This is a genomic window from Actinomadura harenae (genome assembly GCF_003696215.1).
Taxonomy (GTDB): domain Bacteria; phylum Actinomycetota; class Actinomycetes; order Streptosporangiales; family Streptosporangiaceae; genus Spirillospora; species Spirillospora harenae.
Genome location: NZ_RFFG01000067.1, coordinates 1 through 44456 on the forward strand (window position 1 = coordinate 1; position 44456 = coordinate 44456).

A 44456-nucleotide genomic window follows, 5' to 3' on the forward strand; every position below is an offset into this window, starting at 1 on the left:
ATATGGTGTTTGCCACACGAGCCAAAGCCCTCCGCGCGGTCATGCGCTACATCGAAGGCTTCTATAATCGACGTAGGCTCCACTCGGCGAACGGGTACCGAACCCCATGGGAGGTCCACACCGAGTACCTGGACCGACAGCAGGCCGCATAGATCACCCATCAAGCAGCTGTCCGGAAAACGCGAGGCCCCTCAGAATCTCCTGCATGCCCTCCACCCAGTAGCAGATCGCCCCCAGCCTACAATCGCGTTCCGGCCTGGAGAACCTCTCCCACCGGCAGACACACAACCCTGGCCAACCTCCGCCGACTGTGCTGAACTGCGTAAGTAAGTCGCTGATCGGGATGGTGGCGTTGATGTCGGATCCGATGACCATAGCGATCGCCACGGCTATGGCAGGTAAGGCTGTCGAGGTGGCGGGCGAGCCGGCCAAGGAGGCAGTGGCCGGCATCGTTCGTAGGGTCCGCGACCGGTTCCGTGGGCGCTCAGACGAAGTCGTTCTGACCGCCGCTGCGGCAAACCCCGACTCCATGACTCACATGGATGAGTTTGCGCTGGCGCTTCGCCGCCTCATGACCGAAGATCCCGCCTTCCGAGCCGAGCTCGAAGTCCTGTGGAACCAGGTAGAAACGAGTTCGACAGTCCAGCATGGCGGCGTCGTCAACAACTTCCATGGCCAGGCGGAGAAGGTCATCATGACAGGCGACATCGATGGGGGCCTGACGATCAACTAACGCGGTGACGGTGGCCCCGTCTTCGCCAGTCTGGCCAGAGCTGGCCCGTTCGTGGCCCGGGGCAGCCACGTTGTCGTCATGCTGCAGATCTCCCGCGCCAGACGCTGGCGCATCTATGGTCCGCCCCGCCCCGCGCCGCTGAGACATCGCCTTCGAAGACGAAGCTCCCCACAGAACCCACCGCAGTGGTCCCCGTGGAAGCAGGGGACGTGCTGCACGCCCCGCGCTGCTGGTGGCACGCCGCCACCTCCGCAGGCGAACCGTCCCTGCATCCAACAGGCGGCCTGGCCGGCCGCACTGGAGTCGACCTGCTCACTTGGCTGGTTGATGAACTCCACCCTGAGCAGGCCATCCGCCAGGCCCTTCCGGGAAGCGGCGGCCAGGACCACCGGGCTTCCTGGCGGGACCAAGGGGCCAAACTCGTGCAGGGGCGACAGTCTCCGGGAAAGAAAGAGGCCCACAAGCTCAGGCGTCCGGGTCGACCGTGCGGAGTAGATCGAGGAAGCCGGTGAGCGTGTTCATCTGCTCGCTGGTCAGGGGATCCGGGCTGAAGTGCATGGTTTCGTTCCGGATTCCGGTCACGGCCTTCATCAGTTCCAGGAAGAGCTGGTGGTCCAGAGGCCATGCAAGCTTGGACCAACGCTCCGCTGGCTCCAGAAGGAACCAGAAGTTGCCCAGCGTGAGGTCTCCCGCCGAGCGCACCCGATCCGGCCGTCTACGCGCGCAGCTGCGGATCTCCTCCAGTGACAGCTTCTCGTTCACGCGGCGCCGCAGCCGACGTTCAATCTCTTCGATGAGGACGAACGGCCTGGCCAGGTCGTCGAACTGACGGGTCAGGTCGGCCGCCGTGACGATCCCACACAGCCCTGACTTGTCCTGGCTGCGGACGAAGACGAAGCCCCGGGTGTAGATCTGGTCGATCTGCTCGAGGAGTGGCTCGTGGTACTCCACGACCAGGGCCGCCACCGTGGCGTCGGCCATCGAGGCACTCGCTTTCGCGACCTGGGCACGTCCGATGGACTCCCAGCTCACCGCGCCGTGGAACGTGCCGTCTTCCGAGACCACGGCCAGCTGCGAGAAGTTCTTCAACACCATCAGCGTTGTCGCCTTGTGCAGCGAGTCCTCGGGCCGAACTGCCGTAACGGCACCGTTCGCCGCCTTGAGATCACCGATCCGCAGCGTGATCCCGGGAAGCTCCGAGGCGTCCTCGGTGTCGTCCGCCACCTGCGCCGGGAAGCTCGTCTCGCCAACGACCGGCTCCTCCCCCACCGGGACGAGCTGGATGAAGTTGTCAACCCACCCTTCCGTGAAGGCCGGCCGGGTCGCGAGCCCCTTCTCCTCCAGCGCCCCCTCGATCTCGGCCACAACATCGGGCGTCCGACGGGCAGCGTCCCAGTAACCGAGGAGCGCCCTGATCGTCAGCCGAACAGGATCACCGGGGCTGCGTTCGGCTGCCTCCGCCAGCAGATCCGAACGACTCCGCGCCTCGTATTCGCCCCCGGCCATCCCGACACCCGGATCGGTCCCATGGGCGGCCAAGTGTGCAACGCGGCGCGCGGCGTCGAAACGGGTCAAGCCGCAGACCGTCAGCAGGGATCCGAGGCTGTCAAGCAGGTCCTGCTTGATGACGTCGCGGGAGATTTCGGTCCGGATCCATTCGACCGGCCGGGTGTGCCGAAACCCTTCCGGCGCATCGTGCCGATAGACATATGGGCCGATGACCCGCCCCACCGCCACTCGCCCGGGACGAGTCTTGAGCGGGAGGACGATGTGGTCCCCCTCTTGGATGATGTCCAGGAATCGCCAAAGCTGGCCGGTCCAGTTGGCGATGCGTGCCTTGCCGTCGTCGGGATAGGTCTTCTGGACGATCCGTCGAAGGTCTTCCCGGGACCCCGCGCCGCCGATGTCACTGAACGTTTTTCAGCGGGGCCTGTGGGTTGGGTGATCACAGCATGATCGCGGACGGCGCGGCGGGCCCTGGAACGTGGAAAGCCCCTGGTAGGACGGGTGATCTCTCACAACCGACCGTCCCCACCAGAGGCTTCACATGCTTCTATCGTTCTTCGCTGCCGTTGTCGCGTCAGACCCTGAACTACACGACCGGAGTGGTCCGCCGGCACCGCACGAGCATCGGCAGCCGAGGGCGGGCCCTCACGCCGGGTGCGCAAGCGTTGATGGTGCTGGTCTACCTGCGGAAAGGCGAAACGTTCGCCGGCCTGGCGGCCGGGTTCGGGGTGTCCACCTCGACCGCGTGGCGCTACGTCAACGAGACCGTCCAGCTGCTGGCCGCCCGCTCACCCAAGCTCGCCCAGGCGTTGCGCAAGGCCGCCCGCGACGGGCTGCTGTACCTGGTGCTGGACGGCACGCTCATCCCGATCGACCGCGTCGCCGCCGACCGGCCGTTCTACTCCGGGAAACATCGACGGCACGGCATGAACCTGCAGGTCATAGCCGCACCCGACGGAACCATCGTGTGGGTGTCGGGCGCGTTGCCCGGCTCGGTCCACGACCTGACCGCCGCCCGCATCTGGGGCATCCCACGAGAGCTGGACGCCGCGGGGTTCCTGGTCCTGGCCGACAAGGCCTACCAAGGCGCGGACGGGCCGCTGCTCGTCCCGTACCGCGGCACCGGCAAACCCGAGTCGCAGAAGACCGCCAACCGGGCCCACGCCCGGCTCCGCGCGCCCGGCGAACGCGCGAACGCCCAGCTCAAACACTGGGCCATCCTCGACAAGCTCCGCTGCTGCCCACACCGCGCCGGCCACCTCGCCAAAGCCATCCACGTCCTACACAACCGCGAAGCTCAAGCTCGCTGAAAAAGGCTCACTGAGTTCGTCCCAACCGAGGATGGCGAGCCCCTCGGCCAGGGACTGGCTCTCACGTTCACCGTCACGGCCGCCACGGATCATCCAGGCCGCCGGAACCAGATTAGCCATCGCGTATCACTCCTACGGCTCGACACCGTCTCCCAAGATCACCTGACACCCTAACCCGAGAGTAAAGTTAACCTCCTCTCCTTTGCGCCATCTGCCCATTTTTCAGGCCGTCGACCGCCCATCATCAGCACAAAGGTCCCATTTCGCTTTGTGTCGTCGCCGGTCCGAGCAAGATCCTGGCCACGGCGTAACGGATCGTGACGAGGTAGGTGGTTCATGGAGTCCGTCATGCCGTCCGATCCGCGGCGGATCGCGGGGATCGAGCTGCATGGTCGGCTCGGCGAAGGCGGGATGGGGCAGGTCTTCTTCGGGGTCACCCCAGGTGGCGGCCAGGTCGCAGTCAAGATCGTCCACAAGGCGTACGCCGACCGCGAGGACATCCGTGAGCGGTTCGATCGCGAAGTCACCGCCATGAGCATGATGCAAGGCCCGCGCGTCGCCTCGCTCATCGCTGCTGCTGGGCCGGACGACGAGCAACCGCGGCTGGCGATGGAGTACGTCCGCGGGCTTACCCTGCGCGACTTCGTCCACGAGCACGGCCCCCTGGGCGCCGACATGGGAGCCGCTTTCGGCGACCTGCTCGCCGAGGGGCTGAGCGCGGTCCACGAAGCCGGGCTACTTCACCGCGACCTGAACCCGGCCAACATCCTGCTCGCCGACGACGACCCCAAGATCATCTACTTCAGGCTGGTCTCCCTCGGTGAGGCGCTGGACAGCTATGCCGCCGAGCTCACCACCAGCGGAGTCACACTCGGCGGCCGGTGACCTGCTCGGCGAGTTCAAATCTCCACCAAGTCGGGTCCTTCCCCGACGGCCACAGCCTCGACCCGTTCCGACTGCGAGGAGCGATCGAACAGTGCGCCACCGAGCTCGGCTAGACACCGGACCTGGTGTTCCTGAACAACCCCGAACGGCCTGCCGGAGCCCCTCGGCCGGGACGTTCTTGCTGCCGCCGTCACCGACACCATGAGGACGGGGCTGTCCAGCGGGTGGGGCATTGCCTCGTGGAACGTGAAGCGCTCATTCCGTTCCTGGACGAGGTGCCTGCGCCGGATGGGCTGATGACCAGGTGCGGGCTCACCTGCGCCCCAGCAGCGCTAGACGCCCGCCGAGCGCCTCGCCGAACTCCTCGGCTTCCCTGTCGCTGGCCGGTGGGGGATGGCCCCGTTCGGCGGCACCCCTGCCACCGTCCCATGGCCCACACCCGACACCTTCGTCCCGGGCAGGAAACGACGACACCGCTTCAAACCGCGTTCGCCGTCGCCTACCACCTGCCCCGCCTGGCGGCGGTCGCCGTCGGCGCCGACCAGCCCGGCCACCTCGCCGAGCTCGTAGCTGCGGCCGGGCTCGACATCGACCTGGTGCGGGTGGCTGCGTACCGGACCCTGCGCACTCAACGGAAGGCTACGGTGACGACGTGAACCTCCAAGCGACACTGTTCGACCTGTCGAAAGTGCCGCACGACGACGTGCTCGACATCACCGAAGCCCGGCTGTGCCTCACCCTCGACCGGGCCGCCGGCCACTACAGCGCCCTCAACGGAACCGCCGGATTCCCCACCAGCGCAGGCACCTGGGTCCGCCTGGCCTGGCACCGCCCGGCGCAGGTGAACGCGGAAACACTCACCGGGTTCGAGGCCGCACTGGACCTGGACCAGGTGCCGCGCCCCATCTGGCGATCCGCCGCAACCTGGCACGACGACAACCGGGATGTGGTGTGGCGAGCCGATGAAATGACGCAGGTCACCGACCCCGCCGTGTCGGCCACCGGATTCGTCACCACCGACCCCGGCTTGCCAGACACCTGGTGGGCGGACCTGCGGACTGCGTCCAAGTTGCTGGCCGCCCACCCGACACGGCGGGTCTGCATGACCCAGGAGCACCTGTCCCGGCGGATCGCCGAGGTGTACGGCGATGAGCTCGACACCACCATCACCGCCTGGGCGACCGTCCACGGCGACCTGGGATGGGCGAACGTGTGCGCGCCGACGCTCACGCTCATCGACTGGGAGTCGTGGGGCAGGGGCCCGGCCGCCCTCGACGCCGCGACGCTGTGGGTCGCTTCCCTCCAGGTACCGTCCCTGGCTGCCAAGGTGCTGGAGGTATTCGACGAGGTGCTCTCCACCCGGACCGGGCAGCTGGTGCGGCTCATGCAGTGCGCCAACGTCGCCAGAGCCTTCAGCCGAACCAGCCGCAAGGGGCCACTCACCGACATCATGGCCGCCCACGCGACCGAGCTACTCGCCGAACTGACCTGAACACGGCTCGCCTCTGCAAGTGCTTGGTGATGGTGCCGAGCATCGTGGCCCTAGCTCAGCGCGGAAACTCCACATCGTCAGGATTAATCACTCTCCGTGTCGGCCAAATCGCGACAAGCGGCCCGAAGTGTCAGCGCGATCCCTGATACTGAGATCCGGGCACGAGACTGGTGGTTCCCGAGACGCAGCGAGGTGGATGAGGCCGGTGGACGTTCGGATCAAGGCTCTTGCCGACCGATCCCCCAACTTCGGCTTCCTCCTCGGCCATGAGCCTCTGCTCGTCCTCTATGGGGCGGGCGCGGAAGCGGCGATCTTCACGGATCCGAACGTAGCGCTGCTCAAGGCTCGCCAGTTTGGTGAGGTCCTGGCCATCGACCTGGCACGACGAGGCCGAGTCCGCGTGAGTGGGAGTCGGCAGGTCGACCGCCTCCACGCGCTGAACCGCGAAGGCTTTCTCCACGGCGACGTAGAGGCCGCGTTCAACAAGATTCGTGACCTCGGTAACCACGAAGTCCACAGCAACCTCGGTATTGCCAACACTCCTGCCGACCAGCAGAAGGCTTTCGAAGCGGTGAAGACCTGCTTCCGGTTGGGGGTGTGGTTTCACCGCCTCCTGGACGGCAGCCGCGAAGTCCGCCCCTTCGTACCGCCTCAGCCTCCGACCATTCCCGAGACTCGAATGTCGGAGGATGTCACCGGTCTAGCTGAGCTGAGGGCTGCGGTCGAGCAGGCCCAGGAGGAGCTTGCGCAGTCCCGGCTGACCTTCGAACACAAGGCTTCGCAGCTGGAGGCCGAGCGAGATGCCCGCCGGGCAGCCGAGGATGAGGCCGCCCGATCCGAAACCGGCAGGGCCGAACTGCGCTCAATCGTAGAGCAGTTGCAAAGTCAGATCGCGGCGTTGCAGCGCAGGTTCGAGGCTGCACCAGCTACGGCGTCACTGCAGCAGCGCGAGGATCTACTAGCTAATGCCGAGAGTGCTTCCCGTGAGCCGAAGAATGAGGTTCAGGTCCGCGAGATCCTGGACCGGATGCTCCAGGATGCGGGCTGGTCGGTACAGAATGCCGGTGTCGGGTTGGACTTGTGGGGCCCTCAGGGGGTCGCTGTTCGCGAGGTCGCCACCAAGATCGGTCCCGCTGACTACCTGCTATATGTGGACCGCAAGCTCATCGGTGTGATCGAGGCCAAGCGTGAGGGCGCCGACCTTTCGGCAGCCGAACAGCAGGCCGACGGCTATGCAGAGCACCTGAAGTCCGAGCAACGTCGGGCCTCCTGGCGCCCAACGCTACCGTTCCGATACGCCTCGGACGGCGGTGTCACCACTTTCCGCAACACTCTGGACCCTGACTCGAGAACCCGGCAGATCTCCTACTTCCACCGGCCGCAGACGATCGCCCGTTGGATGCACGACGCCGACCACGACCCCCAGGCACCCACATACCGAGCCAAGCTCCGGAGCCGTCTACCCGAGCTGGTCATCGAAGGCCTACGCCCGGCTCAGATCGAGGCAATCCGAGGGCTGGAGCATTCCCTGGGCGAGGGGCGCGAACGGGCACTGATCCAGATGGCCACTGGGGCTGGCAAGACCTTCACCGCCTGCACCTTCTCCTACCGCTTGATCAAGTACGCCAAGGCAGCCCGCATCCTGTTCCTGGTCGACCGCAACAACCTCGGCACCCAGGCCCGAACAGAATTCGAGAACTTCACCACGCCTGATGACGGAAGAAAGTTCACCGAGCTCTACAATGTGCAGCAGCTCACCGGCAACGCCATGCTCGATTCGTCCAGCGTCGTGGTCTCCACCATCCAGCGCCTCTACCTCGGCCTGTCCGGCAAGGCTATCCCCCAGAACGACGACCCCGAGTTGGACAGCTACGACATCGAAGGCGACCTCGTCCTCGCCTACAACCCCACCTTCCCACCCGAGACCTTCGATCTGATCGTCGTGGACGAATGCCACCGCTCGATCTACGGCAAGTGGCGTTCAGTACTGGAGTACTTCGACGCCCCTATCGTCGGTCTCACCGCGACCCCGGTGGCGCAGACGTTTGGGTTCTTCCACCAGAACCTGGTCAGCGAGTACACCTACGAGCAGGCGGTCGCAGACAACGTCAATGTCGACTTCAACGTATATCGGATCAAGACTGAGATCTCCGAGTCCGGGGCACTGATCGAGGCCGGAACCAGCGTCCCCGTCCGCGATCGGCGGACGCGACGGCAGCGATACGAAGACCTCGACGACGACTTCCAGTACACAGGCAAAGATGTCGGGAACCATGTGCTGAGTCTCGGCCAGATGCGGACCGTCATCCAGGCGTTCAAGGAGCGGCTGTACACCGAGATCTTCCCCGAACGAGCCAAGATCCCCGAAGACAAGCGGATGGTGCCCAAAACGCTCATCTTCGCCCGCAACGACGAGCACGCGGAAGAGATCGTTTCCGTCGTACGGGACGTGTTCGGCCGCGGCAATGACTTCTGCACGAAGATCACCCACAAGGCGAAGCGACCTCACGAGCTGCTTGCCCAGTTCCGCAACTCGGCCACGCTGCGGGTGGCGGTGACGGTCGACATGATCGCCACCGGCACCGATGTGAAGCCGCTAGAGTGCCTGATCTTCATGCGGGACGTGCGCAGCTGGTCCTACTTCGAGCAGATGAAAGGCCGAGGCGCCCGCACCGTGCCGCAAGCCGAGTTCCAGGCTGTCACCCCGGACCTGCCGGAGAAGACCAGGTTCGTCATCGTGGACGCCATCGGCGTCACCGAGAACCCGAAGGTCGACGCCGCCCCACTGGACAAGGGAGATCCGGCCAAGCGCGAAAGCCTCGAGAAGCTTCTCGCGAAGGTCGCGGCTGGCACCATCGGCGAGCAAGAAGTGTCTACGCTCGCGTCCCGGCTGGCTCGGCTAGACAAGGAGCTCAACAACCAACCCGCACAGCGGGTCGACATCGAGCAGGTCGCCGGACAGCCGCTCCACGACATCGTGCGTGGCATGGTCGACGCCGTCTCCGTGGACGCTCAGGAAGCCGCCCGTAGCAGCGGCGGCAAACAGGCCATGCAAGAGCTACTCGGCCGCGCACTGGAACCGCTCGCCTCCAATCCCGAGCTCCGCAAGCGACTGCTTGAGACCCGCCGAGCCCTCGACATCATCACCGACGAGGTAAATCAAGACCAGGTAGTATTCGCCGGCGCTGTCCTCAACGCCGAGCAAGGACAATCCATGATCACGAGCTGGCGCGAGTACCTCGAGGAAAACCGCGACGAGATCACCGCGTGGCACACCGCGTACAGCCAGCGCACCAAACCGCCTCACGAGATCTTCGCCGAGCTCCAGCGCATCGCCCAGCGGATCGCTCTCCCCCCGCGCCGTTGGACCCATGAACGGCTCTGGAAAGCCTACGAACAGGCCGGGCTTACCGCTGCGCGGGGGAACGCACGGCACAGCATCACAGACCTAGTCACCATTATCCGGTACGAACTGGGTATTGACCAACAACCCAGCCCATATGAGGAAGTCATCAGAGGCCGTTTTGTCAACTGGATCGCCCGAAAGGAACAAACCGGAACACGCTTCACCTGCGATCAGATGTGGTGGCTCGAGAACATCGCGCAGACCACCGCACTATCTGTAAGATTCGACACCGCGGCCTTGGACCACGTCCCGTTCAGCACCCAAGGCGGCACCGACGGCTTCCTCACGGCCTTCGGTGACGACCGCGCAATCAACATTCTCAACGAACTAGACCAGGACCTCACAGCATGAACAAGCTCCCTGATAACTGGACATGGGCAGAGCTTGGCGAGCTCGGGACATGGTATGGAGGCTCCACGCCCAGCAAGAAGCGCCCTGATTTTTGGGAAAATGGAACCATCCCATGGCTCTCCCCGAAAGACATGGGAGCTGATCGCCTCACAGCAACCCAAGATTTGATTACAGAATCCGCTCTCAGGGAGTCTTCAGTTCGACTCATTCCAGCAAATTCCGTCGCGATAGTTATCCGGTCAGGAATTTTGGAGCGCAAGGTCCCTGTTGCTTACGTTCCGTTCGCAACGACTCTCAATCAAGACATGAAGGCGGTCCGTCCCAGAGACGATGTGGACCCACGATGGATCACTTGGGGGCTCAAGGCTTTTGAACGGCAAATTCTTGACACCTGCCGAAAAACGGGAACCACGGTAGCCTCGCTGGAGGTTCCATGGCTGATGAAATTCAAGCTGCCGATTCCACATCTCTCGGAACAGCAGCGGATCCTCGCGGACCTCGAAGAACATCTTTCCCGCCTTCAAGTCACAATGCGAGCCCTAAAAGACATCGAATCCAAGGGCAAGCAGATGCGCTCCCAAATACTGGGATCTGCATTCAGTGGACAGTTTTAAGGGGGATCGGATGGCACTTGAGCCAATAAGAAATCTTGTTCCGCGAGATCTGGTCAGCCAGTTGTGGAGCTATTGCGAACTGTTGCGCCATAGCGGCGTCTCAACACTCGACTACGTGGAGCAGTTGACATATCTACTGTTTCTCAAGATCGCCGATGAACGATCGAATCGAAAGTTGAATTCTGAGCGGATCGTGCCACAAGGAATGGACTGGGCCAGCCTGGTCAACAAGTCGGGTGACGATCTGCTCGACCAGTACGAGCACATTCTTCCATTGCTGGGGCGCCAGCCCGGAATGCTTGGCTCGATCTTTGAGGGGGCAAAGAACAAAATTCAGTCACCATCGGTGCTTGAACGGCTGGTCAAGGATCTAATCGGGCAGTACCGCTGGGGTAGCGAGAGCACCGACGTCAAAGGCGACGCCTACGAGGGGTTGTTGCAACGCGGGGCCGAAGACCGAAAGACAGGGGCAGGACAGTACTTCACGCCCCGTGCAGTGATCGATGCCATGGTGGAGTGCATCAACCCAGGGCCGAATGACACGGTCTTCGATCCAGCCTGTGGGACCGGCGGATTCTTGATCGCGGCGCATAGCCATATCGTTCGCAACCACGGATCAGAACTGGACAGCGATCGTCGTCGCGCTCTGAGCAGTGGTGCAGTCCGTGGAGTTGAGCTCGTCCGCGAGACGGCACGGTTGGCGTCGATGAACATGTTGATCCACGGGATTGGTCAGCCAAACGGCAAGGAGCTCATCGAGGTCCGGGACTCCTTGGCTGAGCCACCGGCCAGCCGGGTGGACGTGGTCCTGGCCAATCCTCCATTCGGTGTAGGAACGGTGACGGGCGAGAACTACGGAAAAGTCCGTCAGGATCTGTGGACCGAGACCACCAACAAGCAACTCAACTTCGTTCAACACATCTTTACGTTGTTGAACATGGGCGGCCGTGCCGCAGTTGTACTGCCAGATAACGTGTTGTTTGAATCTGGCGCTGGAGAGGTAATCCGCCGCGAGTTGCTGGCCCGGTGCGACGTGCACACATTGCTTCGACTTCCAAAGAACATCTTCTACGCTGGCGGAGTCAAAGCCAACGTGCTGTTCTTCGACAAGAAGAAGCCGCGCGCTGACGGTGTTCCTCGGACTAAACTGCTGTGGGTGTACGACCTACGCACGGGTCAGAACTTTACAATGAAGCGGAACCCACTCACCCGGGCAGACCTGGATGACTTCATCAAGTCCTACCGGCCAGGGGATCGAGGGGCTCGATACGAGACAGATCGCTTCAAGGCGTTCGACTACAACGAGCTCATCACGCGGGACAAGGTCAACCTGGATCTGATGTTCCTACAGGACTCAATCACCGAGGTGATGCCCAGCCCTGACGTCACCGCACAGGAGATCGTGGAGGAACTGGAGGCTGCACTGGCCGAATTTTCAGCCATCACGGAGTCACTCCGGGCGCTAAGATCCCACCGTGAGGATTCCGACATTCAGGATTGATCGACCGGCGGCTGTTACGAATAGTCACCCACCTTCCCAGGAAGGTGACGCAAGGTGACGATCGCGCATCAGCTCTTCGACTCGCTGTGGTCCTTCTACCAGCGAGAACTCAGCGTAGAGGGTGTATCCGAGCTTGACTACGTCGAGCAGCTAACGTACCTGCTCTTCTTGAAGATCGATGATGAGCGGAGCATGCGTGGGCTGAACACGGTTCAAGTGGTGCCGACGTCTCTGGGCTGGAAGGGGCTTCGCCATCTCACAGGCGAGGCGCTAGAACGACAGTACGGTTACACCCTTGAGCAGTGTGGCAAGACAGCAGGCATCAGTCCAGAGGACCGGGCTAAGGCCATAATCTTCCGCAAGGCCAAGGGGACCATTCGTAACCCGGCAAAGCTTCGCGCTCTGGTGTCCAATGAGATCGGCCGACGGAAGTGGACAGAGCTGGGCCCGTCCACGCTAGGTGACCTCTACCGGATGCTGCTCCACGAGGCCAGCGTGAACTTTAACCTCGAGTCAGGACAGACACTCACCCCTGAGCCACTCGTCTCGGCAGTGATCGATTGCGTACGCCCCGCGGCCGAAGCCAGGGTGTTCGACCCCGCCTGTGGGACGGGCCAACTACTCGTGGCCGCCTACCAGGCTATGGAACGGGACGCGGAAGCCCGAAATCGTTCCGGCCAGCACGCCGAGATCGCCGAAGGAGCACTCACAGGGTATGACTTCGACGAGCGCCTGTGTCGGTTCGCCACCATGAACGTCCTGCTTAGCTTTGGTCGCCCATTCAACGCTCCCCCGACCATTGAAGAGCGCAATACGCTGGCCAAGTCCTCCGATGTGAAACCAACGCTGATTATATGTAATCCGCCATTCAAGACGCAGGCTCCCCAGCCTCAGGGGCGCACAGATCTGATCGTTGACAGCAACAGCAACCCACTGAACTTCCTCCAACACATCGCAACTACACTCCCCAATGGCGCAAAAGCAGTGGTATTCGTGCCGGATAATGTGTTGTTCGAAGGAAACTCTGAACGCACGGTCCGTCAATGGATCTTCCAGCACTGCACAGTTCACACGCTACTTCGGCTGCCCAGCGGGGTATTCGAACGAGGAGGTGCGAGGTCCAACATTCTTTTCTTTGATCGTAGAGAGGTTCGCCCCGACGGTCGGCCGGCAACCGAACGCGTCGATATCTACGATTTCCGTACCGGGAAGCACTTTCAGGTGGCCAGGAATCCTCTCAAACGGTCGGATCTTGACGACTTTGTCGCATGGTACCACTCCGACCGGTCACCCGATCCAAGGCATCCGGCAGTATCACTGACCTACGACCAGATAGCAAGCACCTACGACTTTCGCCTTAATATCCTCTACCGCGGTGGCGACCCAGTCACGGAAATCCCCGACCCGCGGTCCATGGCTATGGATATCGCCGATCAGTTGGAGGCCGCAGCCAAAGAGTTCAGGGGGATCGCCACGAGCTTCCCCGAAGTCCCCGACCTTGCGGAGACCGACGATTGAATACGAACAAATTCCCCTTCAAGCGTTTCACGGACAACATCCAGTATGCACAGCGCATGATTAACGGTGGCCTCACCCTGGAGACGCTCGGGGCCTCAGGGGTGGATCTCGGCACTCTCACCAGTGACCATGCTCCCCATCCAGACGATTTGTACCGAGCTGCCTGGACGCAGGCGACGACAGCGCTCGATCACTGGCTCCACGAAGCGATCATCGACTACATCGTCGCCCACACCGACGACACGACGTGGGAGCGACCCAAGGGGTTGAACGCGCTAAAAATGGATTTCGGTCATGCCGAAGAGCTCTCCGGACCTCGCCAAAAGCGAATTGTCATCCAGGAATTTCTCCGAAAAGAACTAAACCGCAGCACCTACCAAAGGAGCGCCGTCATCAGCGACGGGCTTAGACTAGCGGTGCACCTGAATGGGGGTCAGATCTGGGCCAGCATCGGAGCTCCCTGCAATATGTCCGCCAACGAAGCGATCAGCTGGCACGACGCAATTGTGGACCGGCGTAACAAGATTGCCCATCGTGCTGATCTTGATGACCAAGGCAGGCGCACCCCGATGAGCGCGGCGGAAGCCCAGGGAACCCTGGATTGGATCACTCACGTCGGATCTGAGGTCGCTTTGCTGCTCCACTGAGCCTGCAGTTCCGGGTGTCGGTATGGCAAGTACACCATCGGCTTCGTCTATGTGCTGAGCAACGAGGCGATGCCGAGTGTCGTCAAGGTCGGCTTGACGGCCAAGCTCACAGAAGATCGCACAAAAAGCTCCACTGCACCGCCGTCCCCTCCCCTTCGACGTCGACTTCCGGGCGGCGATCTCGCATCCACGCGCTGTGGCCGTCTGCTCTTCGCGTGCTCGTCGGCGATCGTGGCCAGCATCTGCTCCACATGCCCTGCACTCACCTCCGCCAGCAGCAACTCGCCAAGTAGCGGCACCAGATACCGGCGGGCGTGATCGGCGTAACCGGCCACCGTAGAGGCGGCGCCCGGATGGTTCTCCAACCACCACGCCAACCACTCGGCCACCTTCAACGGCCGCCCACGCGGTCCACGCAACCGCCGCAGCTCCTCCTCAGCGGCCTTACGAGTTGGAAAGCCGCCCCGGCGAATCCGCCGACGCCGCCCATCCGGGCCGCGCCCGAGCTCCAACCGCAGATACCAACTGCCGTGCCCACGCTCCGTCACCAGCCGCGGACACCCCACGCCGACCGCACGGCCAGAACCCGGAACCTCACAGCCACACCGCCGGCACACCCCGGCAGTCATCCTTCTTCTGCCCATGAACTCACCCTGCGCTCAGGACATCCGGCACGAGCTCCCCAGAGAGCCAGAACCGGTTGTCACCTAGGCAGCGGTGAAGCCGAACCCCTGGCCTGGCTATAGCGAACGGCGAACGAACTCGCATCGCAGCAACGGGCGAGTTGGTTGATGGTGAGCCGGCCACGGTCCTTCTCGTTGGTCGTGCCGGTCACCGGCATGTAGGGCGGCTCGCGGTCGGCGTCCTGACCTCTGCCAACAGGGACGCCATGTCCCGTTCCTACCGGTGACCTGGAGCACCTGGAGCACCTGGAGCACCTGGAGCACCTGGAGCACCTGGAGCACCTGGAGCAGGATGCCGTCATATGCGTGCTGCGATCGAGGACACATCCCGAAGTACGCGATCGAGTAGCTCTGTCAACAGCCGGTTCTCCTCGAGGGCCAAGTGCGCTCTGTGGTGAAGAGGCTCGGCCACTTTCTGGAACTGCTGGCGATCTTCGGGGCCGGGCCAGGACAGTTCCAGTTTTGAGAAGGCGCGTCGGCTGATCTCTCTGGCCTGTTGGCCTTGCGCGATTTTGGGAAGGTCTTCGCTTCGGGCACGAAGTTCGTGGAGCAGCCACCAGCGGTCCGAGGGATCGGACGGGCGCACCGCAAGGACCCCCCGGTTCGGTGTGGTTGGCAACCAGGTCAGCGCGGCGCGGGCCCCCTCCGGTCTCGAGGCGACCAGCACAGTTCCTGGTTCGCAGACGTCGCCCGGCTCGGCGAGCGTCTGCCGTCCTCCCTGGATGTGAGGCGGATCCGCAGCCAGGACGTCGGCCGGCGCTATCCGGGACGTCGCGACACCGTCCAAAACCGGTTGGGGTTGGTTTGGTCGGCCGGTCATCACCGCGGCGACGGCACCGAACGTGGAGGATGCCCACGAATGCTCACGTCGCCGCGCCAGCATGGCGTGATGGGCATCGGCCAAGGTGACGGCGTCCACGGCGATCCGCTGGTTCAGGTCCATCTTGTCCTGCACCAGTTCGACCACACGAGTGATGGTCTCGATACGTTCTGGAGGTGGGACGGCCACCTCCATCGCCCTCAGCCGGTCGATGCTCAAGGTTGGCTCGACATGCGCCGATACGTGTCGGTCGAACCAGGCGCGGGCGATCGGCGTCTGGAACCAGATCTTCAACCAGCGGGTGACGGCGTGGTTCTGTGAGCGGAGGATGCCGACGGAGCGTGTTGTCACCCAGCCGGAATGCCGCTGGTCGATCAGTGCCGCGTCACCCACCCGGCGGACGAGTACCACGACCAGGTCGCCCTCGGCGAGAGTGGCGCGGCTGGGCTTGGTGTCCGGGGTCGCGGCGTGATCCGGTGGAGGCGTCCGGATACGGCCATCGCGGACGTCGCTGGCCCTGATCACTCCTCGTCCGCTGGGAAGTTCCTGCTCGGGGAGCCCGTAGGTGACCTTCAGGTCCGCAGCTTCCTTCACCGTCATGCGCTGCCAGCCGCTGAGGGCGAGTTCACGCATCACAGTTCGTCCAAGATCCGAAGTAGGTCGGCTTCTAGTGCGTGCGCCTCTTCGAACTTGTCCCGAAGTTTGGCGGTGAGTTCATGGATCTGCCGCTGGTCTGGGGCGTCATCGGGGCTGAGTTCATCGGTGTATCGCGGTGGTTGCAGGTCGTATCGCTGACCGGCGATCTCCTCGGCGTGGACCGAACGGCATCGACCAGGCTCGTCGCGGTATTGCCCCGCTGCCTCTCGCCACGCTTCCAGTGTGTGCAGCACCTGCTCGACGCCTTCCGGACTGAGACGACGTTTGCGCGACCCCGGAACCGGTTCGTACGCGGTCCGCGCGTTGATGAAGAGCACCTTGCCTCGGCGGTCGCTGCTACCCCAGTCGCCATGGGGACCTTTGTCTGTGTTGAGCAGCCACAGGCAGCAAGGAGCACGGCTGTGGGTGAACAGGCCCGGTGGCAGAGCCACCACACATTCGACGACGTCCTCATCGACGAGCCGTCCACGAAACCGCTGTTCTACCTGCCTTGCCCCGGTTGCCGCCCCCTCCGCCATAAGGATCGCCGCCCTGCCCCGAGGAGCGAGCGCGTGGAGGATGTGGAGGATCCAAGCCAAGTTCGCGTTGTCGCGGGGGGGTGCCGTTTCCGCATCCCACCAACTCGGGTCGCTCGCCCGCCGGTCGGGACTCCATGAGCCGTTGAAGGGCGGATTGGCCAGGATGATGTCATAGGAGGACTCAAAGGGCTGCGCGAGACTGTCCATCGGCTCAAGAAGCCGCGCATCCAGGTTGCGGGCGGTCAGGTTCATCCGAGCCACATGGAGCATGGAGGCATGAACGTCCTGACCGGTCAGGTCCAGGGTCGATGCCCGACCCGTGCGTTCGGACACGTACTGGGCGGCGCCTATGAGCAACCCGGCCGACCCGCACACCGGATCGAGCACCCGCTGACCTTCTTGGGGATCCACCGCCGCCACCATCAATCGGGCTACATCATTGCGAGTGAAGTAGTCCCCGGCCTTCGCATGCATTTCAGAAAGGTCCTGAAAGCTCTGGTTCAGACAATCACCAAGGTCGTCGACTCGATCGGCGGCCTTGACCAGGCGGCGCAGAGCATCGTCGGCCGTTGGGGGTAGACGCGGAACGAACGCGCGGCCCTCTTCATCTTGAGACTGAAGTAGGCAATTACGCACCAAGGGGCCCATCTGCTGCTGGGTCTTGCCCGCTTGCGTCAAGAGGTGGTTCCACCAGACGCCTTGCCCGCTCTGTGGATGCTTTCGCGCCTGGTCTCTTAGCGTCATGAGGCCGGCCACAACGCGGCAAGCGTCATGAAAGCTCAGGACATCTCCCAGGGCTCGTACTGAGATCTGCATTTCAGACGTCATTGGAGGAGCTCCCTTGGGGACAGGGCACGATATCCGCATCCTTGCTCACGAGAGGCCGCCCGTTTTCATGAGCAGGACGACCACCGGGACCGCGGCGGCGAAAGCGGCGGCCCCGGCCGCAATGGCGCCGACGACCCGGCCGCCGTCGAGCCACTTCAGGAATCCGGCCAGCAGCGCCGCCACCAGCGCCACCAGGATCACCACGACCACGATGAGGACTCGCTCCATCTGCGGCTCCATCTCTACTGGGCGCGCGACGTCGACTGACGACCGCGCGGGTTCCGGCGTGGCGGGGGCTTCCCCGCCCGACACGAGAACGGTAGGACGCCACAGCCGCGGCGCGCCCAGAGCACGCAGTTTGGGTTTTCCATGAGGGGGATTGGTGTCTATTTATCTACTCATGTCGCTTTTGCCATGGCGTGGGAGCGGACTGCTGGAGGTAGCCCGCAGGAAAACGTGCTCGGGCTGCCGTCCATGGGACCGGTGAGGTCGTGACGCCGAGGGCTTGCGGGGAGCTGCACCAGAGCCCTGCCTCCCTCGCCTCCGTCGGAGCAGCAACACCAGCCGATGATGGTGAGCGCCTCGGAGTGCTTCATCAGCGGTGTGAACGTCTCACCGCAGACGAGATCGAGCCCGGAGGTGAGCTCACCCTTGCGCCAGGCGCTGAACGAAGACGGCCGGCAGTCGAACCGATCGAGGAGCGTCCGGAGCCGTTCAGCCGCATGTGCGATTCTGGCCTGACTCCCCCTTGCGCGAATCGCGCGTCGTGTCGCCGCTGCGGCTACGAACGGCGGAGCCGCTCGATTTCTGCTTCCAACTCGCGGACCTTCGCCCCCAACTCAGCCCTCGTAGGTTTCCGGGCCCGGATGGTCCGGCGAGGTGACGCGTCACGTGCCGGTTTCGCTGCCCCAGGTGGCTCCTCCACGAGCCCGATGGCCTCGGCGTCCACGATGGTCGCCGGATCAAGGCCGCACTCAGGGCATGGCGTGGAGACTGTGAACGCCGAGTGGAGGGTCTTGTGCGTGTAGTGCGCTTGCTTCTCCACCATGTGGCCGCAATACAGTCGGAGACGCCATCGCATCAGTTCGTGGGACTGTTTTGGAGGTCCGAGGATGCGGCCGATCTTCTCGATCTGTCGTGGCGACAGCGGCGGAGGCGGGCAGCATTTGCCACAGTGCGTGGTCAGCGATCCTTCGATCGAGTGGCGCATCGCGTGGCAGTCGCCATGCTTTTCCTTGAACCGGACCTGTTCAGCGTCGTAGCGGGCACGCTCTTCCTCTGTGAAGTACATGGTGCCCTTAGAGTCCCATGGTTCCTCATCTCGGTACGGGAGACCACAACCGGGACACGGTTCTCCCGCAGAATATTCCTCCCACGTCAACCGCGCGACGTTGCACCGCACCGCTTCGCGGATACGCTCGGATTCCGTCTGGGCTCGCTCGTGCTTTTTGGTCAGCTCGAATGGCGCATTAAGATCGCCGCGCCGCTCGTACTCGGTGAGGTCAACCATGACTTCGACCATAGAGGTATCCGCGTCCAAGTTTGGGGAACTTCACCCGAGCGCACGCAAACAGAACGCCGGTGTCCGATTTTGATGACACCAGATGTGGCCTGTTAGGGATGAGAGCTCGCGGGAACGTCCAGCAGCCGGGTTGCGGCGTGGGTGAGTGGGATCGTTTCCTGTTCAATTCGGCGGAACGGGGTGGGGCTTGCTGTTGCGACGGTGGCGTAGGCGGTCGCCTCGGCTTCGGTGAGGTGCGGCAGGATCGCGGAGGACGGCTTGATGGGACGACCTGCCTTGTCGTGGTTCACGCCGTGCTCGGCGTAGTGGTGCAGGTCGGTGGCATCCATCAGGATCGAAGTGACCGGTTTCGGGGGCGCGTTGTCCGGTGCGGGCTCGGCCAGGGCGGCGCGGAATCGGTCGAGGATCGCGTAGCCGTCCGCGTCGATGTCTCCCCAGTAGACGATGTGGTCCGCGGCGCGGATCCAGGGCACGTTCGCGAGCAGGGCCGCGGCCGCCTTGCCGCCGCCCTCGACCACGATCGTGTCCGGTACCGGTGGGAACCAGAGCCGGGAGTCGCGGTTCTCAACAACGAGAACGATCCGTGGCCGGTAGGCGATGTCGTGGGTATCTCCGGTGGTCCATGCGTCATGTCTGCGGCGGCCCGACGTGGCGTGGTCGGGGTCGACGTAGGTCAGGTGCAGCACGGCCGGCCGTGAGCGGACTTCGTCTCGGACGTCGCGTCCGGCGACGTCGCGCAGCAGCGCGCCATGGGTGTCGAGCCATTTGGTGTGCATGCCGGGGACCGGGAGTTGACGGGCGGTCCATGCGCCCGCGTTCGGGTGCCGACGCAGCCAGGTCACTGCGTTGAGCAGGACCTCGGCATCGTCGTCCTCGAGTTGGTGGACGGCTCGGAGGGTGGCCGGGGAGAGGAGTGCGCCGGTGGATTGAAGGGACGATGCGAGCTCTCGGGCGCGGGTCACGTCCAGAGCCAGCGGTTCGGTTTCGGAGACAAGGGCGACAGCGGCGTTCAGGTCCGCGACGAGTGTGGCGGGGTAATCATCGGTCACGCCTTGGACGGACACCGGCTTGCGGACGATCAGGACACCCATGGGGTACCGGTCTGCGAACTCACGCCAGCTCATGTGCCACTCGTGCCATGCGGCGTGTCCGATTCGCGCGATCGTGCTGCCGGTCGATACGCCGGGGCGGAGCGGGACGGAGAACGTGACCGAGCCACCGACACCGAGATCGGCGCACACGGCGTCCGCCCACTTCTGGTGGACCTTGCGGCGGAGTGACTCGACCGCGTCGGCAGGGGTGATCAGGCGGGGGGTCATGCGTCGGGTACCGCCACGATGGGTTTCGCCCATGACCGCCCCTCGGTGTTCTTCAGGATCAGATATTCGGCGTCCACGTGGGGTTCGATCGCGCTGTGCTTATCATTGGGGGCGCCGATGATGAGTTGGAAGCCCAGCCCACGCCATGCGCCGATCGCTCGGCCAGTGAAGTGCGCGTCCGCCTTGATCAGTGCCTCGTCGAGGAAGACCGGGGCGTAGCGAGGGCGTTCGGCGCCCGCGTCGCCCAGTTGGTAGCGCAACGCGGCACCGACGATGAACGCGACCAACTCCTGGGACTCGCCGCCGGACTTCTCCCCGATGTGGTCGTAGACCGCGACATGCTCGCCTGCGAGATCACGTTTCTCCGCGCTGATCCGGACGTGGTTACGCACGTCGATCAGGTCGGCGAAATCGGGCGCGGTGCGGCGGATGCGGTCGATCACCTTGGCCATGCGGTGGTAGACGCGTTCCCGGTCGGCGTCCGTCTCCGCCTTGTCGATGGCGGAGCGTACGTCGCGTAGTTCCTTGCGGAACCGGGCGCGTACTGCGGAGTGGCTTTCCTGCGGGTCGATGCGCAGCCGATGGTGATCGTCAGCGAAAGGCAGTTCGTCAAGGATGCGGTTGACCGGGTCGATCCGGTCGCGGATCTCCCGGACGGCGGCGGCGAGTTCGCTGTCCAGGCTGGTCAGGTCGTTGCCGGAGAGCTTGAGCAGGCTGTCACGCCACTCGGTCTCCAGCTCGTGCAGGCCACTGGTTTCCAGATCAGTGAGCAGTCGGTCGAAGTCGCGGTAGGAGTCCTCTGGGTCGATGCCGAGGTTCGGGTTCGGCCAGCGCTCGACGAACGTCGAGAACGTCTCGTGCAGCGCCTTCCGTGACCGGCTGATCAGTTCCTCCGCCGACTTTCGGTCGTCGCGCATCCGTTCGACACCCCGCCGGTGTGCCGCGTCGAACTCCGCAAGCGCCGTCGCCGGGTCGGCCCCGTCCGGGGAATCCTCGAACAGTCCCGCGAGGTACTCCCGGTGGTCCGGACTTACCTCGGTGCCGGTCGCCGCGGCGGTGTCGAGCGCCCGCTGAGCGCCGTCCACCTCGTCGACGACCGGCTCCCAGGTGTCGTCGAGCCGCTTGGCTTCGGTTTTCAGGCCACCGATGCGCTCGGTCAGCCTGGTGACCCGTTGCTTGAGCTCCTCCGCCTCCTGCTGCAGCCGGTCGATCTCCGGGTTGCCCGCGCGGACCTCGGTGATCACGTGATTCCAGCGATCCCGTTCGGCGGTGACCGACTCGACGTCCACTTCGTCCCAGGACAGTTCGATCACGGATTGGTGGGCGGCACGTCGTTCCTCGAACGAGTTGAGGGCCTGTTCCGCCTTCGTCGCGCGTGCACAGGCGTCATCATGTCGTTTCCGGGCGTGGCCGATCCGGCTGTCGAGATCGGCGAGCAGCCTGGTGTTGGTGAATCCGAGCAGGTTGGCCCGGCCGTGACCACCATGCGCGCCTCTGCTGGCTTGCGACGTCTGGCCGGTGATGGTGAGCGCCTTGGAGTGCTGCATCAGCAGTTTTGGCGTCTCGACGCAGACGAAGTCGAACCTGGCGGCGAGTTCGCTCTTAAGCCAGGCGGTGAACGGCGACGGCCGGTAGTCAAGTCGGCCGGGGAGTGTCCTGTCGTTCAGCCCGACCGCGTCGCGCATGCCGGTGCGGACGCCTTCGAAGTGGATGCGTCGGGCGACCGGCACCGTGTTGATCGCCTCGCGGAACGAGTTCAGCCGACCGATGTCGATCAGCACCCGGGTGGCGAATCCGCCGAGCGCCAGGTTGAACGCCTCCCGCCACGGTTCGAACTCTGTGCGCACCTCGATCAACTCACCGACGAACGGCAGGTCGTCCGGGGTGAGCCCGGCGGCGTCGGCCAAGAGGTCGCGGGCGGCGTGCAGGTCGGTCGGGATGTTGCCACGGCGGGCCTTGACCGCGTTGTGCTCGGTGCGCAACTCGGCGAGTTCGCGTTCGGCGGCCTTGAGTTCCGAATTCGCCTCGGCGAACTCGTTCTGGGCGGTCTTCCTTGCGTCGGAGTCGGCCAGAGCCCGGCGCGCCGTGTCGACCAGTGTGGTGAAGTCCTGGCTGGTCGACACAGTGCTACCGAGGGCGTCCAGGACGCGGTCCAACCGCTTCCGTGCGCGTTCGACTTCGGCCAGCCGCTGTTCCACCCGGCGTATCTCGCGAAGCGCGGTGTCCAGCCGGTCCCCGCCGGAGGCGCGCAAGGTGTCGAGCACCGCGTCCCGCTGAGACTCCGCTGCCTCGATCAGCACGGCCGTCTCCCGGACCTCATCCTCGGCTCCGCGGCGCCGAACGGTGAGGTCCTGCTCAGCCGCGCGCAGCAGGTCGAGTCGGCGCTCGTGCCGCCACAGCGCCGCAGGGGACGCCGGGTCGGTGAACGATCCGACGTCGTCAATCACCTGCAACCGTGTCACCGCATCGTCGATGATGCCCCGATGGTCGCGGATCGGGGCCAGCGCCCGCACCTGCCGACGGGCAGTGATCATACGTTCCCGGGTGCCGGACAGCTCGTCGAACTGCTGCACCACCTCGTCCGCCGTGGCCAGGGTGGACGGCTCTTCCAGGACCATCGTCTTGTACAACGCGTCAACGGTGGTGATCTGCTGGCCAGCCTGGATCCTGCCCAGCAGCCCGACCGCCTTGTGGCCGTCCCCGGCAGCGCCGATGCCCAGCGCGGTGTGTAGCCGGGCGGTGAAGTCGCGGTCGGTGCCGAAGCAGGTCAAGCCCGTTGCGCTGACCGCCTCGCGGGTGAACCGGCTGGCCGCAGGGCCGTCCAATGCATGCAGGTCGTAGGCGTCGTCCCGAGTGGCACGGACCGGGACAACATCATCAAGGACGCGTGCGGACGACGGCACGTACCAGGCCCGGAGCGCGGTGAACACGGCACCGCTCGGGTCGGCCCAGGTCATCGCGATCGCCGACCAGGTGTCACGGCCGTCTCCACGCAGCACCCGTGACCTCGTCTCACCGTCCGCCCGTGACTCGTCGAGTTTCCCGCGCGCGTACGAGAGGATGTTGCGCTGGTCCTTGCCCCGGGGCCGACCGACCACCCCGCCGTTGGACGCGCCGTTGAACGGCGTGGTGTGCGGCATCAGCAAGGCGATGTAGGAGTCCATCAGCGTCGATTTGCCCGACCCGGAACCGCCACTGAACAGTGTTGCGCCCGGGGCGAACCGGATGTGGTGGTACCCGTCATAGCCGCCCCAGTTGACCAGCTGCAGATCCCGGGCCACCCACTGCTGTCCCCGAGATGCCGCCGGAATCAGCCCGAACAGCGTGTCGATCATGCTCATGACGCGACCTCGTTCTGCTCCCGCAGCCACTGGCTCAATTCAGTGAGCTTCTCGGTGCTCAACACGACCTCGACCAGCGGCGTAATCCGGTACCGGCCTGCGGACTCTTCCGCGAGCAGGCCCTCAGCGACCAGTCGCTGCACCGCGTTGCGGATATCGCGCTGGCTGCGGGCAAGGTTGTGGTCGTCTGGATCGAAGTAGGTCAGCACGGTCTGTTCCAGCTCTTCGATGTCGACCCGCGCGGACGTCTCACCGGATCCGTGCTCCCGCTGGAAGACCGTCCGCAAATGAACCAGCACCAGGGTCTCGGCCCGGTTGTAGGGGTCGTCCTTCAGCAGGATCGGGACGTCCAACTCTGCCGAGCGCACCTGCTGTTTGTAGGCGATGCCCCGGTCGTGGTCGACTACCAGCCGGACGAACAGATCGTGGAGGCGCGACTCGATGATCTGCTGGTTCTCCAGCAGAGTGCGCCACAGCACCTGGTCCTTCTCGGCCAGCAAGAACCTGCGTTGCAGCAGCCGTACCAGTACGCGCCGCACATCCACGTCCAACGTGCCCGCATCACCGGCGAACAGTTCGGATGGGTCGTCCTCCATCGCCACCGGATCGATGAAGCCGGCTTCCACGCCCGTCGACCAGCCGTCGTCCACTCCGTCCGGTTCACTCATCCCTGCGTCCCGATCTCTCATCCGCGGCGGAGGGCCGCGTTGGGTTCGCCGCCAGCACACCGCCGAACGCGAACCGCCGCCGGGTCCCGTCCGGCCGGACCGCGTCGACCTCCACGACCTCAGTCGTGTCAGTCATTCCGCAATCGTGGGCGATCTCCAGCAGACCGAGCAGGTCCACCGGCCGCCGGATCTGCTCGGCCGCCGCGCGGAACGCAGCCGCGACGTCAACGTCGTCCGCATCACCCCCGAACGCCGCCAGATGCTCGCGCAGTTCGGCGTACTGCGGACCACCCCACGCCCGGGTGTCCGCGAACGGCATGTCGTCGGTCTCGTCCCATTCCCGTAGCGGTGTGGGCGGCCGGGGCGGACGCGGGTCGCTCATGGTCTGCCGCAGCTGCCCGACATCGGCCACCGGCAGGCGCCGTAGCGGCGCGACGACCGAGCCACGGCGCGTCCCGGGCACCCAGGTGTGGAACCCGGACATCACATCCCGCAGCAACTCGTCCACCTGCCGGTCGCGCATCGGGTCATGGTTGCGCACCTGGGTGGTGATGACGTGCGACGCCTGCCGCTGCGCGGCCAGCACCTCCTTGACGCCCTGCTCGATCCGGCGTGCGATCTCGGCGAGCTCCCGCCGCTGGGGGCCCGGCATAAGGTCGGTGAACCCGTGCCGCAGTACAGTGCGCAGCAGGTTCCACAGGTCGTCGATCTGCGCCGGGTCGCCGATCAGGCGCAGCGCCCCCGCGAACGCCCGGCCCTCCGGCGTCGCGTCCATGATCTGCTGACCGCGCTCCAGATACTCGCGGAGCACTTCCCCGGTCGGCCGCACGTCCTGCCGCAGATCGGCGACGACATCACGCTGCATGGCCTTGATCGACTCGGCGACGCGGGCGAAATCGGCGGGCAGCTCCCGTGCCAGATGCAGCATATTCTCGGCTGACTCGAGCAACTGGTCGTCGTCGACGGCGTCGACGTCACCGCCCCGTTCGAGCCGTTCGAGTTCTCGCCGACGCTGATCGATCTCCGTCTGGAGACGCGCCATCCGGGCCATCACGTCCGGGTCCGCGTCCTGAGCAAGCCGCTCGACCGCCTCCAGCAGCGTCCGAACCCGGGACTCCGAGACTCTGGTCCGTGCCCCGCCGACCCGGCCGGCAACTTCGAGCGCACCGACGCCATGTGCGGACAGCCGGTACACCTCGACGTCGTCGGAGACCTGCCGCACCAGCCAGCCCGCGTGCACCCACTGCCTGCACAGGTCACGGGCGTTTCCCGCAGGCAAGGGCTGGTCGCTCTCGTCGCCGTAACCTGCGGCCCGCAACTGGTCGAGGGCGTCGGCGATCTCCGCATGGGCATCCGCCACCGCCACCGTCGACCGCTCCGGCGTGAACATCATCGCCAGCACCGTCACGACGAACGGGGCATAAGTCCGATGGAGCAGATCGAGCATCGGGTTCTGGAACGCCCGAAGCGCCCCCTGGTAGGCGCCTTCCACACCTCGTGTTCCCATCGCCGCCCAGAGTACGACTTGTCTCGACGCCACGCCCAAGAACCGAAGCCATCGCTCTCATCTGCCCCCTGGCACGCACCCGATGGGATATCCGCTCAGTGCCGTCCAGGTGTGGGTGCAGATTGAGCGCGCCCTTCCCCGTCCCTGCAGCGCACCACCTCGGGGTTCGCTGTCTCCGACCCGATCTCAACATCGGCGATCACCTATGGATGCATGCGGTCAGCAGCAGCGGAAGGATTTCTGTCAATAAAATCCACCCAAAGTGACTCGATCTGCAGCTAAGCTCATGGCACGCATCAGGAAGCCGCCGCGTCGGCAGGGGCACGAGTCCGTGCGCCTGCGCAGGTGGACGTGCAATTGTCGACCGGCACAGAGCTGTACCGCAAGGTCTGATAACGGGCCCCTGCCAGCGAACTCACGTTGTTGATCATGAAGAGGACGGGCGACGCGGACCCTCCTCAGGCTAAAGAAACACGAAGTTCCACTCCTGTGCGCTTACGGGCTCCCACGCTCCGTTCGTTCGAGGACTGACATGACCGATGAAAGACAGGCCGCGGCGCCCGCTACCTCGCCAGCGAAGAACCCACCAAGCACCCGCAAGAGCTCCCTCCACCGGATCAGGACACCCGAGGGCCTCGACCTCGATCTGCGCGAACTGGTGCTCGGGCGCTACCTTCGGCGCGAAGGGTTCAGCCTCCATCCCTTCGAGCAGGATGGCTTCACGGGCATGGTGATCAGCGGGACCATCTCTCGGGGACAAGCTGACTGGTGCCAGGTCCTCGGGAACCTGACCGGGGTCACGGTTCAGGAGGAGAATCGCTCGGCGGCCGGCGTCTTGTTCGTGCGCACCGACCGCGCGGTGTACGCGCTCACCTACGGCGTGGGACACCACATGATCGACCCATTCCGCCTGGACCCGGACTTCGGACTCGAGTTCGCCACGCGCTGCCTGGACGAGGACGGCGTCCTTCTCGTACGCCGCCAGATCATGGATGCGCGCGGTCGTAGCGACGAAAACGCTACAACCCGGGGGCAACCCATCGAAAGTTTCGGCATCGAGAGAGTCGGTGCCATCATCACAAAGATCACTGGAATGGTATCGAAGGTCCCGTTCACCTATCTGAGGGACGGGAAGCGCCGTGCTGTACGCGTCGCATGCAGAGACAGCTCCATCCAACTCCCCCTCGCCACCACTGCAGCCGAATTCCTTGACGATCTCCGCGAGATCGAGAACGTTTGTTCCCAGCCTGACCCGCTACCAGAACTGGGCTTCATTGACCGCATCCGCTCCCTCAGAGGCAAGAGCGCGATCGTCCAACGGCTCGGGGATGAGCTGGAGAGACTCCTCGCCGATCCCATGCACCCCCGGCTGGCACTCGGCGTCCCGAGCGAATGCCTGGACGACTTCGCCAGCGCTCAGACGTTCCAAGTGACCAAGGGATCCTCCAATCTTCATACGGTCCAGGAGTTGAACCTGGAGGCATTGTTGGAATTCGTTCACACGCTGCCTGCAGGAAGCCGAATCGGTGCTCTCAAGAATGTCCGCGTCCAGATGTTCGGCGACACTGACTGCGACGACCCAGTCAGCGCCAGAACCTCGGGACACCGCTGGCTAACTGCCGACGTATCCGTCAGCGCCGGACGGTACTTCTATCACCAAGGCAGCTGGTATGAGATCGGCGCCGAATACCTCCAGTCCATCGAGGAGGAACTCCGCGATCTATTCCGCCGCAGTGCCAGCGTCACCCTGCCGCCCTGGCCGGAACACTTCAAGGGCAAGGATGCCGAGGCCCGATACAACAGCCAGGCAGCCGAGCATCCTGGATACACGCTCTTCGACAAAAAGACGGTCGTCACGAAGAAATTCAGGGGCGGCGGCCTTGAGATCTGCGACATCCTCGGCCCAGAAAACCAGCTTATCCACGTCAAGCAGAGCAAGGACAAGACCGCTCCGCTCAACCATCTCTTCGCCCAAGGCACAGTGGCCGTCGAAGTCCTTCGAAGTGACGTTCAGGTCCGCACCAAATTCCTCGAAGCTCTCGCCGCGCATGATCCCAGCCACCCAGTGACCCAGGAACTGGGTTCTCTCACCCTTGTCTACGCGATCCTACTTAAGGACGGTGAAGCGATCAGCGTCGATTCTCTCTTCGCATTCGCGCAAATCTCCCTGCTGCAAGCCGTCCACCAGTTGCGCGCCATGAATGCCAAAGTAGAGATCGTCACTATTCATCGGTGACTCAGTGGCAGTCCAACGCCCGCAGACTACTCAGCATCACCATCACAGTCCCGCCCTGGCGGCGACGGCGGACGGTCCAGAGTGGGTCGTACCTGTCTTGGCTGCTCGGTGGTTGCTCGGCGGCTTCAGCACCGCACGCCATTAGCCAGCAGGGCCCGGCACGCACATCTGAGCTCACGCGGACAGATCGACACAGTTCGTCATCGACTAAGCTTTCCAATATTGGATAATGGATGCTTTTAATCCGTAGGTTGTGGGTTCGAGTCCCACGCGACCCACCACCCTGACCTGGGCAAACGCAAGAATGCCGCGTTCGCCCAGTGTCACTTTGCCCCAGTTTTCCCTTGTGGCTGCTCGATGGTTGTCCGGTGGCTGCCCGGCCGCCCGCATCTCCCCTGGTCAACCCCGGTTTTCGTGTTGTCGCGTGCGCTCACGGGGTGCCGGGGGTTGTCGTGGTGCGTGCGATGCCGTCCCGGCCCGCTCGGGCAGGCCGCGTGAGAGCCGTTAGTCACTGGCGTACTCCCCCTGCCCTCCCACCAGAGAGCCGGTACCCGGGCAGCCGGCCGCAGGCGGCGACCGCCACGGTCTCCGGGGCCGCGCGCATGGTCTCGGTGGCCAACTCCAGCCGATTCAGGTTCCGGATCGCCGCCAGTACCCACCGGGCCGCAGCAGCCCTCGGCTTCCAGCAAGACTGCACAGGTCAACGCCCCGACCCGATTTCGTGCGGTACACGCTGAACACTAGGCAAACTTACTTCGGATGGAGTAAGAAGTACGCCATGCCTTCTAGAGCAGTCGGACGTTCGGCACCAACCGGACATGAAGCACTGCGTCGGATCCGGACCGATGCGGTGCTGACGGCGCTGCGCACACACGGTCCGGTGTCCCGCACCGACCTCGCCGACCTCACCGGGTACCGTCCGTCCTCACTGACCGAGATCGTGCGCGATCTGATGAACAGCGGGCACATCATCCAGGTCGGCACCGGGGACTCCTCCGGAGGCCGCCGGCCCCGAATGCTCGCGTTCAACCCGGCCGCCGAGACGCTGGTCACCGTGTCGCTGGAAGGCGAGCGGGCCCGCGTCGCCGTCGTGGACCTGGCCGGCGAGCTGCACCAGGAGCACACCAGGCGAGTCGACGCCGCCGACCCGCTCACGGGGCTGGCCACCCTGATCTCCGAGGCGATCCAGGACGCGGACGGGCCCGCTCCCAGCCGCGTGGTGTTCTCGGTCCCGGGCGTGGCCACCGCCGAAGGCGCGGTGGCTCTCTCGCCCGTGCTGCACGCGCTCGGCGAGGGCTCGCTGACCAGCATGCTCAGCGAGCGACTCGGACTCCCGGTGCAGACGGAGAACGACGTCAACCTGATCGCGCTGGGCGAGCGAGAGCGCGGCGCCGCCGCGAACGTCGACGACCTGGTGCTGATCTATGTCGGGTACGGCATCGGCGCCGCACTGGTCAATGACGGGGCGCTGTGCCGGGGCGCGGCCGGGTTCGCCGGCGAGATCGGCTTCCTGCCCGCCGGACTGCCGCCGGAGCCGCACAGCGGTGGGCGTGGCCGGTTCGAGCGGCGTTGGAGCGTTCCCGGCATCGGCGCCGCACTGTTCGAACTGGGCGGACGGATGCCGGAGGAACCAGTCGCCGAGCTCGCTCGGCGGGCGGGCGAACCGGCCGTCGCCGCCCTGCGCCGGAGTGTCATCGAGGCCTGGGCATTCGCGGCGATCGTCTGTTCTTGTGTGGTCAATCCGGCACGCGTGGTCTTCGCCGGTGCGGCCACCCAACTGGGCGCGGATGGGCTCACCGACCTTCGCACGATGGTCCGCTCGTCCGCGCCGTCCGCTCCGGAGGTCGTGTTCGCGGAGCTCGGGGCGCACGCCCTGGATATGGGCGCGGTGTCGCCCACGTTGTTGTCGGCTGTGATCAGTGCGCAGCCCCCTGGCATGAAGGAATGACCAAATTGCGCAAGACCGTTCTGCTCATGGCGAGCGTGCTCACGCTCGGCGCTGCCACTGCCGGTTGCGGCATCAGCACCTCGGACAAGTCGAGCCTGACCATCTACACCGCTCGGGACAAGCAGCTGGCCCAGGGCGTCGTGGACGCCTTTGAGAAGGCCAACCCCGACTACAAGGGCAAGGTCCGGCTGCTCACCCTGGGCGCCCAGGAAGCGCTCGAACGCGTCACCGCGGAGAAGGGCCGCCCGCAGGCGGACATCTGGTGGGGCGGCACGCGGCAGCAGTTCGTCCAGGCCGCGAACGCCGGGCTCGTCTCCGAAGCCCCCGCCGAGGTGACGAACAGCATCCCGGCGAAGTACCGCGACCCGCAGGGCCGCTGGGTCGGCGAAATGCTGCTGGACGAGGTCATCTTCTACAACGACAAGATGCTCAAGCCCGAGCAGGCCCCGAAGGACTGGGACGACCTGATCAAGCCCGAGTTCAAGAACAAGATCATCATTCGGGACGTGGCCGCGTCCGGGACCATGCGCAGCATCTACTCCGCGATGATCGCGCGCAAGAGCAAGGGCGGCGACCCGGCGGCGGGCTATGACTGGCTGCGCAAGCTGGACGCCAACACCAAGGTCTACGCGGCCAACCCGACCGACCTTTACCTGCGCATTCAGCGGCAGGAAGCGCCGCTGACGGTGTGGAACCTGCAGGACGCGATGCTGCAGAAGAAGAAGAGCAACGCGCCGTTCAGCGTGGTCTCCCCGGCGTCGGGCGTGCCGCAGCTGGTGGACGGTGTCGCCAAGGTCGCGAAGGGCCCGAACTCCAAGGGCGCCGACGCGTTCCTGAAGTTCCTGCTCGGCAAGGACGAGCAGAAGAAGCTCGCCGAAGAGTGGTTCCAGATCCCGACCGTCCAGGGGGCCTCCGAGCCGAGCTGGCTGGCACCGATGAAGCTGCAGGAGATGCCGGTGGACTGGGACCTCGCCGCGTCCAAGGAGACGGACTGGATCTCCCACTGGAGCGCCGCCATCAAGAACAAGGGCTGAGGCATAGGTCAATGATTCCCATTCGCCTCGACCACGTCGGCAAGCGCTACGGCGCGAACAACACCGTGGTCAACGACATCGACGTGACCATCGCGTCGGGTGAGTTCTTCACCCTGCTGGGGCCGTCGGGCTGTGGCAAGTCGACCACCCTGCGGATGATCGCCGGATTCGTCGCGCCCACCACCGGGCGCATCCTGTTCGGCGACCGTGACGTCACCTCGACCCCGCCGAACAAGCGCGGCACCGGCATGGTGTTTCAGAACTACGCCTTGTTCCCGCACCTCAACGTCGCTCAGAACGTCGCGTACGGCCTGGTCACCCGCAAGGTGCGCACGCCGGAACGCGACCAGCGGGTGGCGCGGGCGCTGGAGTCGGTGGGGCTTGGGCGGTACGCCGACCGGCGCATCGAACAGCTCTCCGGTGGTCAGCAGCAGCGAGTCGCGTTGGCCCGGGCGCTGGTGATCTCCCCGGACGTGCTGCTCCTCGACGAGCCGCTGTCCAACCTGGACGCCAAGTTGCGTGAGGAGACCAGGACGGAGATCCGCCGTGCCCAGCGGGAGGCCCAGATCACCAGCGTCTATGTGACGCACGATCAGGCCGAGGCGATGGCGATGAGTGACCGGATCGCGGTGCTGGACGCCGGCCGCCTGCACCAGATCGGCACTCCCCGGGAGATCTACAACCGTCCCGCCACCGCGTTCGTCGCCCGGTTCATCGGGCGGAGCAACGTCCTGGACGCCAAGATGGTGGGCGGTTCCGGGGAGACCGCCGTGGTGAGGTTGCCGGGCGGTGCCACGATCGAGGCCGCCCGCCCGGCCGACATGGCGACGACCGACGAGGTCGCCGTGTCGGTCCGGCCGGAGAATCTGCGGCTGACCGAGCCCGGCGGCGGAATGCTGGACGCGGTGGTGCACGCGGTGGAGTTCACCGGAGCGAACAGCCAGTTCGAGGTGGAATCCGGCGGGCTGAAGCTGTCGATCACCGCGCCGGACTCCGCCGCGCTGCCCCGGCCCGGTGACACCGTGGGTGTACGCGCGGAACCGGGGCATGCGTGGCTGGTGGCTCGATGAGTACCGTCACCACTCCGCCGCCGGCGGTCGCGGCACCGCGTACGCGGCGGCTCCCGGCCCGCGACTCCGACCGGTTCGTCTACGTACTGGCGCTGCCGGTCGTGGCCATCCTGGTGTTCCTCGTACTCATTCCGATGCTCGCCACGGCACGCAGCTCCGCCGGGGGCGCCGGGTTCGCCGACAACTACCGCAGCCTGCTCTCCGGCGCGTCCGGGCACGCGTTGCTGCTGTCGGTGGGCATCTCACTGGCGTCCGTGCTGTTCTGCGGCGCCCTTGGAACGTTCCTCGCCGTGCTCCTGACCCGCTTCGAGTTCCCTGGGCGGCGCCTGCTCTCAGTGTTCGCGGTGCTGCCGATGGCGCTGCCCCCCCTGATCGGTGCGGTGGCGTTCGTCCTGCTCTACAGCGAGACCGGGATCGTGCCGCGGACGTTGCACTCCCTTACGGGGCTGAGTCCCGCCAGCAGCTCGATCGGTGGCGTGTCCGGGGTCATCCTGGTGCACGCGTTCACCATGTACCCCTACTTCTACCTGTCCGTTTCGGCCGCTCTGGCCGGTCAGGACGCCTCGCTGGAGGAGGCCGCGACCAACCTCGGCGCCGGGCGGCTGCGGGTGTGGCGAACCGTTCTGCTGCCGATGCTCACCCCGGCACTGGTGTCCGGCGCGCTGCTCACCTTCATGATGTCGATGGCGTCGTTCACCGCGCCGCAGTTGTACAACGTGCAGACGCTGACCATGGAGATCGTCTCGGCGCGCACGTCCGGCAACGAGGCTTTGGCCGCGACCCAGGCGACCGCGTTGTCGCTGGTGTCCATCGTCTTCCTCGTGGCCATGCGCTGGTACCAGGGCCGGCGAGTCCACCGCAGCCTGTCCAAGGGATCCGCCGCGGTCCGGCGGGGCCTGTCCTCCGGGGCGGCCAGGGTCGCGGCCGGGATCGGCAGCCTGCTGCTCACCCTTGTGCTGATGGCGCCCGTCCTGGTGATCGTGCTGGTGTCCTTCTCGGTGGACGGCGCGTGGACGACCCAGGTGCTCCCGCCGGAGTACACGGCGGCCAACTACCAGCGGATCTTCACCGACCCGAAAAGCCTGATGCCGGTCTCGGTGAGTGTCCAGACGAGCCTGATGGCCACCCTGGCGGCGATTCTGGTGGGTGCGGCGGCGGCCTGGGTGGTCGCCCGCTGGAAGCTGGCCGGCCGCTGGACGCTGGACGTGGTCATCATGCTGCCCTGGGCGCTGCCCGGCACCGTCATCGGTGTCAACCTGGTCACCGCGTTCAACGAACCGACCGCGGCCAACCTGGGCCTCACGCTGGTCGGCACGCTGTGGATCCTGCCGGTGGCCTACTTCGTACGGTTCGTGCCGCTGGTGTTCCGCTCCACCGGCGCCTCGCTCGAGCAGCTCGACCCCACCCTGGAGGAGGCCGCCCGCAGCCTCGGCGCCGGCCCGGTGCGCGTGCTGCGTACGGTGACGTTCCCGCTGGTGCTGCGTGGCGTGATGGCCGGTGCGCTGCTGGCGTTCGTGGACGGCGTCGGCGAGTACGTCGCCTCGGTGGTGATCTATCCGCCCGGCACGGTCCCGATGTCGGTGGAGATCTACAACCGGATCTACGCCTCGGAGTTCGGCACCGCGGCCGCCTTCGGCAGCCTGCAGATCGTGCTCATCCTGTTCGTCCTGTTCGCCTCCCGCCGGCTTGAGGATGGCCCGCGCCGCCGACCGCGGCGGCGACGCACCCCGGCCGTCAAGGCCTCCTGACCTGGCGCTGGAACTTACGAAGAGAGTGATTGAGATGCCCCTGTCCGTCTACTGGGACAACCACCTGCGGGTGGCCTTCGAGGAATCCGCGCCGCAGCTGTACCGGCCGATGCTGCATGCCAGCCTCGCGCACGTGGTCATGCTCGCCGAGCAGGGGCTGCTGCCGGCCGACCGCGCCGGTCGCCTGCTCGGCGGCCTGCGTACGCTGCTCAGCGCCGAGGACGACGAGCTGGCCTTCGACGGCAGCGTCGAGGACGTCTACTACCTGACCGAGCAGCGGCTGGCCAAGGCCGCCGGCATCAAGCAGTCCGAGCTGGACGTTCAACTGGCACGGTCGCGCAACGACCTGGACGCCGGTGTGTTCCGCATGGTGCTCCGCGACGCGGTGCTGGAGCAGGCGGCGCAGGCCTGCGCCGCCGCCGAGATCGCCGCGGAGCAGGCCGACCGGTACGCCGACGTGCTGATCACCGGCCTCACCCATCGCCGGCCCGCGCAGCCGACCAGCCTCGGCCACGTCCTGGCCGGCTACGGCGAGGCACTGGTCAGCCAGGTCAGGGAGATGCTCTCGGTCTACGACGAGCTGAACGTCAACCCGCTCGGCTCCTGCGCGTTCGCCGGCACCGATCTGCCCATCTCCGTCGACCGGCTGACCACCCTGCTCGGCTTCCGCACGAGCTTCACCTCCAGCTACGAGGCGGTGGCCGGAGCCGAGCACCTGGTCCGCGCGGCCACGGTGCAGGCCCGCGTCCTGGCCACCGGCGCCCGGATGGCCCGGACCATGCTGGACTGGATGACCTGGCAGTGGATCGTCACCCCTGAGGCGTACTGCCAGGGGTCCAGCATCATGCCGCAGAAGAAGAACCCGGTGGTGCTGGAGCACATGTGCTCGATGGCCGGCGCCGCCGCGGCCGACCTCGCCGCCACCCTGAACAACGTCGGCGTCGCCTGGTACGAGGACTCCAACAACGCCACCACCGACGTGCAGAAGCACCTGTGGCGGGCCAACGACCGGGCGCTGCGCTTCCTCACCCTGATGCGCGGCCTGCTCAGCGAGATCACGCCGCTGACGCCGCCGGCACCAGAGGACGTGGTGGCCACCGGCGCGACCACCACCGCCATCGCGGAGGCCCTCGCCGGCGCCGGCATCCCGTGGCGCGGCGCGCACTCCGTGGTCGGCGCGCTGGTCCGCGAGGCGCCGCCCGCGCAGTGGACGGAAGACCTGGTCGCCAAGGCGATCGAGGAAGCCGGATTGGGCGATGTCGACGGCACGGCGGTACGAGCCGCGCTGGACGCGGGGCTGCGGCCGGAACGCGTACTGGACCGGCCCCAGGTCGGTGGCCCGGGCCGCGACGCGGTGCGACGTACGGCTGCCGGAGTGGCCGAGGCGGCGCGGTCGCTGTCCAACGAGTTCGCCGAGCGGCGCCTCGCGCTGCGGCAGGCCGAGGACGCGCTGCGCGCCGCGGTGGACGGCCGCCTGGCCGGAACCGACCAGTGAGCGCCTCTGTGGACAAGGCGCCCGCGGGCTCCCGGATCACCGTTGTCGGCAACGTCAACCTGGACGTGCTGATGTCCGGAGTGGCCGACCTGCCCGAGCCCGGCACCGAACGGATCGTGCCGCCCATCGCCCTGCGTACGGGAGGCTCGGCGGCCAACACCGCCATCACCCTGGCCAGGCTCGGCCGGTCCACCGTGCTGGCCGGTCTGCTCGGCGACGATGACACCGCGCACCTGCTGCGGCGGCAGCTCGACATCCCCGGCCTGCACACTCGTCTGGCCCGGATGCCGGGAAGGCACACCGGGGTGACGGTCGCCGTGGAATCGCCTGGGCGGGACCGCGCGTTCCTGTCCTCGCTCGGCGCCATGGCGGACCTCGACGCCGACGCGGTCCCGGAGGATGTGCTGCCCGCGGCGTTCGTGCTGCTGTCCGGGTACTTCCTGCTGCCCGGCGTCCAGGGCGCGCCGGCCCGTACGCTGCTCGACCGGGCCAGGGCTGCGGGGGCCCGCACCGCGCTGGACACCGGATGGGATCCGGGTGGGTGGCCGCCGGAGACCCGCGCCGACGTGCTGGCCCTGCTCCGGCACGTGGACGTGTTCCTGCCCAATGACGACGAGATCCGGACGCTGACCGGGCACTCGTCGGCCGAGGCGGCGGCGCGGGAGGTCGCGGACACCACGGGAGCCGTCGTCGTCGTCAAGTGCGGTGCTCGCGGTGCGCTGCTCGCCAGGCCGGGGCAGCCGGTGACCGCTCACGCAGCGGTGAACGTCCAGGTGCGCGACTCGACCGGGGCGGGCGACGCGTTCAACGCGGGGCTGCTGCACCGGCTCGCCGACGGCGCCGAGCCGGAAGCGGCGGTGGAGTACGCGAGCAGCGTCGCCGCCACAGTGATCAGCAAGCCCTCGCACGACCGCAGGTTCACTCCGGACGAGGTGCTCCAGGGGGCGACGGCATCGTGACCATGGCCGTGCAGGGCATCCCGATCATCGACTTCCACCTGCACTTCCAGATGGAGAATGACGCGGCCACCCGGGATCTGGCCGGCGGCCAGTTCCACTGTGCCGACCACGACGGGCCGGCCGAGCGCAGGAGACGCGAACAGGTGGCCGAGCAGTCCCGGCGCTGGCGGCGGGCCTGGGACTTCCCGGACCCGAAGCCGGACGCCGAGCGTGGCTGGGAGTCGGAGGCCGATCTCTGGCTGGCCGAGCTGGACCGCTACCAGATCGCGCACGCGGCCTTCGTCACCGGCTGCGGCGACGAGCGGGTCGGGCAGCTGGTGGCCAGGGCGCCCGAGCGGTTCTCCGGGATGGCCAACCTGACCGACCTGACCGCCCCCGACGCGGCGGAGCGGCTCGAGCACGCGGTCACCGTGCTCAGGCTGCGTGGCCTGAAACTGTTCGCCCCGCTGCTGCCGCACCGGATCGACGACCCGGCCGCGGACCCGGTGTGGCGGGTCGCCGCCCGCCACGACATCCCCGTGCTGATCCACTTCGGACACTGCGGGTCCAGCGGCGGGATCGCGCACAACGCGCACATCGAGCCGGCGTGGCTGGAGCCGGTCGCCAAGCGGCATCCGGGCGTCACGTTCGTGGTGCCGCACTTCGGCGTGCAGCACGTGCAGCAGATGCTGTTCCTCTGCTGGGCCTGCCCGAACGTGTGCGTGGACACGTCCGGATCCAACCAGTGGGTGCGCTGGATGCCCTACCGGCTCACCCTGGAGGACCTGTTCCGCCGCTGCTACGAGACGATCGGTCCCGACCGGATCATCTTCGGCAGCGACTCTTCGTGGTTTCCCCGCGGCTACTGCTACCGCTACCTCGCCGACCAGATGCGGATCTGCCACGAGATGAACATGCCGGAGCCCGACCTTCACCGGATCTTCGGCGGCAACGCGGCCCGTCTGCTCGGTATCTCATCGGCCCTCGAAGGATCGACCTGAGAGAGCCCGAGCCCGGACCACCGACATGCCGGCCTGTCGGCGCCGAAAATTGTGTCACCCTATGCGACCTGCGCGTATTCGTGGATCAGTCCCCTAAGCCGATCACGTCGTCTGATCTTGATCGGGTTTTCTGGTGGGGTCCGACAAGAACGACGACCACCAAGCCGTGGCGGCGTGGCATGCTGCTGCGGCTCTCCGCCGGCTACTGCCATACCTGATCACATCGAACGACGCATAGCTGAAGCGCGGCGAGGACGAATCCGTAGGTTGTGGGTTCGAGTCGCACGCGACCCACCACCTCTGAACTGGGCGAACGCGAGTATGCCGCGTTCGCCCAGTGTCATTTTGGGCCGTTTCGTCCCCGTGGTCGTCCGGCGGTCGGTTCCCCCTGGCCACTCCTCGGACACGTCCGGTTGGTGGTCGGCTCAGGGCGGAGGGCAAGGCCCCGGCTCTCGCGTGTCCGTCCGCGCCTCGGCGATCCACGCCCGGACCCGACCTGATCGGCTACTTGCGTCCCGGCCCTCCGGGGCTCGCCCGTGGCTGACCGGCTCATGTGCGGCAGGGATGCTTGTGAACGCGTGCGGAGTCTCTTGATCATGCGTGCGAAGAGGTCGACGAGCGCGGACGCTGAAGACGATCTTCATTAGGGTCCCGCTATCGGGCGTGCCGTACCGGCTTGCTCATGGCGTCTCGCCGAGATGGTGGTACCTACCGGTCCCCCGGAAAGCCTGCGTCCGATACCCCCATCACCAAGGGACAGAAGGCTCATGGATCGCATGCGTGTAGGCGGCGCAAGGTTGCACCGCCTGGCATCGGTATCGCGGCCATGACCGCCGTTGTGGGTGTCACCACCTCGGCGGGATCTGAGGCACTGCCGCTCTCCCCTGGCCAGAACGTGGCGGCATTAGTTCGGGACGCGTGACCGGTCTGAACACCGCGCCGTAGGGCCCGTGCCTTCTGTAGGAGGCGTGCCGCCCGCTCCCACCCGGCAGTCGTTGAACCGCACCCATTGATCAGCGGTACCCGACCTGTCACGCCGAGGCGCTGCTCGCTTCCGTCGCACACCCCGCAAGATCGAGGCTGAATGACCGCGTACCAGCAGGTGGGATCCGCTTCTTCCAACGCCGGAACGGGATCGGGAACCGTAGGGCGCTGCCTCCACGAACTGGTGGAGTCCCGCGCCGACGCCACCCCCGACGCCGTCGCGGTGGTGTGCGAGGGCCGGGTCCTCGGCTACGGCGAGCTCGACCGCCGGGCCAATCAGGTGGCCCGTTGGCTGCGCGAGCGCGGCGTCGGTCCGGACACGTTCGTGGGAGTGTGCACGGACCGGTCGCCCGACATGGTCGTGGCGCTGCTGGCGGTGCTGAAGGCGGGCGGCGCCTACGTGCCCCTGGACCCCGCCTATCCCGCTGCCCGGCTGGCGTTCATCGCCGCCGACACCGGGATCGCCGTCCTGCTCACGCAGCGCGATCTCGCCGACCGGTTCCCGGAGGTCCCCGTCCGGCTCAGCCTCGACGCCGATGAGCCGTCGCTGGCAGCGCTGCCGGACGAGCGCCCGGAACCGGCGGCGTCGCCCGCGGACCTCGCCTACGTCATCCACACCTCCGGATCGACCGGCACCCCCAAGGGCGTCCTCGTCGAGCACCGGTCCATCGTCAACGTCGTCACGGCCCTGGGGTCGGAGCTCGGGGTCGGCCCCGGCGACCGGCTCCTCGCCGTCTGCTCGCTCTCCTTCGACGTGGCGGCCTTCGAGCTCTTCGTCCCCTTGGCCGCCGGCGCGGCGGTGGTCCTCGCCGACCGCGCCACCGCGGCCGACGGCGCGCTGCTCGCCGACGTCCTGGACCGGGCCGGGATCACGCTGCTGAACGCCTCGCCGACGACGTGGCGGACACTGTTCGAGGCCGGCTGGACCGGCCGCGAGGGGCTGCGGGCGGTGTGCGGCGGCGAGGCGTTCCCTCCCGAGCTGGCCGAGCGGCTCCTCGGCTGCACCGCCGAGGTGTGGAACATGTACGGGCCCACGGAGACCACGCTCATCTCGGTGGCCCACCGGGTCACGGCCGCCGACACACGGGGCTCGGCGATCCCGATCGGCCGCCCGATCGCCGGCACCCGGCTGTGCGTCGTCGGCGAAGGGCTGGCCCCGGTCGCGGACGAGGACGCCGGGGAGTTGCTGATCGCCGGCGCCGGCGTGGCGCGCGGCTATCTCCACCGGCCCGAGCTGAGCGAGGAGAAGTTCCTGCCGCTGGCCCTCGAAGGCGACGGCCCGCAGCGCTTCTACCGCACCGGTGACCTCGTGCGCAGGCGTCCCGACGGCACGGTGGAGTACCTGGGACGCCTGGACCGGCAGGCCAAGGTCCGCGGCTTCCGCATCGAGCCCGGGGAGGTCGAGGCCGCGCTGGGCCGACTGCCCGGGGTGACCGCGTGCGCCGTGGAGGTCCGCGAGGACGTCCCGGGGGACCGCCGCCTCGTCGGCTACTACATCACCGACCCCGCCGGCCCCGCGGTCCCGGGCCCGGCCCTGCGCCGCGCACTCGCCGCCGGACTCCCCGAACACCTGGTGCCCTCGATCCTGGTGCGGCTCGACGCGTTCCCGCTGACCCCGAACGGCAAGATCGACCGCGCGGCGCTGCCCGCCCCCGGCGGCTCCCGCCCCGAGCTGGACGTCGCCTTCGCCGCCCCGACGACGCCGACCGAGCAGCGCCTGGCCGCCCTGTGGTCCGCCGTCCTCGGCCTGGACCCCGGGACCGTCGGCGCCGACGACCGGTTCGGCGACCTGGGCGGGCACTCACTGGCCGCCGCGCGGATCTGCGCCCTGATCACCCGCGAGTTCGGCGCGGCGGTCTCCCTCGCGGCGTTCCTCGCGGCCGCGACCGTGCGCGCCGTGGCGGCGGCCGTCGACGCCGGCCCGCGCGCCGAGGCCGGACCGGCCCTGGTCCGCGACCCGGAGCGCCGCAGCCATCCGCTCACCGGCGTACAGCGGCAGCTGTGGGCCCTGCGGCAGGTCGGGGACGCCGCACCGGCGACCACGGTCGCCTCCCGGTTCCGGCTGGACGCCGCGTGGCCGGCCGCCGGCCCGGCCCCGGCGCTCGGCGCCGTGCTGGACGCCCTGGTGCTGCGCCACGAAGTGCTGCGGAGCGTGGTGCGGACGTCCGGCGGGGAGCCGGTCGCGCTCGTCCGGCCCGCCGGGACGGTGCCGGTCGACGAGCACGATCTCCGGCCCCTGTCGCCGCTGGACCGCGCCGAGCACGCCGAGGCCCTGGCCCGAGCGGCCGCCGCGCACGCCTTCGACCTCGCCGAGGAGACGCCGCTGCTGCGCGCTTTGGCGCTCCGGCTCGACGAGCGGACCGTCGAGGTGGTCCTCGTGACCGACCACCTCGTCTTCGACGGGGCCTCCTGCGCGGTGGTGATGACGGCGCTGGCCGACGGTGTCGCGGCCGAGCTGCGCGGCGGTTCGGCCGAGGAGGTGATCCCCGAGCCGGCCGTCCAGATGGGCGACGTCGCGGTGCACGAACTCGCGCTGGCAGAGCTCACCGAGCGCGCCGAGGGGCTCCGCGCGTTCTGGACCCGGGAACTGGCCGGCGCCGAGCCGCCGTACGCGCTGGCCACCCGCCGCGGCGGGGACGGCCTGGCCGCCTTCCGCGGCGAGCGGCTGACCCGGCCGCTGGACCGGACGACGGCCGCGGCGGTCTCGGACTTCGCGGCGCGGAACGGCGTGTCGCCGTTCGCCGTGTACGCCGCCGCGCTCGGCGAGATCGTCGGCCGCCGCACCGGCGCGACCGACGTGCTGCTCGGCATGGCGGTCGCCTCCCGGTCGCATCCCGACACCGCGGGCCTGGTCGGCCCGCTGGCCGACGTCCTGCCGCTCCGGTTCCGCCGGCCGGACGGGACGTCCGGGGCGGTCGGGGGGTTCGGGGCGGTCGGGGGGTTCGGGGCGCTGGCCGGGGAGGTCGATCGCGCGGTCGTTCGCGCGCTGGACCACCAGGGGCTGCCCGGTCCCGAACTCGCCGGGCTCTTCGGAGCACGGCGGCGGCGCGGGATGTCGCCGACCCCGGTCGTGATCTCCTTGCAGCCCGCCGACCTGCCGGTCGTCGTGCGCCGCGACGGGGTCCGGGTCGAGATGGCCGGAGAGGTCGGCAGCGGCGGCACCCGCAACCCGCTGTCGGTGTTCGTCAACGCCACGGCCGAGGGTCCCGAGCTCCAGATCGAGTACGACGTCGACAGTTTCACGGACTCCGATGTCGAGGCCCTGGCGGAGGAGCTGCTCGACCTCCTGGCCGATCCGTCCGGCACCGCGCCGGAGCCGGAGCTGGACGACGGGCCTGGGTCGGCAGTAGTCGAATTCGTCGCCGCCCTGTGGGCCGACGAGCTCGGCGACGGACGGCACGGCGACTTCTTCGCGCGCGGTGGCGACGTCGCGGCGGCGGCCCGGGTGACGGCACGGCTGGCCGACGCCTTCGGCTGCCCGATCCCCGCGCACGTCCTCACCGGGCATCCGAGACTCGACCGTTTCTGCGTCGAGGTCGAGCGGATCGCCCTGGAGCACCTGTCCCGCGCCGAAGATCCACAGAACCACCGAACAAGCACCGCACAGACAGGAAACGACGCATGAGTCAGACTTCTGCGGACCCCGGCGACGGAGGGCTGCGCGCGCTGCTGGAGGACCGTGCCGCCGCGGCGCTGCGCGGGCTGGCCGGCTCCACGGGATCGTCCGGTGCGTCTGGCGTGTCAGATCGGCCGGGTACGGTGCCACCGCCCCAGATCGCCTGGGGGCGGGGCCCCTCGCTGCCCCGGGACGGTCGGCGGACCGTGCCGGAAGCGGTGCTGGAACAGGCCCGCTCCCGCCCCGACGCGGTGGCCGTGGAGGGTCCCGGCGGGCGGCTCTCCTTCGCCGAGACGGTCCGGTACGCGCGGCGGGTCGCCGCGGCGCTCACCGCCGTCGGCACCGGACCGGGCTCGGTGGTCGGCGTCCACCTCCCGCGCGACGAGCACCTGCCCGCGACGCTTCTCGGAGTCTGGCTCGCCGAAGCCGCGTACGTGCCGCTGGATCCGGAGTCCCCGGCGGAGCGGTCGCGGTGGATCGTCGAGGACGCCGGGGCGGCGGCGGTGGTCTGCGGCGGCGACGGCGCAGACGTGCTGCGCGGCCACGTCACCGTTCCGCTGGTCGACCTGCGTGAACTGTTCGGGCGGACGGAGCCGCCGGAGCAGCGGGAGCAGCCGGACCCGTCCCGCACGCCGCTTCCGTCGCCGGAGGACCTCGCCTACGTGCTCTACACCTCCGGCTCGACCGGCAGGCCCAAGGGCGTCGAGGTGACGCACGCCAACGTGGCGGCCCTGGCCTCCGCCACCGCGCTCCAGCTCGGCCTGAGCGCCGACGACGCCGTTCTGGCGGCGGCCTCGCTGACCTTCGACATGTCGGTGCCGGAGATCTGGCCGCCGCTGGCCGTCGGCGGACGCTGCGTCGTCGTGGACCGCGCGTGCGCGGCGGACGGCTTCGCGCTCGCCGACCGGATCGACTCCGCCGGGGTGACCACCATGGCCCTGACTCCGACCAGCCTGCGGATGCTGCTGGCCGCGGGGTGGCGTGGCAGCCCCCTGATGAAGGCCCGGGCCGGCGGGGAGGCCCTGGACCCGGACCTGGCCCGCGCGCTGCTGCCGCTCGTCGCCGAGCTGTGGAACGAGTACGGACCGACCGAGGCGACCGCGTACTCCGTGGCGCACCGGGTGTCGGCGGCCGACGTGGCGGCCGGGGCCACCGGGGTGCCGATCGGCCGGGCCACGGCGGGCGAGCACGTCTACGTGACGGGTCCGGACGGCGGGCTCGTGCCGCCCGGGGTCGTCGGCGAGCTGGTGATCGGCGGCGCGGGCGTGGCGCGCGGCTATCGCGGCCGCCCCGACCTGACGGCCGCGGTGTTCGTCAACGACCCGTTCGTCGCCGGCGGCCGGTGCTACCGGACCGGCGACCTGGCGCGGTGGACCCCCGAAGGACTGCTGGAGTTCGTCGGCCGCGCCGACGACCAGGTGAAGATCGGCGGCCGGCGGGTCGAACTCGGCGAGATCGAGGCCGCGCTGCTGGCGCAGCCGTCGGTGGCGCACGGCGCGGTGGTCGTGCGCGGCGGCGAGGACCGGGAGCAGCTCGTCGGCTATGTGGTGCCGCCCGCCGCGGACGGCGCGGACGGCGCGGACGGCTGGTCCGAAGCGGACGCCGCGGCGATCGAGGCCGGGCTGCGCGAGACCCTGCCGTCCTACATGGTGCCGCGCGTGTGGGTCCGGCTGGACGCGATGCCGCTGATGCCCAGCGGCAAGGTGGACCGCGCGGCGCTGCCCGAACCGCCCGCGCCCACGCGCGCGGACCACAGCCCTCCCGGTACCGAAGCGGAGCTGTTCATCGCCGAGGTGTGGCAGGAGGTGTTGGCCATCGCTCAGGTCTGGCGCGACGACGAGTTCTTCGTCCTCGGCGGCGACTCCCTGGCCGCGATCCGCGTCGTGGGCCGGCTGACCGAGGCGCTGGAGTACCCGTTCACCGTGCGCACACTGTTCGACCACCCGGTCCTGGCCGACTTCGCCGAGCAGGTGGAGCGGTTGCTCGCGTCGGACGCCGGGATGTCCCCGGCGGACGCGCCCGTCACGGAGCCGACGCGATGACCGACGCGATGACCGACGCAGTGACCGGCGCGATGACCGGCGCGATGACCGGCGACGCGGCCGCCACGGCCGCCGCCGCCCGCGGCGAAGCGGTCCGCAGCAGGTTCGCCGCCGCCCGGCGCGCCGCCGCCGCCGACCGTCCGGCCGCCATCCCGGCCCGCACCGCCGACCAGGGTCCGGGCCGTCCTTCACTCACGCAGGCCCGGCTCTGGTTCCTGTGGCGGCTGGAACCCGACAGCCCCGCCTACAACGCGCCGGTGTTCGTGCGTCTCACCGGACCCGTGGACACCGCCGCCCTGGAGGACGCGGTCCGCGGCACGGTGTCCCGCCACGAGGTGCTCCGCACCGTGTTCGAGGAGCGGGACGGCGAACCGGCCCTGCGGGTGCTCCCGCCCGGATCGGTGCCCTTCCTCCGCCGGGACGTGGCCCGCGTGGACCTCGACCGCGAGCTCGACGCCGAGGCGGCGAAGCCGTTCGCGGTCGACACCGAGCCGCCGATGCGGGCGACCCTCCTGCGG

General features: G+C 67.1%; 31 protein-coding genes and 2 pseudogenes. 22 read left to right on the top strand and 11 right to left on the bottom strand.

Annotation, left to right across the window (positions count from 1 at the left end):
* Window positions 1-152 (top strand): annotated as a pseudogene (locus tag EBO15_RS29605) (IS3-like element ISAar4 family transposase); the annotation flags it as partial.
* 203 nt (window positions 153-355) lie between these two features.
* On the top strand, window positions 356-733 hold the full coding sequence (locus tag EBO15_RS29610) for a hypothetical protein (protein WP_147481705.1): 378 nt from the start codon (window positions 356-358) through the stop codon (window positions 731-733).
* A gap of 465 nt (window positions 734-1198) precedes the next feature.
* Here the strand turns inward: EBO15_RS29610 and EBO15_RS29620 are convergent, their stop codons facing one another.
* Window positions 1199-2464, bottom strand: coding sequence for a CBS domain-containing protein (locus tag EBO15_RS29620; RefSeq protein ID WP_147481706.1), 1266 nt, complete (start codon window positions 2462-2464; stop codon window positions 1199-1201).
* Between the two features lie 335 nt (window positions 2465-2799).
* On the opposite strand from EBO15_RS29620, the gene EBO15_RS29625 reads away from it, so the two are divergent.
* The 9 genes from EBO15_RS29625 (at window position 2800) to EBO15_RS29670 (ending at window position 13963) form a co-directional block, all read left to right on the top strand.
* The gene (locus EBO15_RS29625; protein ID WP_122197785.1) at window positions 2800-3549 is read left to right on the top strand and encodes a transposase family protein; all 750 of its coding nucleotides are present in this window, start codon (window positions 2800-2802) and stop codon (window positions 3547-3549) included.
* Between the two features lie 348 nt (window positions 3550-3897).
* Entirely contained in the window at window positions 3898-4434 is a 537-nt protein-coding gene (locus EBO15_RS29630) for a protein kinase domain-containing protein (RefSeq protein WP_158628386.1), read from the top strand.
* A 428-nt stretch (window positions 4435-4862) separates the two neighbouring features.
* Window positions 4863-5090 carry a hypothetical protein gene (locus tag EBO15_RS29640; RefSeq protein ID WP_122197762.1) on the top strand — a complete coding sequence of 76 codons (228 nt, stop codon included), beginning with the start codon at window positions 4863-4865 and terminating at the stop codon, window positions 5088-5090.
* Complete coding sequence (locus tag EBO15_RS29645) at window positions 5087-5926, top strand: aminoglycoside phosphotransferase (protein ID WP_122197763.1); 840 nt, start codon at window positions 5087-5089, stop codon at window positions 5924-5926. The genes EBO15_RS29640 and EBO15_RS29645 overlap by 4 nt, the downstream gene beginning before the upstream one ends.
* Before the next feature lie 205 nt (window positions 5927-6131).
* Window positions 6132-9683 carry a type I restriction endonuclease subunit R gene (locus EBO15_RS29650; RefSeq protein ID WP_199744884.1) on the top strand — a complete coding sequence of 1184 codons (3552 nt, stop codon included), beginning with the start codon at window positions 6132-6134 and terminating at the stop codon, window positions 9681-9683.
* Window positions 9680-10297: a restriction endonuclease subunit S gene (locus EBO15_RS29655; protein WP_122197764.1), complete on the top strand. Its 618-nt coding sequence runs from the start codon at window positions 9680-9682 to the stop codon at window positions 10295-10297. The genes EBO15_RS29650 and EBO15_RS29655 overlap by 4 nt, the downstream gene beginning before the upstream one ends.
* Before the next feature lie 10 nt (window positions 10298-10307).
* A complete protein-coding gene (locus EBO15_RS29660) occupies window positions 10308-11798 on the top strand; it encodes a class I SAM-dependent DNA methyltransferase (protein ID WP_122197765.1) in 1491 nt (496 codons plus the stop codon).
* Window positions 11799-11852: 54 nt separating this feature from the next.
* Window positions 11853-13316, top strand: a complete 1464-nt coding sequence (locus EBO15_RS29665; protein ID WP_122197766.1) for an HsdM family class I SAM-dependent methyltransferase — start codon at window positions 11853-11855, stop codon at window positions 13314-13316.
* On the top strand, window positions 13313-13963 hold the full coding sequence (locus EBO15_RS29670; protein WP_147481707.1) for a hypothetical protein: 651 nt from the start codon (window positions 13313-13315) through the stop codon (window positions 13961-13963). The genes EBO15_RS29665 and EBO15_RS29670 overlap by 4 nt, the downstream gene beginning before the upstream one ends.
* Window positions 13964-14010: 47 nt before the next feature.
* On the opposite strand, the gene EBO15_RS29675 is transcribed toward EBO15_RS29670, so the two are convergent.
* From EBO15_RS29675 to EBO15_RS29710, 10 genes and pseudogenes are all read right to left on the bottom strand, one after another.
* Window positions 14011-14358 carry a hypothetical protein gene (locus tag EBO15_RS29675; protein WP_233616518.1) on the bottom strand — a complete coding sequence of 116 codons (348 nt, stop codon included), beginning with the start codon at window positions 14356-14358 and terminating at the stop codon, window positions 14011-14013.
* 36 nt (window positions 14359-14394) lie between these two features.
* A pseudogene (locus EBO15_RS47365) lies at window positions 14395-14607 on the bottom strand (Arm DNA-binding domain-containing protein); the annotation flags it as partial.
* A gap of 337 nt (window positions 14608-14944) precedes the next feature.
* A complete protein-coding gene (locus EBO15_RS29680; protein ID WP_122197769.1) occupies window positions 14945-16099 on the bottom strand; it encodes a restriction endonuclease subunit S domain-containing protein in 1155 nt (384 codons plus the stop codon).
* Window positions 16099-17469: an N-6 DNA methylase gene (locus tag EBO15_RS29685; protein ID WP_158628388.1), complete on the bottom strand. Its 1371-nt coding sequence runs from the start codon at window positions 17467-17469 to the stop codon at window positions 16099-16101. Before EBO15_RS29685 ends, EBO15_RS29680 begins: the two co-directional genes overlap by 1 nt.
* Before the next feature lie 45 nt (window positions 17470-17514).
* Complete coding sequence (locus EBO15_RS29690; protein WP_147481708.1) at window positions 17515-17697, bottom strand: hypothetical protein; 183 nt, start codon at window positions 17695-17697, stop codon at window positions 17515-17517.
* Window positions 17698-18250: 553 nt separating this feature from the next.
* Window positions 18251-18979: a hypothetical protein gene (locus EBO15_RS43775; RefSeq protein ID WP_147481709.1), complete on the bottom strand. Its 729-nt coding sequence runs from the start codon at window positions 18977-18979 to the stop codon at window positions 18251-18253.
* Between the two features lie 104 nt (window positions 18980-19083).
* Complete coding sequence (locus EBO15_RS29695; RefSeq protein WP_122197772.1) at window positions 19084-20310, bottom strand: Wadjet anti-phage system protein JetD domain-containing protein; 1227 nt, start codon at window positions 20308-20310, stop codon at window positions 19084-19086.
* A complete protein-coding gene (locus EBO15_RS29700) occupies window positions 20307-23651 on the bottom strand; it encodes an ATP-binding protein (RefSeq protein ID WP_122197773.1) in 3345 nt (1114 codons plus the stop codon). The genes EBO15_RS29695 and EBO15_RS29700 overlap by 4 nt, the downstream gene beginning before the upstream one ends.
* Window positions 23648-24319 (bottom strand): DUF4194 domain-containing protein, encoded by a 672-nt coding sequence (locus EBO15_RS29705; protein WP_122197774.1) that lies wholly within the window; start codon window positions 24317-24319, stop codon window positions 23648-23650. Before EBO15_RS29705 ends, EBO15_RS29700 begins: the two co-directional genes overlap by 4 nt.
* On the bottom strand, window positions 24312-25811 hold the full coding sequence (locus EBO15_RS29710) for a DUF3375 domain-containing protein (protein WP_199744885.1): 1500 nt from the start codon (window positions 25809-25811) through the stop codon (window positions 24312-24314). Before EBO15_RS29710 ends, EBO15_RS29705 begins: the two co-directional genes overlap by 8 nt.
* 547 nt (window positions 25812-26358) lie before the next feature.
* Between EBO15_RS29710 and EBO15_RS29715 the strand changes: the two genes are divergently transcribed.
* From EBO15_RS29715 to EBO15_RS29765, 11 genes are all read left to right on the top strand, one after another.
* Complete coding sequence (locus EBO15_RS29715) at window positions 26359-28062, top strand: DUF6119 family protein (protein WP_122197776.1); 1704 nt, start codon at window positions 26359-26361, stop codon at window positions 28060-28062.
* A gap of 721 nt (window positions 28063-28783) precedes the next feature.
* Window positions 28784-30010: an ROK family transcriptional regulator gene (locus tag EBO15_RS29720; protein WP_199744886.1), complete on the top strand. Its 1227-nt coding sequence runs from the start codon at window positions 28784-28786 to the stop codon at window positions 30008-30010.
* Window positions 30007-31044, top strand: a complete 1038-nt coding sequence (locus EBO15_RS29725; protein WP_199744887.1) for an extracellular solute-binding protein — start codon at window positions 30007-30009, stop codon at window positions 31042-31044. The genes EBO15_RS29720 and EBO15_RS29725 overlap by 4 nt, the downstream gene beginning before the upstream one ends.
* Before the next feature lie 11 nt (window positions 31045-31055).
* Entirely contained in the window at window positions 31056-32114 is a 1059-nt protein-coding gene (locus EBO15_RS29730; RefSeq protein WP_122197779.1) for an ABC transporter ATP-binding protein, read from the top strand.
* Window positions 32111-33862 (top strand): ABC transporter permease, encoded by a 1752-nt coding sequence (locus tag EBO15_RS29735; RefSeq protein WP_122197780.1) that lies wholly within the window; start codon window positions 32111-32113, stop codon window positions 33860-33862. The genes EBO15_RS29730 and EBO15_RS29735 overlap by 4 nt, the downstream gene beginning before the upstream one ends.
* Window positions 33863-33896: 34 nt before the next feature.
* On the top strand, window positions 33897-35357 hold the full coding sequence (locus EBO15_RS29740; RefSeq protein WP_122197781.1) for a lyase family protein: 1461 nt from the start codon (window positions 33897-33899) through the stop codon (window positions 35355-35357).
* Complete coding sequence (locus tag EBO15_RS29745) at window positions 35354-36316, top strand: carbohydrate kinase family protein (protein ID WP_199744888.1); 963 nt, start codon at window positions 35354-35356, stop codon at window positions 36314-36316. Before EBO15_RS29740 ends, EBO15_RS29745 begins: the two co-directional genes overlap by 4 nt.
* A 2-nt stretch (window positions 36317-36318) precedes the next feature.
* Window positions 36319-37296: an amidohydrolase family protein gene (locus EBO15_RS29750; RefSeq protein ID WP_122197782.1), complete on the top strand. Its 978-nt coding sequence runs from the start codon at window positions 36319-36321 to the stop codon at window positions 37294-37296.
* A gap of 1168 nt (window positions 37297-38464) precedes the next feature.
* The gene (locus EBO15_RS29755; protein ID WP_158628389.1) at window positions 38465-41905 is read left to right on the top strand and encodes a non-ribosomal peptide synthetase; all 3441 of its coding nucleotides are present in this window, start codon (window positions 38465-38467) and stop codon (window positions 41903-41905) included.
* Window positions 41902-43938 (top strand): non-ribosomal peptide synthetase, encoded by a 2037-nt coding sequence (locus EBO15_RS29760; protein WP_122197784.1) that lies wholly within the window; start codon window positions 41902-41904, stop codon window positions 43936-43938. The genes EBO15_RS29755 and EBO15_RS29760 overlap by 4 nt, the downstream gene beginning before the upstream one ends.
* Window positions 43935-44456: condensation domain-containing protein (locus EBO15_RS29765; protein ID WP_147481710.1), on the top strand; the 522-nt coding region annotated here is incomplete at its 3' end. The genes EBO15_RS29760 and EBO15_RS29765, both read left to right, overlap by 4 nt.

Coding starts and splice junctions, on each gene's coding strand:
- EBO15_RS43775 (WP_147481709.1), bottom strand. CDS start 18,979: ATGGTTGACCTCACCGAGTACGAGCGGCGCGGCGATCTTAATGCGCCA.
- EBO15_RS29655 (WP_122197764.1), top strand. CDS start 9,680: ATGAACAAGCTCCCTGATAACTGGACATGGGCAGAGCTTGGCGAGCTC.
- EBO15_RS29640 (WP_122197762.1), top strand. CDS start 4,863: ATGGCCCACACCCGACACCTTCGTCCCGGGCAGGAAACGACGACACCG.
- EBO15_RS29630 (WP_158628386.1), top strand. CDS start 3,898: ATGCCGTCCGATCCGCGGCGGATCGCGGGGATCGAGCTGCATGGTCGG.
- EBO15_RS29685 (WP_158628388.1), bottom strand. CDS start 17,469: ATGACGTCTGAAATGCAGATCTCAGTACGAGCCCTGGGAGATGTCCTG.
- EBO15_RS29760 (WP_122197784.1), top strand. CDS start 41,902: ATGAGTCAGACTTCTGCGGACCCCGGCGACGGAGGGCTGCGCGCGCTG.
- EBO15_RS29680 (WP_122197769.1), bottom strand. CDS start 16,099: ATGCGTGAACTCGCCCTCAGCGGCTGGCAGCGCATGACGGTGAAGGAA.
- EBO15_RS29735 (WP_122197780.1), top strand. CDS start 32,111: ATGAGTACCGTCACCACTCCGCCGCCGGCGGTCGCGGCACCGCGTACG.
- EBO15_RS29750 (WP_122197782.1), top strand. CDS start 36,319: ATGGCCGTGCAGGGCATCCCGATCATCGACTTCCACCTGCACTTCCAG.
- EBO15_RS29705 (WP_122197774.1), bottom strand. CDS start 24,319: ATGAGTGAACCGGACGGAGTGGACGACGGCTGGTCGACGGGCGTGGAA.
- EBO15_RS29740 (WP_122197781.1), top strand. CDS start 33,897: ATGCCCCTGTCCGTCTACTGGGACAACCACCTGCGGGTGGCCTTCGAG.
- EBO15_RS29715 (WP_122197776.1), top strand. CDS start 26,359: ATGACCGATGAAAGACAGGCCGCGGCGCCCGCTACCTCGCCAGCGAAG.
- EBO15_RS29700 (WP_122197773.1), bottom strand. CDS start 23,651: ATGAGCATGATCGACACGCTGTTCGGGCTGATTCCGGCGGCATCTCGG.
- EBO15_RS29610 (WP_147481705.1), top strand. CDS start 356: ATGTCGGATCCGATGACCATAGCGATCGCCACGGCTATGGCAGGTAAG.
- EBO15_RS29725 (WP_199744887.1), top strand. CDS start 30,007: ATGACCAAATTGCGCAAGACCGTTCTGCTCATGGCGAGCGTGCTCACG.
- EBO15_RS29730 (WP_122197779.1), top strand. CDS start 31,056: ATGATTCCCATTCGCCTCGACCACGTCGGCAAGCGCTACGGCGCGAAC.
- EBO15_RS29660 (WP_122197765.1), top strand. CDS start 10,308: ATGGCACTTGAGCCAATAAGAAATCTTGTTCCGCGAGATCTGGTCAGC.
- EBO15_RS29690 (WP_147481708.1), bottom strand. CDS start 17,697: ATGGAGCGAGTCCTCATCGTGGTCGTGGTGATCCTGGTGGCGCTGGTG.
- EBO15_RS29695 (WP_122197772.1), bottom strand. CDS start 20,310: ATGACCCCCCGCCTGATCACCCCTGCCGACGCGGTCGAGTCACTCCGC.